The organism is Streptomyces sp. NPDC001902, from assembly GCF_042891295.1.
GTDB lineage: Bacteria > Actinomycetota > Actinomycetes > Streptomycetales > Streptomycetaceae > Actinacidiphila.
Genome location: NZ_JBIATA010000009.1, coordinates 202,090 through 258,126 on the forward strand (window position 1 = coordinate 202,090; position 56,037 = coordinate 258,126).

A 56,037-nucleotide genomic window follows, 5' to 3' on the forward strand; every position below is an offset into this window, starting at 1 on the left:
GCCGTCCCGGCCCGCGCCGCGCCCCCCCCACCCCCCGCTCCCGCCAGCCGGCCGGGCCCCGCGCCCCCGCGCCGCCGCCCCCCCCGCGCCCCCCGCCCCCCCCCCGCCCCCCCGCCCCGCTGCCGTCCCGAGCGCCGCCCGGACCGGGCGGATCTTGAGGCCCTAGACTCGACCGGGCGTCCCCTCCGCCGGCCGGACGGGGGCGGCCCGGATCGACGGACACCACGCAGCCGAGGGGACCAGCCCATGACGAAGAGCCCGCGGGGGGCCGCGCGTGCCTAGGGCAGCGGTCCTCGGATCGCCGATCACGCACTCCCTCTCCCCGGTGCTGCACCGCGCCGCCTACGCGGAACTGGGGCTGGCCGACTGGACGTACGACCGCTTCGAGGTCGACGAGGCCGCGCTGCCCGGTTTCCTGGCCCGGCTGGGCGAACTGCCCGGCGGCGGACGCTGGGCCGGGCTGTCGCTGACCATGCCGCTCAAGCGGGCCGTCATCCCGCTGCTGGACGAGGTCAGCGACACCGCCTCGGCCGTCGAGGCCGTCAACACGCTGGTGCTCACCGAGGACGGACGCCGGCTGGGCGACAACACCGACATCCCCGGGATGGTGGCGGCCCTGCACGAGCGCGGCGTCGGACGTGTCGGCTCCGCCGCCGTGCTCGGCGCCGGGGCGACCGCCTCGTCCGCGCTGGCCGCGCTGGCGCAGATCTGCGACGGCGAGGTCACCGCGTACGTGCGCAGCGACACCCGCGCCGGCGAGATGCGGCAGTGGGGCGAGCGGCTCGGTGTGGCCGTGCGGACGGCCGCCTGGGAGGACGCCGAGCAGGCCCTGGCCGCGCCCCTGGTGATCTCCACGACGCCGGCCGGCACCGCCGACGCGCTCGCCGCCGCCGTGCCCGAGCGGCCCGGCACGCTCTTCGACGTGCTGTACGACCCCTGGCCCACCACCTTGGCGTCGGCCTGGGCGGAGCGGGGCGGGGCCGTCGTCGGCGGACTCGACCTGCTGGTGCACCAGGCGGTGCTGCAGGTGGAGCTGATGACCGGCCGCAAGCCGGCCCCCCTGGCGGCCATGCGGGCGGCCGGCGAGGCGGCGCTGCACCGCCCCTGACCGGTCCGGAGGTGTCCACGGCGCTGTCCGCCCAGCGGACCGCGCCCCGCCTTCGCCGCGGGACGTGAAAGGATCGGTTTACGCACGGATGGTCCGGTCCGCCTCGCCGCGGTCCGGGCGATGATGAAGGAGCGAGCACCGTTGAGCAGGTTGCGCTGGCTGACCGCGGGGGAGTCGCACGGCCCCGCACTCGTCGCGACGCTGGAGGGTCTGCCCTCCGGTGTGCCGATCACCACCGAGATGGTGGCGGACCACCTCGCGCGGCGGCGGCTCGGCTATGGCCGCGGTGCCCGTATGAAGTTCGAGCAGGACCAGGTCACCTTCCTCGGCGGCGTGCGCCACGGGCTCACCCTGGGCTCCCCGGTCGCGGTCATGGTGGGGAACACCGAGTGGCCCAAGTGGGAGCAGGTCATGGCGGCCGACCCGGTCGACCCCGAGGTCCTCGCCGGGCTCGCCCGCAACGCCCCGCTGACCCGGCCCCGCCCCGGCCACGCCGACCTCGCCGGGATGCAGAAGTACGGCTTCGACGAGGCCCGGCCGATCCTGGAGCGTGCCTCCGCCCGCGAGACCGCGGCCCGTGTCGCACTCGGCGCCGTGGCCCGCTCCTACCTCAAGGAGACGGCGGGCATCGAGATCGTCTCCCACGTGGTGGAGCTCGCCTCGGCCAAGGCCCCGTACGGCGTGTACCCCACCCCCGCCGACGTCGACAGGCTCGACGCCGACCCCGTGCGCAGCCTGGACGCCGACGCCAGCAAGCGGATGGTCGCCGAGATCGACCAGGCCCACAAGGACGGCGACACGCTCGGCGGCGTCGTCGAGGTGCTCGCCTACGGCGTGCCCGTCGGCCTCGGCAGTCACGTGCACTGGGACCGCCGGCTGGACGCCCGGCTGGCCGCCGCCCTCATGGGCATCCAGGCCATCAAGGGCGTCGAGGTCGGCGACGGCTTCGAGCTCGCCCGCGTCCCCGGCTCCAAGGCGCACGACGAGATCGTCGCCACGCAGGACGGCATCCGCCGCTCCACGGGCCGTTCCGGCGGCACCGAGGGCGGCCTGAGCACCGGCGAGCTGCTGCGGGTGCGGGCCGCGATGAAGCCCATCGCCACCGTGCCGCGTGCGCTGGCCACCGTGGACGTGACCACCGGCGAGGCCACCCAGGCCCACCACCAGCGTTCCGACGTCTGTGCCGTCCCGGCCGCGGGGATCGTCGCCGAGGCGATGGTCGCCCTGGTCCTGGCCGACGCGGTCGCGGAGAAGTTCGGCGGCGACAGCGTCACCGAGACCCGTCGCAACGTGCGCGGCTACCTCGACAACCTGGTGATCCGATGAGCGGCCCGGTCGTCGTCCTGGTCGGCCCGATGGGGGTCGGCAAGAGCACCGTCGGCGAGCTGCTCGCCCTGCGGCTGGGCACGACCTGCCGCGACACCGACGCCGACATCGTCGAGGCCGAGGGCCGGCCGATCGCGGACATCTTCGTCGAGGACGGCGAGGAGCACTTCCGCGCGCTGGAGGCCGGCGCCGTCCGCGTCGCGCTCGCCGAGCACCAGGGCGTGCTCGCGCTCGGCGGCGGCTCGATCCTCGACGAGGACACCCGCAAACTGCTCGCCGGGCTGCCCGTGGTCTTCCTCGACATGGACGTCGCCGAAGCCGTCAAGCGCGTCGGCCTCGACGCCGCCCGCCCCCTGCTCGCCGTCAACCCGCGGCGGCAGTGGCGCGAGCTGATGGAAGCCCGCCGCCCGCTGTACACCGAGGTCGCCCGCGCCGTGGTCAGCACGGAGGGCCGGACCCCCGAGGACGTCGCGGACGCCGTCCTGGACGCACTGGAGCTGAAGAACGCATGACCGAGCACGCCGCCCACGCCCCCATCCGCATCCAGGTCGGGGGCAGTGCGGGCACCGAGCCGTACGAGGTGCTGGTCGGCCGGCAGCTGCTCGGCGAGCTGCCGGGCCTGATCGGCGACAAGGCGGTGCGGGTCGCCGTCATCCACCCCGAGGCCCTGGAGGCCACCGGCCAGGCGCTGCGCGAGGACCTGGCGGAGCAGGGCTACGAGGCCGTCGCCATCCAGGTGCCCAACGCCGAGGAGGCCAAGACCACCGAGGTCGCGGCGTACTGCTGGCGGGCGCTCGGGCAGTCGGGATTCACCCGGACGGATGTCATCGTCGGCGTCGGCGGCGGTGCCACCACCGACCTCGCCGGGTTCGTCGCGGCGACGTGGCTGCGCGGGGTCCGCTGGGTCGCCGTGCCGACCACCGTGCTCGGCATGGTGGACGCCGCGGTCGGCGGCAAGACGGGCATCAACACCGCCGAGGGCAAGAACCTCGTCGGCGCCTTCCACCCGCCCGCCGGGGTGCTCTGCGACCTCGCGGCGCTGGAGTCGCTGCCGGTCAACGACTACGTCAGCGGCCTCGCCGAGATCATCAAGGCCGGCTTCATCGCCGACCCCGTGATCCTGGACCTGATCGAGCAGGACCCGGCCGCCGCCCGCGGCCCCGAGGGCCCGCACACCGCCGAGCTCCTCGAGCGTGCCATCCGCGTCAAGGCCGAGGTGGTCTCCGCGGACCTCAAGGAGTCGGGCCTGCGCGAGATCCTCAACTACGGCCACACCCTCGGCCACGCCATCGAGAAGAACGAGCGCTACAACTGGCGGCACGGCGCCGCCGTCTCCATCGGCATGGTGTTCGCCGCCGAACTCGGCCGCCTGGCCGGCCGTCTGGACGACGCCACCGCCGACCGTCACCGCTCCGTGCTGGAGTCCGTCGGCCTGCCGCTGACCTACCGCGGAGACCAGTGGCCGCGGCTGCTGGAGACGATGAAGGTGGACAAGAAGTCGCGCGCCGACCGGCTGCGCTTCATCGTGCTGGACGGCCTCGCCAAGCCGACCGTCCTGGAGGCCCCCGACCCCGGGGTGCTGCTCGCCGCCTACGCGGAGATCTCCAAGTAGGCCCGCACGCGCACGGGACGGCGGATCCCGAACGGCCGGGCACCCCGTGGGCTGCCCGGCCGTTCACACAACTGCGGCCGTTGACGGTACCGTTCGGTCGAACCTGAAAGCTCTTGTACGGACGGAGTGGCCTCGATGCAGCATGCCGTGGGTGCGCCGCTGCCACCGCCGCACGGTGGGCAGCAGGCCGGGCAGCCAGGGCCGCCGCCGCAGCCCCCGGGCACCACCGGCCACTTCCCGATGGCTCAGGGAGCCCCCGTCCAGCACCCGGTCCAGCCGCCCCCGCAGCCCGCGGCCGGCGGCGGCGCTCCGTTCACGGGCACCACGCACGGCCCCGTCGCGGTCCTGCTGATCGGCGCGGCCGGCGCGGGCAAGACGACCATCGCCCGGCACTGGGCCGACCACCGGGGCGTACCGACCGCCCACATCAGCCTGGACGACGTCCGCGAGTGGGTCCGCTCCGGCTTCGCCGACCCGCAGTCCGGCTGGAACGACCACTCCGAGGCGCAGTACCGCCTCGCCCGCCGCACCTGCGGCTTCGCGGCCCGCAACTTCCTGGCGAACGGGATCTCCTGCATCATCGACGACGCGGTCTTCCCCGACCGCCCGGTCGTCGGCCTCGGCGGCTGGAAGCGGCACGTGGGGCCCGGTCTGCTGCCCGTCGTCCTCCTCCCCGGCCTCGACATCGTGCTGGCCCGCAACGCCCAGCGCAGCGGCAACCGGCGCCTGTCGGACGAGGAGGTCGCCCGCATCCACGGCCGCATGGCCGGCTGGTACGGCTCGGGGCTGCCGATCATCGACAACTCCCACCTGGACGTAGCCGCGGCCGCCGCCGCGCTCGACAGCGTCGTCACCCACAGCCTCCAGGGCCCGCCCGCCTGGTAGCCACCGCCCGGCGGCTCTCGACAGGCCGACCGGCGGCCCGCGACGTACGCTCGCCACATGTCCGAGGTGCACGCTGCCCGCAGGGAACGCCTCCGGGACCGCTGCGCGGCGGCCGGATCGGCGGCGGCGCTCGTCTCGCGTCCCGCCAACGTCCGCTACCTGACGGGCTGCGCCCCGCCGGGGACCGTGCTGCTCGTGGGGCCGGGTCCCGAGGACGTGCTGGTCCACCACCGTCACCCGTCCGGCGACCTGGCCGAGGGCCGGCTCCCGGACGACGTGCGGGCCGTCGTCCTGTCCGGCCCCGACGGCGACCCGGCGGTCACCGCCGCCGCGCTGGCCGCGGACCGCAAGGCGGAGGCCCTGGCGGTCGAGGAGCACCACCTCACCGTCGCGCGGCACCGCGCCGTCGGCAGCGCCGCGCCGGGCGTGCGCCTGTCCGACCTCGGCTCGGCCGTGGAGCAGCTCCGCCTGGTCAAGGACGAGCAGGAGATCTCCGCGTTGCGGATCGCCGCCGAGATCGCCGACCAGGCGCTCAGCGAACTCCTGGAGTCGATCCTGGTGGGCCGCACCGAACGCCACCTCGCCCTGGAGCTGGAGCGCCGCCTCATCGACCACGGCGCCGACGGCCCGGCCTTCCCCACCTGCGTGGGCACCGGCCCCCATTCGGGTGCGGCGCGCCATCTGCCCACCGACCGGCGGGTCGAGGAGGGCGACTTCCTCACCGTGTGCCTGGGCGCCTGCTACCGCGGCTACCGCTGTGAGGTGGGGCGCACCTTCGTCATCGGCACCTCGCCCGCGGACTGGCAGATCGAGCTGTACGACCTGGTCTTCGCGGCCCAGCGGGCCGGCCGCGAGGCCCTCGCACCCGGCGCCGCCTGCCGCGACGTGGACCACGCCGCACGCCACGTACTGGAGTCCGGGGGCCATGGCGAGGCCCTGGGGGAGTCCACCGGACACGGCGTCGGACTGGAGATCGGCGAGGACCCGCGGTTGTCCCCCTCGGCCATGGGTAAACTGGACGCTTGCGTGCCGGTCACCGTCGAACCGGGAGTCCACATCCCGGGCCGTGGCGGTGTCCGCATCGACGACACACTCGTCGTGCGTCCACCGACGGACGGCGGGCCCGAGCTACTCACCATCACGACCAAGGAGCTGCTCGCCCTGTAGAGGGCGGCCGCGGCTCCGGGTCCCCGAAGCAGCAGTGCAGGAGATTCCGCAACCGTGGCCACCACGAACGACCTCAAGAACGGCCTCGTGCTCAAGCTCGACGGCGGCCAGCTCTGGTCCGTCGTCGAGTTCCAGCACGTCAAGCCCGGCAAGGGCCCCGCCTTCGTCCGTACGAAGCTCAAGAACGTGCTCTCCGGAAAGGTCGTCGACAAGACCTTCAACGCCGGCGTGAAGGTCGAGACGGCCAACGTCGACAAGCGCGGGATGCAGTTCTCCTACAAGGACGGCGAGAGCTTCGTGTTCATGGACATGGACACGTACGACCAGATCTACATCACCCCCGAGGTCGTCGGCGACGCCGCCCACTTCCTCCTGGAGGGCTTCGAGGCCGTCGTCGCCATGTACGAGGGCTCCCCGCTCTACATCGAGCTCCCGGCCGCCGTCGAGCTGGTCATCGAGTACACCGAGCCCGGCGTCCAGGGCGACCGCTCCACCGGCGGCACCAAGCCCGCCAAGCTGGAGACCGGCTACGAGATCGGCGTCCCGCTCTTCATCACCACCGGTGAGAAGATCAAGGTCGACACCCGCTCGGGTGAGTACCTCGGCCGGGTGACCAGCTAACCGTGGCTGCTCGTAACAAGGCCCGCAAGCGCGCCTTCCAGATCCTCTTCGAGGCGGAGCAGCGGGGTGTCAGCCCCAAGACCGCCATGGCGGACTGGATCAGGCTCGCCCGGACCGACGACCGGCAGCCGCCGGTCAGCGAATACACGATGCAGCTCATCGAGGGCTACGCCGAACGGGCGAGGCGCATCGACGAACTGCTGTCGAAGCACGCCGTGGGCTGGACCCTCGACCGGATGCCGGTGACCGACCGGAACATCCTGCGGCTCGGCGCCTACGAGCTGATCTGGGAGGACGGCGTCCCCGACGCCGTCGTCCTGGACGAGGCCGTGCAGCTGGCCAAGGAGTTCTCCACCGAGGAGTCGCCCTCGTTCGTGAACGGCCTGCTGGCCCGTCTCAAGGAGCTGAAGCCCGGCCTCCGGGAGGACTAGCCCCCGACACCGCCCACCGGGCCCGGAACGCGCGCGTTCCGGGCCCGTGGCGTGCCCGGTCGGCGCCTGGCGCGCCGTGCCGGGGCGGGCGACGGGAGGACAAACACAACCGCCCCTCGGACGCGGCCTGGTGGCCGCGCCCAAGGGGCGGGACGTTTCTGCTTCCCGAGGGCGTCAGCCCTCCTCGTGCTGCACCGCGCGCCGTGCGTCCGCGTCGAGGACGCCCCAGCTGATCAGCTGCTCGGTCAGGACCGAGGGCGACTGGTCGTAGATGACGGCGAGGGTGCGCAGGTCGTCCTGGCGGATCGACAGCACCTTGCCGTTGTAGTCGCCGCGCTGGCTCTGGATGGTCGCGGCGTAGCGCTGCAGCGGACCGGCCTTGTCGGACGGCACCTGGCTCAGTCGCTCGAGGTCGAGGACGAGCTTCGGCGGCGGCTCGGCGGCACCGCCGGGCGCGGAACCGGGCAGCAGCTCCTGGACCGGAACGCCGTAGAAGTCGGCGAGCTCGGCGAGGCGCTGCACGGTCACGGCGCGGTCGCCGCGCTCGTAGGAACCGACCACCACGGCCTTCCAGCGGCCCTGGGACTTCTCCTCGACACCGTGGAGGGAGAGTCCCTGCTGTGTGCGGATGGCGCGGAGCTTCGCTCCGAGCTGCTTGGCGTAATCGCTGGACATATGGCTCCCCGGACGGAAACTCAGTAACTCACTGTGAGGTTACGCAGCGTAATTGGAATCCGTCAAGCCGAATGGTCCACACCGGTCCCCCGGAAGAGCGAGGAATGGCCGGTCACCGGCCTTTCGGCCGGGATCTGCAGTCGATCGTGGTACGGGTGGCGGACCCGCCCCGAGAGCCGCGCCAGGCGGCCGCCAGGCCCCGCCAGGGAGCACGCCAGGGTGCCTGATACCGTTGACCCGTACCTTTTGGCGTCCTTTAAGGCCCGTCCAGTGAGGCGGGGAAGGAGGTCCCTTTTCCATGACCGTCATCGGTTCCGATCCGGTCCGGCCCGTCCTCGAGGCCCCGGACATCGCGCGGGTGCTGACCCGCATCGCGCACGAGATCGTCGAACGCGCCAAGGGCGCGGACGACGTGGTTCTCCTCGGCATCCCCACCCGCGGGGTCCATCTGGCCCGCAGGCTCGCCGACAAGCTCGACGGCATCACCGGCGGCAAGACCCCGGTCGGCTCGCTCGACATCACCATGTACCGCGACGACCTGCGGCTCGGCCCGGCGCGCGCGCTCGCCCGCACCGAGATCCCGGCCGACGGGGTGGACGGCCGGCTGGTCGTCCTCGTCGACGACGTGCTCTTCTCCGGCCGCACGATCCGCGCCGCCCTCGACGCGCTGGGCGACATCGGCCGCCCCCGCGCCGTGCAGCTGGCCGTCCTGGTCGACCGCGGCCACCGCGAGCTGCCCATCAGGGCCGACTACGTCGGCAAGAACATCCCCACCTCGCTGCGCGAGACCGTCAAGGTCCACCTGACCGAGGAGGACGGGCGCGACTGCGTCCTGCTCGGCGTACGCGACGGCTCCCCGGCGGACGAGTAGCCGCGGGCGCACCCCGGCTCCCGGGGCAGCGCCCTGCCCGCCCGTCCCCGCCCCGGCCTGCCCGGGAGACGTGGCGTGCCGCCACCCAGTCCGCCCCCGCACGCATCCTCCGGAGTGACCCGATGAAGCGCCACCTGATCTCGGCCGCCGACCTCACCCGTGACGACGCCCTCCTCGTGCTCGACACGGCGGAGGAGATGGCCCGCGTCGCCGACCGCCCCATCAAGAAACTGCCGACCCTGCGCGGCCGCACGGTCGTGAACCTCTTCTTCGAGGACTCGACCCGCACCCGCATCTCCTTCGAGGCCGCCGCCAAGCGCCTGTCGGCCGACGTGATCAACTTCTCCGCCAAGGGCTCCTCGGTGTCCAAGGGCGAGTCCCTGAAGGACACCGCCCTCACCCTGGAGGCCATGGGCGCCGACGCCGTCGTCATCCGCCACCACATGTCCGGCGCCCCGCACCGGCTGGCGTACTCCGACTGGATCGGCGGCAGCGTCGTCAACGCCGGCGACGGCACGCACGAGCACCCCACGCAGGCCCTGCTCGACGCCTTCACCATGCGCCGCCACCTGTCCGGCCCCGGCCGTGACCTGGCGGGACGCCGCATCACCATCGTCGGCGACGTGCTGCACAGCCGGGTGGCCCGCTCCAACGTGCTGCTGCTGGGCACGCTCGGCGCCGAGGTCACCCTGGTGGCGCCGCCCACCCTGCTGCCGATCGGCGTCGAGAACTGGCCCTGCGAGGTCTCCTACGACCTGGACGCGGTGCTCGCCAAGTCCGACGCCGTGATGATGCTGCGCGTCCAGCGCGAACGCATGAACGCCGCCTTCTTCCCCACCGAGCGCGAGTACTCCCGCCGCTACGGCCTCGACGGCCTGCGCATGGCCGCGCTGCCCGAGCACGCCGTCGTCATGCACCCCGGCCCGATGAACCGCGGCATGGAGATCACCGCCGAGGTCGCCGACTCGCCGCGCTGCACCGCGGTCGAGCAGGTGAAGAACGGCGTCAGCATCCGCATGGCCGTCCTGTACCTGCTGCTCGGCGGCGCCGAGCCCGCCGTCTCCGCCCCCGCCCCCGCCCGCACCGAGGAGAACAACCAAGCATGAGCGCGACCCCGAAGACGCTGATCCGCGGCGCGAGGATCCTCGGCGGAGAGCCGCAGGACGTCCTGATCGACGGCGAGACCATCGCCGAGGTCGGCCCGGACCTGACCGCCCCCGAGGGCGCCACGGTGGTCGAGGCCGAGGGCAAGGTCCTCCTGCCGGGCCTGGTCGACCTCCACACGCACCTGCGCGAGCCCGGTCGTGAGGACTCCGAGACCGTCCTCACCGGCACGCGGTCGGCCGCCGCGGGCGGCTACACCGCCGTCCACGCGATGGCCAACACCTTCCCCGTCGCCGACACCGCCGGCGTCGTCGAGCAGGTCTGGCGCCTCGGCCGCGAGCACGGCTACTGCGACGTCCAGCCGGTCGGCGCCGTCACCGTGGGCCTGGAGGGCAAGAAGCTCGCCGAGCTCGGCGCGATGGCCGACTCCGCCGCCGGTGTGCGGGTCTTCTCCGACGACGGCAAGTGCGTCGACGACGCCGTGATGATGCGCCGCGCCCTGGAGTACGTGAAGGCCTTCGACGGCGTCGTCGCCCAGCACGCCCAGGAGCCCCGGCTGACCGAGGGCGCCCAGATGAACGAGGGCCTCGTCTCCGGCGAGCTGGGCCTGACCGGCTGGCCGGCCGTCGCCGAGGAGTCGATCATCGCCCGTGACGTGCTGCTCGCCGCGCACGTCGGCTCCCGCGTGCACATCTGCCACCTGTCCACGGCCGGCTCGGTCGAGATCGTCCGCTGGGCCAAGTCCAAGGGCTGGGACGTCACCGCCGAGGTCACCCCGCACCACCTGCTCCTCACCGACGAGCTGGTGCGCACCTACAACCCGGTCTACAAGGTCAACCCGCCGCTGCGCACCGAGGCCGACGTGATGGCGCTGCGCGAGGCGCTCGCCGACGGCACGATCGACTGCGTCGCCACCGACCACGCCCCGCACCCGCACGAGGACAAGGACTGCGAGTGGGGCGCGGCGGCCATGGGCATGATCGGCCTGGAGACCGCGCTGTCGGTCGTCCAGCACGCCATGGTGGACACGGGCCTGCTCGACTGGGCCGGCGTCGCCGACCGGATGTCGTTCCGTCCCGCGGAGATCGGCCGGCTCTCCGGCCACGGACGGCCCGTCTCGGCTGGTGAGCCCGCGAACCTCACCCTGGTCGATCCGGCATACCGTGGTGTGGTGAATCCCGCGGGCTTCGCCTCCCGCAGCCGCAACACCCCGTACGAGGGTCTGGAGCTGCCGGGCCAGGTGTTCGCCACCTTCCTGCGGGGCAAGGCGACGGTCATGGACGGGAAGCTCTCGTGACACCTCTGGTACTCATCGCGGCGGAGGGGAAGCACTCCGCCGAGGTCACCGACTGGTCGGCCCGCATCGGCTGGGTCGTCGGGCTGCTGCTGTTCATCGCCCTCGTCTACTGGCTGATGCGCCAGGGCTGGAAGTGGCGCGGCACCCTCCAGAGCGACCTGCCCGCCCTGCCCACCGCCCCCGGTGATCCCGGCGAGCCCCGGCTCACCCTGAGCGGCCGCTACCACGGCAGCACCACCGCCGGGCAGTGGCTGGACCGCATCGTCGCCCACGGGCTGGGCGTGCGCAGCCGGGTCGAGCTCACCCTCACCGACCGGGGGCTGGACGCCCGGCGCACCGGCGCGCCGAGCTTCTTCGTCCCGGCCGCGGACCTGCGCGGCGCGCGCCTCGACAAGGGCATCGCCGGAAAGGTCCTCACCGAGGGCGGCCTGCTGGTGGTCACCTGGGCGCACGGCGACCGGCTGATCGACTCCGGCTTCCGCTCGGACCACGCCGCCGAGCACGCCGCGTGGGTCGAGGCCCTGAACACTCTCACGCACGACCAGGAAGGCGCACGATGACGACCTCCACCCAGCGGCCCGCGAGGGTCCCTGCCGTACTCGTCCTGGAGGACGGCCGCACCTTCCGCGGCCGCGCCTACGGGGCCGTGGGGGAGACCTTCGGCGAGGCCGTCTTCTCCACCGGCATGACCGGCTACCAGGAGACCCTGACCGACCCGTCGTACCACCGCCAGGTCGTCGTCATGACCGCCCCGCACGTCGGCAACACCGGCGTCAACGACGAGGACCCGGAGTCCTCCCGCATCTGGGTGGCCGGTTACGTCGTCCGCGACCCCGCCCGCGTACCGTCCAACTGGCGCTCCCGTCGCACCCTGGACGAGGAGCTGACCCGTCAGGGCGTCGTCGGCATCAGCGGCATCGACACCCGGGCGCTGACCCGCCACCTGCGCGAGCGCGGCGCGATGCGCGTCGGCATCTTCTCCGGCGACAAGGCGCGGACCGACGAGGCCGCGCTCCTGGCCGCGGTCCAGGCCAGCCCCCAGATGAAGGGCGCCGACCTGTCGGCCGAGGTCGCCACCAAGGAGCCGTACGTCGTCCCGGCGGTCGGCGAGAAGAAGTTCACCGTCGCCGCGATCGACCTCGGCATCAAGGGGATGACCCCGCAGCGCATGGCCGAACGCGGCATCGAGGTGCACGTGCTGCCCGCGGGCGCCACCCTGGACGAGGTCTACGCGGTCAACCCCGACGGCGTGTTCCTCTCCAACGGCCCCGGAGACCCGGCCACCGCCGACCTGACCGTCATCCAGGGCGTCCTGGAGCGCAGGACCCCGCTGTTCGGCATCTGCTTCGGCAACCAGCTGCTCGGCCGCGCCGTCGGCTTCGGCACCTACAAGCTGAAGTACGGCCACCGCGGCATCAACCAGCCGGTGCAGGACCGTTCTACCGGCAAGGTCGAGGTCACCGCCCACAACCACGGCTTCGCCGTGGACGCGCCGCTCGACCAGGTCAGCGACACCCCGTACGGGCGGGTCGAGGTCTCCCACGTGTGCCTCAACGACGACGTGGTCGAGGGCCTGCGGCTGCTCGACACCCCCGCCTTCAGCGTCCAGTACCACCCCGAGGCCGCCGCGGGTCCGCACGACGCCGCGTACCTGTTCGACCGCTTCGTGAAGCTCATGGAGGGCCAGCGTGCCTAAGCGCACCGATATCCAGTCCGTCCTGGTCATCGGCTCCGGCCCGATCGTCATCGGCCAGGCCGCCGAGTTCGACTACTCCGGCACCCAGGCCTGCCGTGTCCTGCGCGCCGAGGGCCTGCGCGTGATCCTGGTCAACTCCAACCCGGCCACGATCATGACCGACCCGGAGATCGCCGACGCCACCTACGTCGAGCCGATCACCCCCGAGTTCGTCGAGAAGATCATCGCCAAGGAGCGCCCCGACGCGCTCCTGCCCACCCTGGGCGGCCAGACCGCGCTCAACACCGCGATCTCGCTCCACAAGGCGGGCGTCCTCGACAAGTACGGGGTTGAGCTGATCGGCGCCAACGTCGAGGCCATCAACAAGGGCGAGGACCGCGACCTGTTCAAGGACGTCGTCGAGGCCGTCCGCGCCAAGATCGGCCACGGCGAGTCCGCCCGCTCGGTCATCTGCCACACCATGGACGACGTCCTCGCCGGCGTCGACACCCTCGGCGGCTACCCCGTCGTCGTCCGCCCCTCCTTCACCATGGGCGGCGCCGGCTCCGGCTTCGCCCACGACGAGGAGGAGCTGCGCCGCATCGCCGGCCAGGGCCTGACGCTCTCCCCGACCACCGAGGTGCTCCTCGAGGAGTCCATCCTCGGCTGGAAGGAGTACGAGCTGGAGCTGATGCGCGACAAGCACGACAACGTCGTGGTCGTCTGCTCCATCGAGAACTTCGACCCCATGGGCGTGCACACCGGTGACTCCATCACCGTCGCGCCCGCGATGACGCTGACCGACCGCGAGTACCAGATCCTGCGTGACGTCGGCATCGCCGTCATCCGCGAGGTCGGCGTCGACACCGGCGGCTGCAACATCCAGTTCGCCGTCAACCCCGAGGACGGCCGGGTCATCGTCATCGAGATGAACCCGCGGGTCTCCCGCTCCTCGGCGCTCGCCTCCAAGGCGACCGGCTTCCCGATCGCCAAGATCGCCGCCAAGCTCGCCGTCGGCTACACCCTCGACGAGATCCCCAACGACATCACCGAGCAGACCCCGGCCTCCTTCGAGCCGACGCTCGACTACGTCGTCGTCAAGGTGCCGCGCTTCGCCTTCGAGAAGTTCCCCGCCGCCGACGCCACCCTCACCACCACCATGAAGTCGGTCGGCGAGGCCATGGCCATCGGCCGCAACTTCCCCGAGGCGCTGCAGAAGGCGCTGCGCTCCCTGGAGAAGAAGGGCAGCCAGTTCGCCTTCACCGGCGACCCGGGCGACAAGGGCGAGTTGCTGCTCGCCGCCCGGCGCCCCACCGACGGCCGGATCAACACCGTCATGCAGGCGATCCGGGCCGGCGCCACCCCGCAGGAGGTCTTCGACGCCACGAAGATCGACCCCTGGTTCGTGGACCAGCTCTTCCTGATCAAGGAGATCGCCGACGAGCTCGCGGCCGCCGACAAGCTCGACCCCGAGCTGCTCGCCGAGGCCAAGCGGTACGGCTTCTCCGACGCCCAGCTCGCCGCGGTCCGCGGCCTGCGCGAGGACGTCGTCCGCGAGGTCCGGCACGCGCTGGGCGTCCGGCCGGTCTACAAGACGGTCGACACCTGCGCCGCCGAGTTCGCCGCCCGCACCCCGTACTTCTACTCGTCCTACGACGAGGAGAGCGAGGTCGCGCCGCGCGAGAAGCCCGCGGTGATCATCCTGGGGTCCGGTCCCAACCGCATCGGCCAGGGCATCGAGTTCGACTACTCGTGCGTCCATGCCTCCTTCGCGCTGAGCGACGCGGGCTACGAGACCGTCATGGTCAACTGCAACCCCGAGACCGTCTCCACCGACTACGACACCTCCGACCGGCTCTACTTCGAGCCGCTCACCCTGGAGGACGTCCTGGAGATCGTCCACGCCGAGCAGCAGGCCGGCCCCGTCGCAGGCGTCATCGTCCAGCTCGGCGGCCAGACCCCGCTCGGCCTGGCCCAGGCACTGAAGGACAACGGCGTGCCGGTCGTCGGCACCTCGCCCGAGGCCATCCACCTCGCCGAGGACCGCGGCGCCTTCGGCCGCGTCCTGGACCGGGCGGGCCTGCCCGCCCCCAAGCACGGCACCGCCACCACCTTCGAGAAGGCCAAGGCCATCGCCGACGAGATCGGCTACCCGGTCCTGGTGCGGCCCTCGTACGTGCTCGGCGGCCGCGGCATGGAGATCGTCTACGACGAGACCCGCCTCGCCTCCTACATCGCCGAGTCCACCGAGATCGGCCCGGACCGCCCGGTGCTGGTCGACCGCTTCCTCGACGACGCCATCGAGATCGACGTCGACGCGCTCTACGACGGCCACGAGCTCTACCTCGGCGGCGTCATGGAGCACATCGAGGAGGCCGGCATCCACTCCGGCGACTCCGCGTGCGCCCTGCCCCCGATCACCCTCGGCGGGCACGACGTCAAGCGGCTGCGCGCCTCCACCGAGGCCATCGCCAAGGGCGTCGGCGTCCAGGGCCTGATCAACATCCAGTTCGCCCTGGCCGGGGACATCCTCTACGTGCTGGAGGCCAACCCGCGCGCCTCCCGCACCGTGCCCTTCACCTCCAAGGCGACGGCGGTCCCGCTGGCCAAGGCGGCCGCCCGCATCTCGCTCGGCGCCACCATCGCCGAGCTGCGCGCCGAGGGCCTCCTCCCGGCCCACGGCGACGGCGGCACCCTGCCGCTGGACGCGCCGATCTCCGTCAAGGAGGCCGTGCTGCCCTGGAGCCGCTTCCGCGACGTGCACGGCCGGGGCGTCGACACCATCCTCGGCCCGGAGATGCGCTCCACCGGCGAGGTCATGGGCATCGACTCGGTATTCGGCACGGCGTACGCAAAGTCGCAGGCCGCCGCCTACGGTGCGCTGCCGACCAAGGGCCGCGCCTTCGTCTCGGTCGCCAACCGCGACAAGCGCGCGCTGATCTTCCCGGCCCGGGCGCTGGTCGAGCACGGCTTCGAGCTGCTGGCCACCTCCGGCACCGCCGAGGTGCTCAAGCGCAACGGCATCGAGGCCACCGTGGTGCGCAAGAAGAGCGAGGGCACCGGCCCCAACGGCGAGCCGACCATCATCGAGCTCATCCACGAGGGCGCCATCGACCTCATCGTCAACACCCCGTTCGGCACCGGCGGCCGCCTCGACGGCTACGACATCCGCACCGCGGCCGTCGCCCGCGGCGTCCCGTGCCTGACGACGGTGCAGGCGCTCGCCGCCGCCGTCCAGGGCGTCGACGCGCTCAACCGGGGCGACGTCGGGGTCCGCTCCCTGCAGGAACACGCGGAACACCTGACCGCCGCCCGCGAGGCGTAGGCCCGGGAGGGGGACACCGGTCCGGTGTCCCCCTCTCCTCGAGCCCCCGCGCCCTGCCCCCGTGGCCCGCGGCACGGGGGGACCCCCAGCCCGCCGTGGAAGGCTTCGCATGTACTCCCTGCTGTTCAACCTGTTCTTCAAGCGCCTCGACCCCGAACAGGCCCACCACCTCGCCTTCGGTTGGATCCGGCTCGCCGCCCGGATCCCCGGTGTGCGCACCTTGGCCGCCGCCCTGCTCGCGCCGCGGCACCCCGCACTGCGCACCGAGGCGCTGGGCCGCCGGATGCACGGCCCCTTCGGGCTGGCGGCCGGCTTCGACAAGAACGCCGTCGGCATCGACGGGCTCACCATGCTCGGCTTCGACCACGTCGAGATCGGCACCGTCACCGCCCAGCCGCAGCCGGGCAACCCCAGGCAGCGGCTGTTCCGCCTGGTCGCCGACCGCGCCCTGATCAACCGCATGGGCTTCAACAACGAGGGCTCCGCCGCCGTCGCCGCGCGCCTGGCCGCCCGCAGGGCGGTCTTCCCGACCACGGTCGGCGTCAACATCGGCAAGACCAAGGTCGTCCCGGAGGAGGACGCGGTCGCCGACTACGTCACCTCCACCGAGCGGCTCGCCCGGCACGCGGACTACCTCGTCGTCAACGTCTCCTCGCCCAACACCCCCGGACTGCGGAACCTGCAGGCCGTCGACCACCTCCGGCCGCTGCTCAGCGCCGTCCGCGAGGCCGCCGACCGCACCGTGACCGATCGCCGCGTCCCCCTGCTGGTCAAGATCGCCCCGGACCTCGCCGACGAGGACGTGGACGCCGTCGCCGACCTGGCCCTCGAGCTCGGCCTGGACGGCATCATCGCCACCAACACCACCATCGCCCGCGACGGCCTCGGCCTGCGCTCGGACGCCTCACTGGTCAAGGAGACCGGCGGACTGTCCGGTGCCCCGCTCAAGGAACGCTCCCTGGAGGTGCTGCGCCGCCTGTACGCCCGCGTCGGCGACCGCATCACCCTCGTCGGCGTGGGCGGGGTCGAGAGCGCGGAGGACGTCTGGCAGCGCATCCTGGCCGGCGCCACCCTCGTGCAGGGCTACAGCGCCTTCGTCTACCGGGGTCCCTTCTGGTGCCGCACGATCCACCGGGACCTGGCCGGTCTGCTGCAGGCCAGCCCGTACGCCACCCTCGCCGACGCCGTCGGCGCCGAGACCCGGAAGGAAGCCACCCCGCGATGAACCCCGAGCCCTTCGGCGCCCGGTTGCGCCGCGCCATGGACACCCGTGGACCGCTCTGCGTCGGCATCGACCCGCACTCCTCCCTGCTCTCCGACTGGGGCCTGCAGGACGACGTCGCCGGACTGGAGCGCTTCACCCGCACCGTGGTGGAGGCGCTGGCCGACCGGGTCGCCGTCCTCAAGCCGCAGAGCGCCTTCTTCGAGCGCTTCGGCTCGCGCGGCATCGCCGTCCTGGAGACGGCCGTCGCCGAGGCCCGCGCGGCCGGTGCCCTGGTGCTGATGGACGCCAAGCGCGGCGACATCGGCTCCACCATGGCCGCGTACGCGGCCACCTACCTGGACCCCGCCTCGTCGCTGTTCTCGGACGCGGTCACCGTCAGCCCGTACCTGGGGTTCGGCTCGCTGCGCCCCGCCCTGGAAGCCGCCCGGGCGAGCGGCAGCGGCGTCTTCGTGCTCGCCCTGACCTCCAATCCGGAGGGCGCGGAGGTGCAGCGGTCAACCACGGCGAGCGGCGCGTCCCTCGCGCAGGTGATGCTGAACCACATCGCGGCGGAGAACGAGGGCGACCTGCCGCTCGGATCGGTCGGTGCGGTCGTCGGCGCGACGCTCGACCGGGCGGGTGTGGACCTGGCCGTGAACGGACCGCTGCTCGCCCCCGGCATCGGGGCCCAGGGCGCGACGGCGGCCGACCTTCCGCGGGTCTTCGGGGAGGCCGTGCGCAACGTCCTGCCGAGCGTCAGCCGCGGCGTGCTGAAGCTCGGACCGTCGGTCTCCGCACTGCGCGAAGCGGCGGAACGCGAGGCCGCACAGCTCGCCGAAGTCGTCAAGTAGCGGTCAAGACGTCCGGAAACCTGCGCAGATTTGTCCGAAAAGTCCTGGTCGGTTGACGCTGACCAGGACTTTTCTTCTTGTTTGCGCTGACTGACGCCGCTGGGGCCGCTAGTCTCCGTCGAGAGCGCGCAAGCTGCGCGTTTCACGTTGCCCCTGCAGGTGGGGGGCGACTAGGTTCCACACCGGTCCGTATCCGACAGTTCTACTTCCGAGGTGACGTAGGCGTGGCTCTTCCGCCCCTTACCCCTGAACAGCGCGCTGCCGCGCTCGAGAAGGCCGCCGCGGCTCGCCGGGAGCGCGCCGAGGTCAAGAATCGGCTCAAGCACTCCGGCGCCTCGCTGCACGAGGTCATCAAGCAGGGCCAGGAGAACGACGTCATCGGCAAGATGAAGGTCTCCGCCCTCCTGGAGTCCCTGCCCGGCGTGGGCAAGGTCCGCGCCAAGCAGATCATGGAGCGGCTCGGCATCTCCGAGAGCCGCCGGGTCCGTGGGCTCGGCTCCAACCAGATCGCATCCCTGGAGCGCGAGTTCGGCAGCCCCGCTGCCTGACGTTCCCAGCACCCTCCGGGAACCGGGATAATCGCTCCATGAGTGAACGTCCGCGGCTGACCGTGCTCTCCGGCCCCTCGGGGGTCGGCAAGAGCACGGTCGTCGCTCATATGCGCACAGTCCACCCCGAGGTGTGGCTCTCCGTCTCGGCCACCACCCGCAAGCCCCGCCCCGGTGAGGAGCACGGGGTGCACTACTACTTCGTCGAGAACGACGAGTTCGACAAGCTCGTCGCCAACGGCGAACTGCTGGAGTGGGCCGAGTTCGCGGGGAACCGGTACGGCACACCGCGCCAGGCGGTGCTGGAGCGCCTGGAGTCCGGCGAGCCGGTCCTGCTGGAGATCGACCTGCAGGGCGCCCGCCAGGTCCGGGAGTCGATGCCCGAGGCGCAACTGGTCTTCCTCGCGCCGCCGAGCTGGGACGAGCTGGTCCGCCGGCTCACCGGCCGGGGCACCGAGGCTCCCGAGGTCATCGAGCGCCGGCTGGAGGCCGCGCGGGTCGAGCTGGCGGCCGAGCCGGAGTTCGACACCACCCTGGTGAACACCTCCGTCGAGGACGTCGCGCGCGAGCTGCTAGCCTTGATGGCTGTAGTCTGATCTTTTTGCACCCAATCGGAAGGTAGAGCGTGTCCTCTTCCATCACCACGCCCGAGGGCATCATCAACCCGCCGATCGACGAGCTGCTCGAGGCAACCGACTCGAAGTACAGCCTCGTGATCTACGCGGCCAAGCGTGCCCGTCAGATCAACGCCTACTACTCGCAGCTCGGCGAGGGCCTGCTCGAGTACGTCGGTCCGCTCGTGGACACCCACGTGCACGAGAAGCCGCTGTCGATCGCCCTGCGCGAGATCAACGCGGGTCTGCTGACCTCCGAGGCCGTCGAGGGCCCCGCTCAGTAACCGCGCCCAGGTGTTTCACCACGGGCCCGGCGGCACGACCGCCGGGCCCGTGGTGTGTCATGGGTGGTACGCACCACGGTCCAACACAGCGCGGGAGAGGTCGATGGGGAAGCCACAGGTCGTCCTGGGTGTGAGCGGCGGGATCGCCGCCTACAAGGCGTGCGAGCTGCTGCGCCGGTTCACCGAGTCGGGCCACGACGTGCGCGTCGTGCCCACGGCCTCGGCGCTGCACTTCGTCGGAGAGGCCACCTGGTCGGCACTGTCGGGCAACCCCGTCTCGACCGAGGTGTGGGAGAGCGTCCACGAGGTGCCGCACGTGCGCATCGGACAGGGCGCGGACCTCGTCGTGGTCGCCCCCGCCACCGCCGACGTGCTCGCCAAGGCCGCCCACGGGCTCGCCGACGACCTGCTCACCAACACCCTGCTCACCGCGCGCTGTCCCGTGGTGTTCGTGCCCGCCATGCACACCGAGATGTGGGAGCACGCCGCCACCCAGGAGAACGTGGCGACGCTGCGCCGCCGCGGCGCCATCGTCCTCGAGCCCGCGGTCGGCCGCCTCACCGGCGTCGACACCGGCAAGGGCCGGCTGCCCGAGCCCGCCGAGATCTTCGAGGCCTGCCGCCGCGTGCTGCTGCGCGGCCCCCGGGCACTGGAGACCGACCTGGCCGGACGCCACGTCGTCATCAGCGCCGGCGGTACCCGCGAGCCCCTCGACCCCGTCCGCTACCTGGGCAACCGCTCGTCGGGCAAGCAGGGTTACGCGCTCGCCCGCACGGCCCTGGCCCGGGGCGCCAGGGTCACCCTGGTCTCCGCCAACACCGGCCTCGCCGACCCGGCGGGGGCGGACGTGGTGCGCGTGGGCACGGCGGTGCAGCTGCGCGAGGCCGTGCTGAAGGCCGCGTCCGACGCCGACGTGGTCGTGATGGCGGCCGCCGTCGCCGACTTCCGCCCGGCGCGCTACGCCGAGGGCAAGATCAAGAAGAAGGACGGCGAGGAGCCCGCACCCGTGGAACTGGTGCGCAACCCCGACGTGCTCGCCGAGCTTTCAGCCGAACGGCCGCACCCCGCCCAGATCGTCGTCGGCTTCGCCGCCGAGACCGATGACGTCCTCGCCAACGGTCGCGCCAAGCTTGCCCGCAAGGGCTGTGACCTGCTGGTCGTCAACGAGGTGGGGGACCACAAGGCCTTCGGCTCCGAGGAGAACGAGGCCGTCGTGCTCGGCGCCGACGGCAGCGAGACCGCCGTGCCGTACGGGCCCAAGGAGGCGCTGGCCGAGCAGGTCTGGGACCTGGTCGCCGCCCGCCTGCCTCGATGACACTTCGGGGCGGTACGTGTCCCCTACTGGCGTTCCGTCCCGAGGTGATGCACAGTGTCGCAGGTCACGGCATATCCAAGGTGCGAGATGCCGTGTCCCTGCGCATGGTCGACAGATAAACTGACCCATGGCCCGCCAGGCGCAGCCCTGCGCGAGCCGCCAATGATCAGCCAGCAGCCGCTGCAACCCCAGGGAGCGATGTGTCCCGCCGCCTGTTCACCTCGGAGTCCGTGACCGAGGGTCACCCCGACAAGATCGCTGACCAGATCAGCGACACGATCCTCGACGCGCTGCTCAAGGAGGACCCCTCCTCGCGCGTCGCCGTCGAGACGCTGATCACCACCGGTCTGGTGCACGTCGCCGGAGAGGTCACCACCAAGGGATACGCGGACATCGCGACCCTGGTGCGGAACAAGATCCTCGAGATCGGCTACGACTCGTCGAAGAAGGGCTTCGACGGCGCCTCCTGCGGTGTCTCGGTCTCCATCGGTGCGCAGTCCCCGGACATCGCGCAGGGCGTCGACACGGCGTACGAGAGCCGGGTCGAGGGCGATGACGACGAGCTCGACAAGCAGGGTGCGGGCGACCAGGGCCTGATGTTCGGCTACGCCTGCGACGAGACCCCCGAGCTGATGCCGCTCCCGATCACGCTGGCGCACCGGCTCTCCCGGCGGCTGTCCGAGGTCCGCAAGAACGGGACCATCCCCTACCTGCGCCCGGACGGCAAGACCCAGGTCACCATCGAGTACAACGGCGACAAGGCCGTGCGCCTCGACACCGTGGTGGTCTCCTCGCAGCACGCCAGCGACATCGACCTCGAGTCGCTGCTCGCGCCCGACATCCGCGAGTTCGTCGTGGAGCCGGAGCTGAAGGCGCTGCTCGACGACGGCATCAAGATCGACACCGATGGGTACCGGCTGCTGGTCAACCCCACCGGGCGCTTCGAGATCGGCGGCCCGATGGGCGACGCCGGCCTCACCGGCCGCAAGATCATCATCGACACCTACGGCGGCATGGCCCGCCACGGCGGCGGCGCCTTCTCGGGCAAGGACCCGTCCAAGGTCGACCGCTCCGCCGCCTACGCCATGCGCTGGGTCGCCAAGAACGTCGTCGCCGCGGGCCTCGCCTCGCGCTGCGAGGTCCAGGTCGCCTACGCGATCGGCAAGGCCGAGCCCGTCGGGCTGTTCGTGGAGACCTTCGGCACCCACACCGTGGACCACGAGAAGATCGAGCAGGCCATCGGCCAGGTCTTCGACCTCCGCCCGGCCGCGATCATCCGCGACCTCGACCTGCTGCGCCCGATCTACTCCCAGACCGCGGCGTACGGCCACTTCGGCCGCGAGCTGCCGGACTTCACCTGGGAGCGCACCGACCGCGTCGAGGCGCTGCGCCAGGCGGCCGGCTTCTAGGCCCTACCGTCGGGGGCGCGCCCGCCCCACGGCCTGACGACGGCCCCGGACCCCAGCGGTCCGGGGCCGTCGGCGTGCGCGGGGACACCTCCGGCGGCGTCCGGTGTCCGACGCGTCTGGTAACACTGAGGCTGTGAGCAGCGAGGACGACCGGCAGGTGTCCCCGGCGGCGGAGCCGCACGGGGGAGAGCAGCTCGCCCTCATCCGGGAGACCGTGCGCAAGGCCAAGGAGCCCCGCGCCAAGCCGCGGACCTGGCGGGGCGCGGCGCTGGCCGAGGGGCTGCCGGTGGCCCGCGTCCTGGTCGACAAGGGCCTGCTCCACCTCGACCAGTACTTCGACTACGCGGTGCCCGCCGCGATGGACGCCGAGGCGCGGCCCGGCGTGCGCGTCCGGGTGCGCTTCGGCGGCCGCGTGGGCAAGGGCGGCCGCCGCGAAGGCGGGGAGCTGCACGACGGCTTCATCGTGGACCGCCTCACCGAGAGCGACTACCGCGGCCCCCTCGCCCCGCTCGCCCAGGTCCTGTCCCCCGAGGAGGTGCTGACCCCCGGGCTGCTGCGGCTGTGCCGGGCCGTCGCCGACCGCTACGCGGGCGCCCTCGCCGACATCGTGCAGCTCGCGGTGCCACCGCGCCGGGCCAAGGTCGAGGCGGAGCCGGTACGGGAGCCACTGCCCGTTCCCGGCGCGCCCGAGCCCGGGCCGTGGCGGCGCTACCCGACCGGGCCGGCGTTCCTGCAGGCGCTGGCCCGCGGCGACACCCCGCGGGCGGTGTGGACGGCGCTGCCCGGGCCCCACTGGCCCGAGGAGATCGCCCGCGCCATGGCGGCGACGCTCGCCTCGGGACGCGGGGCGCTCGCCGTCGTACCGGACGGCCGCGCGGCCGCCCGCGTCGACGAGGCGCTGACCGCGATCGTCGGCGAGGGCCGCCATGTGCTGCTGACCGCCGACGCCGGGCCGGAGGAGCGGTACCGCCGCTGGCTGGCGGTGAGCCGGGGCAGCGTACGCGCCGTCGTCGGCACCCGGGCCGCGATGTTCGCGCCCGTGGCGGAGCTGGGGCTGGCCGTGCTCTGGGACGACGGCGACTCCAGCCACGCCGAGCAGCACGCACCGCAGCCGCACGCCCGGGACGTCCTGCTGCTGCGGGCCGCGGAGGAGCGGGCGGGCTTCCTGCTCGGCGGCCTCACCTGCACCGTGGAGGGCGCGCAGTTGGTCGACACCCAGTGGGCGCTGCCGCTGACCGCACCGCGCGAGCGGGTCCGGGCCGCCGCGCCCCTGGTCCGTACCGTCGGCGAGGGCGACGAGGCGCGGGACGCCGCGGCCCGCGCGGCGCGGCTGCCGTCGGTGGCGTGGCAGGTGACGCGGGACGCGCTGCAGCGCGGCCCGGTGCTGGTGCAGGTGCCCCGGCGGGGCTACGTGCCGCGGCTGGCCTGCGAGCGCTGCCGCGAGCCCGCCCGGTGCGCGCACTGCGCGGGACCGCTGCAGCTCGGCGACGGGGAGAGCGCGCCGCACTGCGGCTGGTGCGGGCGGCCCGAGGCGGCCTGGCACTGCAAGGAGTGCGGCGGCTTCCGGCTGCGCGCGCAGGTGGTCGGTGCCCGGCGCACCGCCGACGAGCTCGGCCGGGCCTTCCCCAAGGTGCCGGTGCGGACCTCCGGGCGGGACGGCGTACTGGCCTCGGTGCCGGGCACGCCCTCGCTGGTGATCTCGACCCCGGGCGCGGAACCGGTCGCGGAGGGCGGCTACGCCGCGGCGCTGCTGCTGGACGGCTGGGCCCTGCTCAACCGCCCGGACCTGCGGGCGGGGGAGGAGACCCTGCGCCGCTGGGCGGCCGCGGCGGCGTTGGTGCGCCCGGCCGGCGAGGGCGGCACGGTGGTCGTCATCGGAGAGCCCACGCTGCGTCCCGTGCAGGCCCTCGTCCGCTGGGACCCGGTCGGCCACGCGGTGCGCGAGCTGGCCGAACGCGCCGAGCTGGGCTTCCCCCCGGTCTCCCGGATGGCCGCCGTCAGCGGCCGCCCCGCCGCCGTCGCCGACCTGCTGGCCACGGTCCGGCTCCCGGAGGGCACCGACGTGCTCGGCCCGGTGCCGCTGCCGATCACCGATCCCGCGCGGCCCCGTCGTTCCGGGGACACCCCACCCGGAGAGCGCTGGGAGCGCGTGCTGCTGCGCGTGCCGCCGGGCAAGGGCTCCGCCCTGGCCGCCGCGCTGAAGTCCGCGCAGACCGCCCGCATCGCCCGCAAGGAGCCCGACCCGGTCCGGGTCCGCATCGACCCGCCCGACATCGGCTAGCGCCCGGGGCGGGGCGTAAGGCGTCGGCGATGGCGGCGCCGCGTCGCCGTCCGCGTGGGGAGCCCGCCCCCCGCGTGGCGCCCGGGGCGGGGCGTAAGGCGTCGGCGATGGCGGCGCCGCGTCGCCGTCCGCGTGGGGAGCCCGCCCCCCGCGTGGCGCCCGTGGCGGGAGTCGGCCGGTGGAGAGTGCGTCCTCGTCGGGTCGGCGCCGCGGGGTGTCTCCGGCCGATGGCGTCGCGTCGAGTCCGCGCAGACCGCCCCGGATCGGGCGCGGGGAGCATGACCTGGGTGAGCCCCGGTTGTGTGAGGCGGCCGGGTGGAGCGGGGGCCGCCCGGTAGTTGCGCCGCCCTGGCGGGCGTTGCACTCCGCGGGAGCGCTCGCATCAGCCGCTGCCGGCCGGACCCGGGTGGGGACCCGGCGGTGGGTGCGGGCGGAGAGAGCCGATCACCGGTGCCGGGCGGTCCTGCTGTTCGAGGGGCACCCATCGCGCGGGCCTGGGGAGTGCGCGCTGCCAGGTGTTCCGGTCGGCGATGGCGCCGCCTTGGCGGCCGCGTTGGCCGTACGCGGGAGCCCGGCCCGGGTGGCGCCCCCGTCCTGAGGGAGCGCCGCGGGGTGGCTGTGGCCGGGGAATTGCGCTTGACGCACCGTCCTAGGGTTCCGGGTATGACCAGCACGCTCCGTCTGGAGAAGATCACCCCCGACAACGTCGGCGCCGCGATCGCCCTGAAGGTCCGCCCCGACCAGGAACACCTGGTCGCGCCGGTCGTGAAGTCCCTCGCGGAGGCGTACGCGTACGGGGAGACGGCCTGGCCCCGGCTGATCGTCGACGGCGACCGGATCGTCGGTTTCCTGATGGCCTTCTTCGACATCGACTTCGCGGCCGACGGAACCGGCACCGACCTCCGCTCCGGTCTGTGGCGCCTCGCCGTCGCTGCGGGCGAACAGGGCCGTGGCTACGGCAGGTTCGCCGTCGAGTCCGTGGCGGCGGAGATCCTGCGCCGGGGCGGCACCCGGGTCACCACCACCTGGCATCCCGGCGAGGACGGCCCGGAACGTTTCTACCGGGGGCTCGGCTTCCGGCCCACAGGGGAGTCCAGCGGTGGCCAGACCGTGGGGGAGCTGGAGCTGGATCCGGCCCGGCTGCCCGCGGAGCACCGGCGGCCCTGACCGCGGTGCGTCCGTACCCGTACGCGCCCGTACGCGCCCGCCCCGGCGGCCGTCCTGTCGGCGTGGCGGGCGGCGGGGCGGGCGGGCCCGGGGAGCCGCAGGATCAGCCCGTGCGCGGGGAGGGGACCGCTCCGGGGACGGCCTCGTCGCGGGGGGCGGGGCCGGCGTGCGCGGGCATCGCGCGGGCCGCGGGCACGGAGGGCAGCACCGCCGGGGCCGGGGGATCGCCGTGCACCTCCGCCACGGCCGCTCCGGGCGGCGCCGAGCGCCGGTTGCCGTACCGCCGGTGGACGGCCTGCTTGGTGACGCCCAGCGCGGAGCCGACGGCGTCCCAGCTGAAGCCCAGGGAGCGGTCGAACTCGACGGCCGCGGTCACCAGGGTCTCGACGCTGTCCCGCAGCTCCTGGGCGAGCCGGACGGTGGGAGCGGGGGCGCGGCCGTAGACCACGAATCCCGCGGACGGCCCGCCGCGGCGGGGACGGTAGACGTTGCCCAGCTGGGTGGTGAGGGTGCGCAGCGCGTCGACCTGTCGGCGGACCCGCTCGATGTCCCGCACCAGCAGGTGAAGGCTCGCCCTGGCCTGGGCGTCATGAGTTGCGTGTTCGGGCATCAACTGGCCTCTCGAACCGGCTCTTGTGGGTCAAACTCCATTGACCAACGCGCCAGACTCCCGTGGAGTCACGCATCGGGGGCGCATCGCACCCTTCGGGGGGCGTGCGCAGGGGTGCGCGCCCCCACCCCACCGGCCCATAGACTGGGGCGGTTGCCCTGTCCCCGTCCGACCACGGAGCCACCGCGTGTCCATCCAGCCGATCCGCCTCTTCGGCGACCCCGTGCTGCGCATGACGGCGCAGCCCGTGACCGTCTTCGACAAAGAGCTGCGCACCCTCGTCAAGGACCTCGAGGAGACCATGAAGGACGCCCCCGGCGCAGGCCTGGCGGCTCCTCAGATCGGCGTCTCGCTGCGGGTGTTCACCTACCACGTCGACGGCGAGCTGGGCCATCTGGTCAACCCGGACCTCAGTCTGAGCGAGGAGGAGCAGGACGGCCCCGAGGGCTGCCTGTCCCTGCCCGGGCTGCGCTTCGACACCAAGCGGGCCCACGGCGTCGTCGCCCGGGGCTTCAACATGCACGGCGACCCGGTGACCATCGAGGGCACCCAGTTGCTCGCCCGCTGCATCCAGCACGAGACCGACCACCTCGACGGCATCATCTTCATCGACCGCCTCGACCGCGAGCAGCGCAAGGCCGCGATGAAGGCGATACGCGAGGCCGAGTGGGCCGGTCAGCCCGCGCCCCAGGTCCGCGTCTCCCCGCACAGCACCTTCGGCCGCGCACTGTAGGGCCGCGCACTGCAGAAAGGCACCCCGCACGCATGAGGCTCGTCTTCGCCGGCACCCCCGAGGTCGCCGTTCCCGCCCTCGACGCCCTGATCGCCTCCGGCCGGCACGAGGTCGTCGCCGTCGTCACCCGGCCGGACGCCACCGCGGGGCGCGGCCGCAAGCTCGTCGCCAGCCCGGTGGCCCAGCGCGCGGAGGAGGCCGGCATCGAGGTCCTCAAGCCCGCCAAGCCCCGCGACGAGGACTTCCTCGCCCGGCTCCGGGAGATCGCCCCCGACTGCTGCCCGGTCGTGGCCTACGGCGCGCTGCTGCCCCGCGTCGCCCTCGACGTGCCCGCCCACGGCTGGGTCAACCTGCACTTCTCCCTGCTCCCCGCCTGGCGCGGCGCCGCCCCGGTGCAGCACGCCGTCATGGCGGGCGACGAGGTCACCGGGGCCGCGACCTTCCTCATCGAGGAGGGCCTGGACTCCGGGCCGGTGTACGGCGTCGTCACCGAGGACGTCCGGCCCCGCGACACCAGTGGCGACCTGCTCACCCGGCTCTCGCACAGCGGTGCGAAACTGCTCTCGGCCACCATGGACGGCATCGAGGACGGCGCGCTGGTCGCCCGGCCGCAGCCCGCCGAGGGCGTCAGCCTGGCGCCCAAGATCACCGTCGACGACGCCCAGGTCGACTGGAACGCCCCGGCGCTGCGGGTGGACCGGCTGGTCCGGGGCTGCACGCCGGCGCCCGGTGCCTGGACCCTGTTCGGTGGCGAGCGCCTCAAGGTCGGCCCCGTCACCCTGCTGCCCGAGCGCACCGACCTGGCGCCCGGCGAGCTGGAGGTCACCAAGCGCGCCGTGTACGTGGGCACCGGCAGCCACGCCGTGGAGCTCGGCGAGGTGCGTCCGCAGGGCAAGAAGCCGATGCCCGCCGCCGACTGGGCGCGCGGCGTCCGCGTCCCCTCCGGCGACCGGCTCGGCGCCTGACCGCGTCTGCCACGTACGCTCGAAGCGGGGCGCACCGCGTCCCGCCGTACCACCGACACTTCCGGAGCACCTTCCACGTGAGCGAACCGTCACGACGCCGACCGCAGCCCGCCGCCCGTCAGGGCCGCACCCAGGGCAGGCCCCCGCAAGGCGGCCGGCCCTACCGCAAGCCCCAGCGCGACCCCGTGCGCATCCTGGCGTTCGAGGCGCTGAGGGCGGTCGACGAGCGCGACGCCTACGCCAACCTCGTCCTGCCCTCGCTGCTGCGCGAGGCCGAGGCCGAGGCGGCACGCAAGGGCCGGGAGTTCGACCGGCGCGACGCGGCGCTCGCCACCGAGCTGGTCTACGGCACCCTGCGCCGTCAGGGCACGTACGACGCCGTGATCGCGGCGTGCGTCGACCGGCCGCTGCGCGAGGTCGACCCGCCCGTGCTGGACGTGCTGTCGCTCGGCGCCCACCAGCTGCTGGGCACCCGCATCCCCAGCCACGCCGCCGTCTCCGCCACCGTCGAGCTGGCCCGGGTGGTCCTCGGCGACGGGCGTGCGAAGTTCGTCAACGCGGTGCTGCGCCGGATCGCCGCACAGGAGCTCGACGCCTGGCTGGACGAGGTGGCGCCGCCCTACGACGAGGACCCCGAGGACCACCTCGCCGTCGTCCACTCGCACCCGCGCTGGATCGTCTCGGCCCTGTGGGACGCCCTCGGCGGCGGCCGCGCGGGCATGGAGGAACTGCTCGCGGCCGACAACGAGCGCCCGGAGGTCACCCTCGTCGCGCGCCCCGGCCGCGCCACCCCGCAGGAGCTCGCCGATGCGCTTCCCGCGGACGCCACGCTCCCCGGCCGCTGGTCCCCGTGGGCGGTCCGGCTCGCCGAGGGCGGCGACCCCGCCGCCATCGAGGCGGTGCGCGAGGGCCGCGCCGGTGTCCAGGACGAGGGCAGCCAGCTCGTCGCCGCCGCCCTGGCCGCGGCCCCGCTCGGCGACGGCCCCGACCGGCTCTGGCTGGACGGCTGCGCCGGCCCCGGCGGCAAGGCGGCCCTGCTCGGCGCGCTCGCCGCCGAACGCGGTGCGGCCCTGGTCGCCTCAGAGAAGCAGCTGCACCGGGCCCGGCTGGTGGCCCGCGCCCTGGCCGGCAACCCCGGGCCGTTCGAGGTGATCGTTGCCGACGGCACCCGGCCCGCCTGGCGCCCGGGCGCCTTCGACCGTGTCCTGGTCGACGTGCCCTGCACCGGCCTCGGCGCCCTGCGCCGCCGCCCCGAGGCGCGCTGGCGCCGGCGCGCCGAGGACGTCCCGGGCTTCGCGCCCCTGCAGCGCGGCCTGCTGGAGTCCGCGCTGCGCGCGGTGCGCGTCGGCGGGGTCGTCGGTTACGCGACCTGCTCCCCGCATCCGGCCGAGACCCGTGCCGTCGTGGAGGACGTCCTCGGCCAGCCGGGGGCCGTCCCCGCCGAATGGGTCGACGCCCGCCCCCTCATGCCCGGGGTCCACGACCTCGGCGAGGGCCCCGACGTCCAGCTCTGGCCCCACCTGCACGGCACCGACGCGATGTACCTCGCCCTGCTGCGCCGCACCGCGGAATGACCGCGCGGGTGCGGCCCGGACGTCCGGGCCGCACCCGCGCGGCGGAGGCTCAGCAGTAGAGGTTGGCACCCTGGCTGACGCCCAGGATCGCCGTGAACTGCTGGTACTTGCTCACCCGGCTCTGCACCTGCGCCGGGTTGCGGCCGTCGCACTCCAGGGACCCGTTGATGGAGCGGATCGTCTGGCCGAAGCCTGCCTGGTTCACCATGGCGTTGTGCGGGGTCATGGTGCCGGGGCCGCTCTGGGTGTTCCAGTACCAAAGGCCCGTGCGCCAGGCCACGGCCGCGTCCTGCTCCACGCGCCAGGGGTTGCCCAGCAGGTCGATGCCGAGGGCGTCGCCGGCCGCCTTGTAGTTGAAGTTCCAGCTGAGCTGGATCGGACCGCGGCCGTAGTACGCGGCCTGGCCGGCCGGGCAGCCGTAGGGCTGGCCCCAGTCGCAGTAGTGCGGGTAGTTGGCCGTGTTCTGCTCGACCACGTACACCAGGCCGCCCGTCTCGTGGCTGACGTTGGCGAGGAAGGCGGCGGCCTCCTGCCTCTTCACGGTGTCGCTGCCGGAGTTGGCGAAGCCCGGGTAGGAGCTCAGGGCCGCGACCAGGCCGCTGTAGGTGTAGAAGCCGTTGCGGCCCGGGAACATCTGGTTGAACTGGGCCTCGCTGACGACGAATCCGGACGGGTTCGTGCCGCCACCGCCGCTCGCGGGGGCGTTCCACTTCTGGTTCGCCCCGCCGGTGCAGGTCCAGATCTGCAGCCGGGTGCCGTTGGCGGAGTTGTTCTCCCGGACGTCCAGGCACTTGTTGGCGGCGGGGTTGACGATGTCGCGCGCAGCGGTGACGACCCACTGCTGGTTGGCACTGCCCGCGCAGTCCCACAACTGGACCGCGGCCCCGTCGGCGGTGCCGCGGTCGACGACGTCGAGGCACTTGCCGAGCGCGCGCAGCGTGCCGTCGCCGGGGTTGGACCAGCGCTGGGCGTTGGTCCCGTTGCAGTCGTAGAGCTGTACGGCGGTGCCGTTGGCGCTGTTGGCCGCGGCGACGTCGACGCACTTGCCCGCCAGGCCGCTGATCTGGCCGTCCGCCGCGCGGGCGGTCGGCGTCGCGACGAACAAGGTGGCCAGGAGCGCCGCGAGGACGGCGAACACCGCGGACGGGCCCAGGACGGTACGCCCTGCGGGGAGCCGTCCGGCGAGGGACGTGGACATGGGGGAGTCGCTCCTTACCCGGCCGGAGGCCGCGGTCGTGGGGGAGGGAGCTTGGCGGGGGGTGCTCCGCACGGCGGGCACGGGCCTTTCCGAGGAGGTCACGCACGGGCGCGGCGCGGCGTGCGTCGTGTCCGGGGCGGCGTGAACTTCCCTGCTGCGCCGTCCCGTTGAGCCCAGCTAGGTCTAGACCATGCCAGGGTGACGGGGTCACGTCAAGGCATGAAGGAACGGGCGGGCCCGGCCCCCGCGCCGCCACGACACACCCCTGTCCTGCGCCCCCGGCCCCAGCGGCGAGAATCATCCTGGAACGGCAGGCCCCGAACCACTGATCCGGCAGGACGCGCGCCGCGCGGCCGCCGGCAGCCGGGCCGTACAGGAAGGAACGACCGCGATGCCCGCGGAGAGCAACTGGGGCGGCAACGTCGCCTTCACCGCACGAAGCCTCCACCACCCCGAGTCCGTCACCGAGCTGCAAGAGATCGTCGCCCGGTCCCCACGGGTGCGCGCCCTCGGGACCCGGCACTCCTTCAGCACCGTCGCCGACACCGACGGCGATCACGTCTCGACCTCGCGGCTGCCCGCCGTGGTCGACGTCGACCGCACCGCCCGCACCGCCACGGTCGCCTCGGGGCTGCGCTTCGGCGAGATCGTCCGCACGATCGACGAGGCGGGTCTGGCGCTGCACAACCTCGGCTCCCTGCCGCACATCTCCGTCGCCGGCGCGTGCGCCACCGGCACGCACGGTTCCGGCACCGGCCGGCGCAGCCTGGCCGGCGCGGTCAGCGCGCTGACCATGGTCACCGCCGACGGCGGGCTCGCCGAGATCCGTCGCGGCGATCCCGACTTCGACGGCTCCGTCGTCGCCCTGGGCGCCCTGGGCGTCGTGACCGGGCTGACCCTCGACCTCGTCCCGTCCTTCGCCGTGCGCCAGACCGTCTACGAGGACATGCCGAAGGAGGAGTTCCTCGGGAACTTCGACACGGTGATGTCGGCGGGGTACAGCGTGTCGGTCTTCACCCGCTGGCGTGACCGTGCCGTCGACCAGATGTGGCTCAAGGAGCGGGTCGACGCCGACGGGGCGGAGCCCGTACCGCGGACGTGGTTCGGGGCCACCGCGGCCGACGGGCCACGGCACCCGATCCCGGGGATGCCCGGCACGCACTGCACCCCGCAGCAGGGCCTGGCAGGCCCCTGGTACGAGCGGTTGCCCCACTTCCGCCTGGAGTTCACCCCGAGCAGCGGCGAGGAGATCCAGTCGGAGTTCTTCGTCGACCGGCGCGACGCGGTGGCGGCGTTCGAGGCCCTGTGGCGGGTACGGGAGCGGTTCTCGTCCGAAGTGCTGATCGGCGAGATCCGTACCGTGGCGGCCGACTCCCTCTGGCTCAGCCCCGCCCACGGACGCGACAGCGTCGCCTTCCACTTCACCTGGACCCCGGACGTCGCGGCGGTGACGCGGGCGGTCCAGGTCGTCGAGGAAGCCCTGCGCCCCTTCTCCGCCCGCCCGCACTGGGGCAAGCTCTTCACCCCGTCGCCCGCCGCCCTGCGCGAGCTCTACCCGCGCTACGACGACTTCCGGCAGCTCGCCGCCCGGTTCGACCCCTCAGGGGTCTTCCGCAACGCCTTCATGCGCGCGCACTTCCCGGACTGACCGGGCGTTCGCGCGCGGAGCGTCGCTGACGTGCCGCACGCCGGGGGCGGTCATAGACTGACCGCGGTCGAAATGTCCTGTACGAGAGGGTTGGGCATCATGTCCAAGCGAGGCAACAAGCGGCGCGCCCGGAAGAAGAAGGGCGCCAACCACGGCAAGCGTCCCAACGCGTGACACCCGTCGTGCCGCAGTGACCGCCCGCGCCCGGCGCGGGCGGTCACTGCTGTCCGGCGGACGTCACGCACCGGCGTGCGGGGCGGCGGGCGCGGCCGGTTCCTCGGCCGGAGCCCCGGAGCGGGGGCGGTCCAGGTGGCTCGGCCACCACACGCGGTGCCGCAGGTCGAGGGTGAGCGCGGTCACCAGCACCGACCGCACGACCAAGGTGTCCAGCAGGACGCCGAAGGCCACCGCGAAGCCGATCTCCGCGAAGCCCACGACGGGCAGTGTCGCCAGGGCCGCGAACGTGCCGGCGAGCACCAGGCCCGCGGAGGTGATGACACCGCCGGTCGCCGCGAGGCCGGTGAGGGTTCCCTCGCGGGTCCCGGACAGCGCGCTCTCCTCGCGGATCCGCGTCATCAGGAAGATGTTGTAGTCGATGCCCAGCGCCACCAGGAACACGAAGACGAACAGCGGGAAGGCCGTGTCCTCGCCCTGGAAGCCGAAGACGTGCCGGAAGGCGAGCACGCTGACGCCGAGCGCGGCGGCGAAGGAGAGCACCACGGTCGCGATGAGCACCAGCGGGGCGGTGAGGGCCCGCAGCAGGATGCCCAGGATCACCAGCACGACGACGAGGATCATGGGGATGAGCAGCTCGTTGTCGTGCGCCGCGGCGCGGCCCGCGTCGAGCAGTGCCGCCGTACCGCCGCCGACCTTGGCGTCGGCACCCGGCACGGCGTGCAGAGTCCCGCGGGCGCGGTCCACGGTGTCCTCGGCGGCCTGGCTGTCGGCCGGGTCGGTGAGCGTTGCCTCCAGGTAGACCCGGCCGTCCTTCTGCGCGGGCGCGCCCTTCGGTACGACCGCGGAGCCCGGTGCGACACCCTCGACGCCGTCGAGCGCGGCCTTGACCTGCTCCGCCGCACCCGCGTCGGCGATCACCACCAGCGGCTGTCCGGAGCCGGCGGGGAAGTAGCGGGACTCGACCTGCTGGCCGATGACGGAGTCGGGGGTCCCGGTGAAGCTCTGGGCGTTGCTCAGGCCCGCCGCCTCCAGACCGATCACGCCCAGCGAGAGCGCGGCCAGCACGGCGGCGGTGCCCACCCACACCGTGCGCGGCCGGCGGTCGATGCGGCGGCCCACCCGGGACCACACCCCGTTCCGGGTGGGCTCGGCGGAACCGGCGTGCGGGACGGCGGGCCAGAACACCCAGCGGCCCACGACGACCAGCAGGGCGGGGAAGAGCGTCAGCATGGCGGCCAGGCCGATGACGACGCCGACGGCGGCGACCGGCCCGAGCCCGGAGGTCGAGTTCATCTCGGCGGCCAGCAGGCACAGCATGCTCACCGCGACCGTGGCGGCACTGGCGACGATCGCAGGCCCCGCCCGGTGCAGGGCCTGCGCCATGGCCTCGTGGCGGTCCTCGTGGCGGCGCAGTTCCTCGCGGTAGCGGGCCACCAGCAGCAGCGCGTAGTCCGTGCCGGCGCCGAACACCAGGACGGTGAGGATGCCCGCGCTCTGCGCGTTGACGACGAGGTCGGCGTGCTCGGCCAGCAGGTAGACCGCCGCCTGCGCCGTGAACAGCGCCCCGACGACCGAGACGACCGGCAGCAGGATGAGGGTGACGCTGCGGTAGGTCAGCAGCAGGATGACGACGACCACGGCGAGCGCGCTGTACAGCAGGGTGCCGTCGATGCCCTCGAAGGCCTTGGCGGAGTCGGCCGCGAAGCCACCCGGTCCGGTGATGTGCACCTCGAGGCCGCCGGTGCCGTCGCCGGTGACGGCGCGGATGCCGGCGACCGCGTCCGCGATGCCCGTCCAGCCGCCCTCGTCCACGCCGATGGGGACGATGAGCTGCGCGGCGCGCGGGCCGGCGGCGCGTTCCTCGTACACCGGGCCGACGGTGCGGCCGCCGAAGACGCCGTGCCCGGTCATCCGCCGTATCTGCGCGGCGTCCTGACCGACCGTCGCACGGTCCTCGTCGGTCAGTCCGCCGGGGCGCGCGTAGACCACGACGGCGGGGGCGGTGTCGGGCAGGAACCGCTTCTGCAGTTCCAGGACCTGGGTGGACTCCGCGTTGCCCGGCAGCCAGGAGGAGGAGTCGTTCTGCTGCGCGCCGGTGAGCTTCTGGGCCAGCGGCGCCACCGCCACCAGAAGGACCAGCCAGAGCGCGAGCACGACCCATTTGCCGCGCCGGCCGCAGACCAGGACCGCCCAGCCGTGTGGAGCCTTCACACCCGCCACCTCCGCCTCGCCAAGGCGTCCCCCGAGGAGTGCTCCCGATCCGCACAGCATCCCACGCCCGGACGGGGCGTGCGGGGAGGTTTTCCACAGCCGTCCGCCCGGTGCGCGGGGAAGCGCCCGGCACCGCCATACTGGGACCATGGCCGTGCAGATCAACCCCAGTATTCTCTCCGCCGACTTCGCGCGCCTCGCCGACGAGGCGCGGGCCGTCGAAGGCGCGGACTGGCTCCACGTCGACGTGATGGACAATCACTTCGTCCCCAACCTGACGCTCGGCGTGCCGGTCGTGGAGTCCCTCCACAAGGCGACCAAGACCCCGCTCGACTGCCATCTGATGATCGCCGATCCGGACCGCTGGGCCCCGGCCTACGTCGAGGCGGGCGCGGGTTCCGTCACCTTCCACGTCGAGGCGGCCGCCGCGCCGGTGCGCCTGGCCCGGGAGATCCGCGCCAAGGGCGCGCGGGCCTCGATGGCGCTCAGGCCGGCGACGCCGGTCGAGCCGTACGAGGACCTGCTGCCCGAGCTCGACATGCTGCTGATCATGACCGTGGAGCCGGGCTTCGGCGGTCAGGCCTTCCTCGACATCATGCTGCCCAAGATCCGGCGCGCCCGGAAGCTGATCGACAAGCACGGGCTGGACCTGTGGCTGCAGGTCGACGGGGGAGTCTCGGCCGCCACCATCGAGCGCTGCGCCGAGGCCGGAGCGGACGTCTTCGTGGCCGGTTCGGCCGTCTACGGATCCGAGGACCCGGCCGAGGCGGTACGGGGGCTGCGCAAGCAGGCGGCGGCGGCCTGCGCGCACTGACCACTGAGTGGGCAGCGTGCTCCGGTACTCCGGAGTACGTGCGAGGATGAGCGCGGAGCCGATCAGATGGGCAACTGGGGAGAGAACGTGACCACAGGCCGCACAGGGGTGCGCATGGGCCCCGGCGAGATGGTCCAGGCGGCGGCGATGGCCCGCCGCTTCTACCTGGAGGGAAAATCCAAGATCCAGATCGCCGAGGAGTTCGGCGTGAGCCGCTTCAAGGTGGCGCGGGTCCTGGAGACGGCCCTCGAACGTGACCTCGTGCGCATCGAGATCAGGGTCCCCGCCGAGCTCGACGCCGAACGCTCCGACGCCCTGCGCGCCCGCTACGGGCTGCGGCACGCCGTCGTCGTCGAGTCGCCCGCCGACGAGACCGACGGCCCCGACCCGGAGAACCTGGGCGCCGTCGCCGCGCAGCTGCTCGGTGAGCTGGTCAGCGAGGGTGACGTGCTCGGCCTCGCCTGGGGGCGCTCCATCATCACCATGGCCAACGCCCTCGACCGGCTGCCGCCGTGCACGGTCGTCCAGCTCACCGGCGTGTACGACGCCGGCACCGCCGACCGCGGCTCGGTCGAGGCGGTCCGCACCGCCGCGGCCGTCTCCGGCGGCGAGGCCCACCCGATGTACGCCCCCATGGTGCTGCCCGACCCGGCGACGGCCGCGGCGCTGCGCGCCCAGAGCGGCATCGCGGCCGCCATGAGCTACTTCGACAAGGTCACCGTGGCCGTGGTCTCGATCGGCTCCTGGGCGGCCGGCATCTCCACCGTCCACGACGCCCTGACCGACGCCGAGCGGGAGCACTACGCCTCCCTCGGCGTCGCCGCGGAGATGTCCTCGCACCTCTTCGACGCCGAGGGCCTGCTGGTCGGCCGTGACCTGGGCGAGCGCTGCATCACGATCGAGGCGGACCGGCTGCGCCGCATCCCCGAGGTGCTCGCCATCGCCGGCGGGCTGCGCAAGGCCGCCGCGGTCGACGCCGTGCTCCGGTCCGGTCTGGTCACCAGCATCGTGACGGACACCGCCGCCGCCGACTACCTGCTGGACTCCACCACGCCCATGCCGCGGCCCGCCCTCGACCGCGCGGACCCCGAGGCGCTCCGCGAGCTCTAATCCACCGCCCCACCGCCCACCGTCCGCTCGCGCGCCCTGCGCGGCGGGCACCGCGGGCTGTGGCAGCATCGCGGCATGCCGACCGGCCCCGTCCGCCGTGCCACCGTGATCGCCCTCGCCCTGCTGGGCTGCCTCGCGCTGCTGCTCACCGGCTGCTCCCCGCCCGCCACCGAACCCGTCGGGGCGCTGCCCACGGTGGCCGTCACGAGCCTGCCGCCCGAGGCCCGCGAGACGCTCCGGCTGATCGACGCGGGCGGCCCCTTCCCGTACGCGAAGGACGGCACCGTCTTCGGCAACATCGAGGGCCTGCTGCCCGCGCACCCGCGCGGCTACTACCACGAGTACACCGTCCCGACCCCGGGGACGAGCGACCGTGGCGCCCGGCGCTTCGTCACCGGATCCGGCGGGGAGGTCTACTACACCGACGACCACTACCAGAGCTTCAGGGCGGTCCGCAGATGACGGCAACGACGGTGCTGGACCTGCACGGGGTCACCACCAAGAGCGCGTTCATGGAGCGCTGCGCCGAGCAGTTGCGGCTGCCCGGCTGGTTCGGCCGCAACTGGGACGCCCTGTACGACTGCCTCACCGACCTGCCCGACCCCGCGCGGGGCGGGCTCCGCCTGGTCGTCCGCGGCTGGCCCGACTTCGCGGCGGCCGAACCGGAGCAGTGGCGGACCGCGCGCCGGGTCCTCGCGGACGCCGCCGCCTTCCACGACCCGGCCGTGCTCCCCTTCGAGGTCGTCCTGGAGGAACCTACGAGCGACCCTTCGTGAGCGCCAGAGTTTCCTCCGTGTTCGTTCCGGCCCGGTCCGTGCAAAAATGAAGTACGTGCGTTTCCTCAATGATGCAAAGCCTCCGTACGACCTGACGTACGACGACGTGTTCATGGTCCCCAGCCGCTCGGCGGTGGGTTCCCGCCAAGCGGTCGACCTCTCGGCCCCGGACGGCACCGGCACCACCATCCCGCTCGTGGTCGCCAACATGACCGCGATCGCCGGCCGCCGCATGGCCGAGACCGTCGCCCGGCGCGGAGGTCTGGTGGTCATCCCCCAGGACATCCCGATCGATGTGATCGCCGAGGTGATCACCTGGGTGAAGCAGCGGCACCTCGTGCTCGACACCCCGATCGTGCTCGGCCCGCACGCCACCGTCGCCGACGCCCTGGCGCTGCTGCCCAAGCGGGCGCACGGTGCCGCCGTCGTCGTCGAGGACGGCCGTCCGGTCGGCATCGTCACCGAGCACGACCTCACCGGTGTGGACCGCTTCACCCAGGTCTCCGTGGTGATGTCCAAGGACCTCCTGCTGCTGCCCGCGGACATCGACCCGCGCGAGGCCTTCAACCGCCTGGAGGAGGCCAACCGCAAGCTCGCCCCCGCGGTGGACGCCGACGGCAGGCTGGCCGGGATCCTCACCCGCAAGGCAGCGCTGCGCGCCACCCTCTACACCCCCGCCACCGACGCCGGCGGGCGGCTGCGCATCGCCGCCGCCGTCGGCATCAACGGCGACGTGGCGGGCAAGGCCAAGCAGCTGCTCGACGCGGGAGTCGACACGCTCGTCGTCGACACCGCCCACGGTCACCAGGAGAGCATGATCCAGGCCGTGAAGGCCGTCCGCGCCCTGGACCCGCAGGTGCCGGTCGTGGCCGGCAACGTGGTCTCCGCCGAGGGCGTGCGCGACCTGATCGAGGCTGGTGCCGACATCGTCAAGGTCGGCGTGGGCCCGGGCGCCATGTGCACCACCCGCATGATGACCGGCGTGGGCCGGCCGCAGTTCTCCGCCGTCATGGAGTGCGCCGCCGAGGCCGCCCGGTACGGCAAGCACGTCTGGGCCGACGGTGGCGTCCGGCACCCGCGCGACGTCGCCATGGCGCTCGCCGCCGGCGCGTCCAACGTCATGATCGGCTCCTGGTTCGCGGGCACCTACGAGTCGCCCGGCGACCTGCAGCAGACCGCCGACGGCCGGCCGTACAAGGAGAGCTTCGGCATGGCCTCCGCCCGCGCCGTGGCCAACCGCACGAGCGAGGAGTCCGCCTACGACCGCGCCCGCAAGGGGCTGTTCGAGGAGGGCATCTCCACCTCGCGGATGTTCCTCGACCCGGGCCGCCCGGGTGTCGAGGACCTCATCGACTCGATCATCGCGGGCGTCCGCAGCTCCTGCACCTACGCCGGGGCCGCCAACCTCGCCGAGTTCGCCGAGAAGGCCGTCGTCGGCATCCAGAGCGCCGCCGGCTACGCCGAGGGCAAGCCGCTGCACGCCAGCTGGCAGTAGCCGGCACCGCTGCCCGGGTGCCCCCGTCCGCTTCCGCGGACGGGGGCACCCGCGTTCCCGCCTCGACGCGATCACCCGGGAGTGCTCCGCCGGGGTGGACGGCGGTCGGCCTCGTAGTCTGGTGTGCGTACGGCACGCGCCGTTCCCAGCTCGCTCGCGAAGAGAAGTGACCCACCCCCAGTGCGACTGAACGAACTCGACGAACGCATCGTCCACGCCCTCGCCCAGGACGCCCGCCGCTCCTTCGCCGACATCGGCTCCCTCGTCGGGCTCTCCGCCCCCGCCGTCAAGCGCCGGGTCGACCGGCTGCTGGCGGAGGGCGCCATCACGGGTTTCACCGTCCGCGTCGAGCCCTCCGCGCTGGGCTGGGAGACCGAGGCGTTCGTCGAGCTCTACTGCCGCCACAACACCTCGCCCGACGACATCCGGCGCGGCCTGTCGCGCTACCCGGAGGTGGCGTCCGCCTCGACCGTCACCGGCGAGGCGGACGCCGTCGTCCAGATCTACGCCGCCGACGTGCGCCACTTCGAGCGCGTCCTGGAGCGGATCGCCGGCGAGCCCTTCGTGGAGCGCACCAAGTCCGTCCTGGTGCTGTCGCCGCTGCTGCGCCGCTACACGGGAGTGCCGGACCAGCCGGAGCCGTGACCGCGGGCGGGCCGGGCCGGGGAGCCGGGTCCGGCCCCGCGCAACGAATCGCCGCCGCTGCGCCCCGGCGCGCAACGAATCGGCGGTCGGTGCGCAACGGACGCGTCTTGTCGCCACGACGCCCGGAATCGTACCGTCGAGGCAGATCCGGAACAGGCTCCCCACCAGGCGAAAGAGGCTCCATGGCGCCGCTGCGCACCGCGCTGTACCAAGGCCCGAGCGGCGTCCCCTCCTCCGTGGACGACAGCCTGGCCGCGCTCGACGCCGCCGCGCGCCGGGCCTCCGCCGCGGGAGCCCGCCTGCTCGTCACGCCCGAGATGTACCTGACCGGCTACGCCCTCGGCGACGCGGTCCCGGGCCTCGCCGAGGCGGCCGACGGGCCGGCCGCCGCCCGGGTCGGCCGGATCGCCGCCGAGCACGGCCTGGGCATCGTCTACGGCTACCCCGAGCGCGACGGCTGCGGCGTCTTCAACTCCGCCCAGCTGATCGGGCCGGACGGCGGACGCCTCGCCAACTACCGCAAGACCCACCTCTTCGGCGACTTCGAGCGGACCTGGTTCACCCCCGGCGACGACGCCGTCGTCCAGGCCGAGCTCGACGGCGTCCGGATCGGCATCCTCATCTGCTACGACGTCGAGTTCCCGGAGACCGTGCGGTCCCACGCCCTCGCCGGCACCCAGCTGCTCGCGGTGCCCACCGCGCTGATGCGGCCCTACGAGTTCGTCCCGCAGACCCTGGTGCCGGCCCGCGCGTACGAGAGCCAGCTGCACGTCGCCTACGCCAACCGCTGCGGCCCCGAGGGCGATTTCGACTTCGCGGGGCAGAGCTGCCTCGCCGGACCCGACGGCGCCGTACGCGCCCGGGCCGGAGCCACCGAGGAGCTGGTCGTCGCCGACGCCGACCCGGATCTCCTGCGCGCGGTCCGCGAGGAGACGCCCTACCTCGAGGACCGCCGCCCCGAGCTGTACCGCTCGCTGGGCTGATCCCGACCCCCTTCCCCCGCCCCGCCTGACCGCTTCACAGCCAGGAGAACCACGCCATGACGTCCACGGTGCCCACCGCGGTCCACGACGAGCAGCACCCCGAGGTGCGGTCGGCCCCGCCGATCACCATGTTCGGCCCGGACTTCCCGTTCGCCTACGACGACTTCCTGGCGAGCGCCGCGGGCCTCGGCTCCATACCGGCGACCGAACACGGGGCGGAGGTCGCGGTCATCGGCGGCGGCCTGTCCGGCATCGTCGCCGCGTACGAGCTGATGAAGATGGGCCTCAAGCCCGTCGTCTACGAGGCCGACCGCATCGGCGGCCGGCTGCGCACCGTCGGCTTCGAGGGCTGCGACGAGAACCTGACCGCAGAGATGGGCGCGATGCGCTTCCCGCCGTCCTCCACCGCCCTGCAGCACTACATCGACCTGGTGGGCCTGGAGACCACGCCCTTCCCCAACCCGCTGGCCCCCGAGACCCCGTCGACCGTCGTCGACCTCAAGGGCGAGTCCCACTACGCGCAGACCATCGACGACCTGCCGCAGGTCTACCGCGACGTCGCGCACGCCTGGAACGCCTGCCTGGAGGAGGGCGCGGACTTCTCCGACATGAACCGCGCGATGCGTGAGCGCGACGTCCCGCGCATCCGCGAGATCTGGGCGAAGCTGGTCGAGAAGCTGGACAACCAGACCTTCTACGGGTTCCTCTGCGACTCCGAGGCGTTCAAGTCCTTCCGCCACCGGGAGATCTTCGGCCAGGTCGGCTTCGGCACCGGCGGCTGGGACACCGACTTCCCCAACTCCATCCTGGAGATCCTGCGCGTCGTCTACACCGAGGCCGACGACCACCACCGCGGCATCGTCGGAGGCAGCCAGCAACTGCCGCTGCGGCTGTGGGAACGCGAACCGCAGAAGATCGTCCACTGGCCGCTCGGCACCTCGCTGAAGTCCCTGCACGGCGGCGACCCCCGCCCGGCCGTGACCCGACTGCACCGCACCGCCGGCAACCGGATCACCGTCACCGACGCCGACGGCGACATCCGCACCTACCGCGCCGCGATCTTCACCGCGCAGAGCTGGATGCTGCTCAGCAAGATCGACTGCGACGACTCGCTCTTCCCGATCGACCACTGGACGGCGATCGAGCGCACCCACTACATGGAGTCCAGCAAGCTCTTCGTCCCGGTCGACCGGCCGTTCTGGCTGGACAAGGACGAGCAGACGGGCCGCGACGTGATGAGCATGACGCTCACCGACCGCATGACCCGCGGCACCTACCTGCTGGACAACGGCCCGGACGAGCCGGCCGTGATCTGCCTGTCGTACACGTGGTGCGACGACAGCCTCAAGTGGCTGCCGCTGAGCGCGTCCGAGCGCATGGAGGTCATGCTCAAGTCGCTCGGCGAGATCTACCCGAAGGTCGACATCCGGGGGCACATCATCGGCAACCCGGTGACCGTCTCCTGGGAGAACGAGCCCTACTTCATGGGCGCGTTCAAGGCGAACCTGCCCGGTCACTACCGCTACCAGCGGCGCCTGTTCACCCACTTCATGCAGGACACCCTCCCCGAGGACAAGCGCGGCATCTACCTCGCGGGCGACGACATCTCATGGACCGCGGGCTGGGCCGAGGGCGCCGTGCAGACCGCGCTCAACGCCGTGTGGGGCGTGATGCACCAGTTCGGCGGCACCACGGACCCGACCAACCCGGGCCCGGGCGACCTCTACGACGAGATCGCGCCGGTCATGCTCGACGAGGACTGACACGCCCCCCTCAGCGGGCCAGCGGGGTCAGCAGGAAGCGCCCCACCAGCCCGACCCCGGAGTCGAGCTTCTCGGCGAACTCCTCGTACACCTCCGGCAGTCCGCGCAGGGACCACAGCACGCGGGACGCGGCCCACGCCGCGTCCCGCGCGCGTTCCAGGCTCCAGGAACCGGCGAGATGGGTCAGCGGGTCGGCGAGGTCCAGCAGATCGGGGCCGGGCATCAGTTCCTCCCTGACGCGTTCCTCCACGGACGTCAGCAGATCGCCCACGCGATCGAAGTCCCGTTCCAGGGAAGGCGGCTCGCACCCCAGCGCGGAGCAGGTGTCCACCACCGCGAGCGCCAGGTCGTGACCCACGTGCGCGTTGATCCCGGCCAGCGCGAACTGCAGCGGGCGGACGCCGCGGTGCCCGCGCAACTGCAGCAGCGGCCGCCAGCAGGCCGGGACGGCACGGCGGTCGGTCGCGCCGTCGACCGCCCGCAGGTAACGGGCGGCGAAACGGGCGGCCAGCACGGCGGCGGCGACGGGATCGCCGAAGCCGCCCGCCGCCAGCCGGCCGTCCATTTCCTCCGTGACCGACAGGTAGACACGGTTGAACACCGCCACCCCGTCCCCCGGCGGGAGCGCCGTGCCGAGCGCGCGCATGCGCGCCACCACCTGGCCCACCCCCACCGGGGCCGGCCGCCGTGCCGTCGTCATGGGCACAGCGTCCCAGCAGGCCGGGCGGCGTTCGCGGCACGGCGGCCGTGGCGTCCCCGGATCGGGTGAGTCAGAGCGCGCCCGCGTCGCGGGCCGTCCGCACCGACGGATACTGCGGCCGGAAGCCCGGCTCCTCCCACCGCCGGCACTGGCGCGGCGTCGGCGATGTTGTACGCCGGGCCCCCGACGCCGGGGGCCCGGCGCAGGGGCTGCGCCAGGGGGCGGCCCCGGCCCTCGCCGTACACCAGGTTCGTGCTCGCCTGCACGAAACGCGTCGCCCCGGCCTCGGCGGCTGCCCGCGCCGGCGTGGTGCCCTCCTGCGAGCCGTCCGGGAACAGCGCCGCCAGGTGCACGACCGCATCCATGCCCGCCAGGGCCTCGCGCAGGTCCTCCGGGCCCCGCAGGTCCCCGGTCGCGATCCGTGCCCCCAGCCGGGTGGGCCCCTCGCCCCGCTCCGCGTCCCGCACGAGCACCCGCACCTCCTCGCCCGGCGGCACCACTGCAGCAGCCTCGGCACGAAGCGGCTGCCGACCCGACTGCGGCGGCCCGCGGCGGCGCGGGAGAGACCTCCGCATCCGGGGATCGACACTCCCTGGATAAGGTCCCGGCCCGGCGGGATGCTTGAAACGTGGACATCGACCGCGCGCAGCTCGCCGACTTCCTGCGCCGCAGCCGTGCCCGCCTCGCCCCCTCCGACGTGGGCCTGGTGGTCGGCGTCCGGCGGCGCACCCCCGGGCTGCGCCGCGAGGAGGTCGCCCAGCTCGCCGGGATGTCCGCGGACTACTACACCCGGCTCGAACAGTCACGGGGCCCCCGGCCGTCCCGCCAGATCCTGGGCGCGCTCGCCCGTGCGCTGCGCCTGTCCGAGGACGAACGGGACCACCTCTTCCACCTGGCCGGCGAGGAACCGCCCCGCGGCACCCGCGACGCCGGCGCCGCGGGGCACGTACGGCCCGGACTGCTGCTGGTGCTGGACCGGCTCGACGACACCCCGGCGCAGGTCGTCAGCGACGCGGGGGACGTCCTCGCCCAGAACGCGATGGCCGCGGCGCTCGTCGGCGACGCGGCCTCCCGGCCGCCGGGGGAGCGCAACATCGTCCGCCGCTTCTTCCTCGACCCGGCGGCGCGCGAGCTCTTCCCTCCGGGGGACCGGGAGGAGCAGGCCCGGCGTCACGTCGCCCACCTGCGTGCGGTCCTGGCCGCCCGGCCCGACGACGCGCGCGCGGGCGCGCTGGTCGCGGAACTGCGGGGGCGCAGCGCGGAGTTCTCGAGGCTGTGGGACGAGCACGAGGTCGCCGTGCGGCGCGCGGATGTGAAGCGGTTCCAGCATCCGGTGGTGGGGCTGATGGAGCTGGAGTGCGAGGTGCTGCTCAGTGCGGAGCATGATCAGCGGTTGATCGTGTACACGGCGCGGCCGGGGAGCGAGTCCTACGAGCGGTTGCGGTTGCTTCGCGTTGTGGGCCTGCAGGATCTTGCGGTGCGGTGAGTTGGTGTGTGCGCGTGCGTGTGGTTGCGGTTGGGGTTTCTCCCCCGCCCTCCCGCCCGATTGCCCGGCGCGGTCAGTGCGGGCCTGCGCTCTGTTGGGTTGGGGTCGGGGCCGCGCCGGCGCACGTCCTCAGCGCTCGCGGTTTACCCCTGCAGTATTCGGTGCCGGGTCCCCCGCTCGTCGCTTCCGGGCGCACCCCGCCACACCCCCTCATGCCGGTTGGGGCGCATGACGGCCGGTGGGGGGGTGAGTAAGGAACTTGCGGCGAACCCGGACCGCCTTCTGAACCCCGTCCGGCCATTAGTCGCCTTCACGGCAGGAGGGGGTGTGGCGGGGTGTGCCCATGGGGGTCCCCCCGGCCGAAGGCTGGGGGAGGGCGGGAGGCGGGTGGACGCCCGCCGCAGGCGCAACGGAGCCGCACACAAACACCCGGGGAGCCCGGCGCAGCCGTTAGTCGGCCCACGCCGTGCGCGTGACCGCGTACTCGACCTCCCCCTGTTCCGCTCCCGGCAACGCCTCGTCCCACTCCTCGTGGAAGACCCGGACGAACGACAGCCCCGCCTTCTCCATCACGCGCCGCGACCGCGCGTTGACGAACATCGTCTCCGCGTGGACGCGCTCCGCGCCCAGGTCGGTGAAGGCCTTGCGGACCAGGGCGCGGGACCCCTCCGTGGCGTAGCCGCGGCCCCAGGCGGCGCGGCGCAGGCGGTACCCGAGTTCGAGGTCGTCGGCGGGGCCGCCGGGGCGGGGGGTGAGGGCGAACCAGCCGACGAAGTGCCCGGTGGAGAGTTCCTCCGCCGCCCAGACCTGGGAGCGTGCGAAGCGGGGCAGGACCTCGTGCCGGATGACGTCGGAGGGCGTGGGGCGGCCGTTGCCCAGGTAGCGCATGACCTCGGGGTCGCTGTCGAGCGCGACGAGCAGTTCGGCGTCCGCGTCGGTGTCGGTGAAGTGCCGCAGTCGCAGCCGCTCGGTCTCCAGGAAGATCCGCATGTGCATGGGCGGCACGCTAGGCCTGCGGGGTCGTCGCCGCCACGGGTTTGCGGTCGCGCTCCACGGAGACGGTGCCCGCGCGCCGGAGCACGCCCGCGCCCACGGCGAGCCCGGCGGCGAGCAGGGTGACCAGGCCGAAGGAGACCTGCAGGGAGCTGGCCTCCGCGATGGAGCCGATGGCGGCCGGAGCCACCAGCCCGGAGGTGTAGGTGACGGTGGCGACGCCCGCGATGGCCTGGCTCGCGTTGGGCCCGCTGCGCCCGGCCGCGGCGAAGCACAGCGGCACGACCACGGCGATGCCCACGCCGATGAGGGCGAAGCCCGCGATGGTGGTGACCTGCGTGGACGCCGTGGCGACGAGGACGCCGCCCACCGTGGCGAGCAGGCCGCCGAAGCGTACGGTGCGGACCGGTCCGAAACGGCGGACGACGAGGTCGCCGAGGAGACGGGACACGGCCATGGTGCACGCGAACGCGGTGTAGGACGCGGCGGCGACACCGGGGGAGGCGCCGGCGATGTCACGGAGGTAGACCGCGCTCCAGTCCATGCTGGCGCCCTCCGCGAAGACGGCGCAGAAGCCGATGGCGCCGATGACCAGGGCGGCGCGGGGCGGCAGGGCGAAGCGCGCGGGGGCCTCCTCCGACGCGGCGGGCCGCAGGTCGAGCACTCCGCTGCAGACCACCTGGCCCAGCACGACGAGCAGGACGGCCGCGGCGGTGAGGTGGAGGCGCGCGTCGAGTTCCGCGTGGGCGGCGAGGACGCCGAAGAGGGAGCCGAGCAGGGTGCCGGCGCTCCACATGCCGTGCAGCCCGGACATGATCGAGCGGCCGAGGCGTTCCTCGACCTCGACGCCCTGGGCGTTCATGACGACGTCGGCCATGCCGGCCGAGGCCCCGTAAACGAACATCGCCCCGCACAGCCAGCCCAGTCCGGAGGAGAGGGCGGGCAGCGCCAGCGAGGCGCACCACAGGCCCAGCAGGAGGCGCAGCGCGTTGCGCATGCCCATGTGGTGGGCGACGCGGGCGGCGAGCGGCATCGCGACGGAGGCGCCGAGGGCCGCGAAGACGAGCGCGAAGCCGAGCTGTCCGGCGCTGAGCCCCGCGTGCTCCTGGATCCAGGGCACCCGGGTGGCGAAGCTGCCGGTCACCGCGCCGTGCACGGCGAACACGGCGGCGACGGCGAGATGGGCGCGCCGCAGTCGCGGGTCGGTCTTCCCCGTCGGGGTCGTCGGCTTCGTCGGCATGTTCCCTCCAGTCTGGTCCCGCCGTGCTCGGGGCATAAATTATCAGGCAGGCTTCCTGAAAGATAGATTGCCTCCTGCCACGGTCCCGCACCGGGGCCCCTGTCGCCCGCCCTCGCACCTGCGCGACGGCTTCTGGAAGGATCCGTCCATGACCGCCATGCGATCCCACGCCGGGCGCACCGCCTCCCCCCGCACCGCCCGGGCGATCAACGACCGGCTGGCCCTGGAACTGCTGCAGCGCGAGGGCCCGTTGACGGCGGCCCAGCTCAAGTCCCTCACCGGGCTGTCCCGTCCGAGCGTCGCCGACCTGGTCGAAAGGCTGCAGGAGTCCGGGCTGATCACGGTGGTCGGCGAGACGGGAGCCGACCGGCGCGGCCCCAACGCGCGGGTGTACGGGATCGTCGCCGACCGGGCGCAGCTGGCGGCCTTCGACGTCCGCACCCACAGCGTCGCCCTCGAGGTGGCCGACCTGCTGGGGAACACCATCGGCAGCGCCGTCCTGCCGGTGGACCCGTTCGGCGATCCGCAGCGCACGGTGCGGCGCTCGGTGGCGCTGCTGGAGCGGACCGCGCGCACCGCCGGCGCCGGCGCGCTGCACACCGTCGCGGTCGGCGCGCCCGGCCTGGTCGACCCGGCCACCGGCGAACTGCGGGCCACCGGGCAGTTGCCGGCCTGGCACTCGGCGCTCGTCGCCGAACTGCGCAGGCGGCTCTCCCTCCCGGTGCTGCTGGAGAACGAGGTCAACCTCGCGGCCGTCGCCGAGCGGCGCCTGGGCGCCGTGCGCGACCGCGAGGACTTCGTCCTGCTGTGGCTGGGTCACGGGGTGGGCGCCGCGGTGGTGCTGGGCGGGGTCCTGCGGCGCGGTGCCTCGGGCGGTACGGGGGAGATCGGCTTCCTGCCCGTTCCGGGGACCTTCCAACTGCCGACGGCCAGCGGGTGCGAGGGCGGTTTCCACTCGCTGGCGGGCAGCGCGGCGGTGTGCGCCCTGGCGCGCTCGCACGGGATGCCGGTGTCCGGCGACGACGACGCCCTGGCGGCCGAGGCGGTGGTGACCGCGGCCCGGGCGGACGGCAAGCAGGGCGAGCTCTTCCTCGACGCGCTGGCGGACCGGGTGGTGATCGGGGTGGCAGCCGTCACCGCCGTGCTCGACCCCGGCTGCGTGGTGCTGGGCGGCGAGGTGGGCCGGGCCGGGGGCGAGGACCTGGCCGCCCGGGTCGAGGAACGGCTCGCGCGGATGTCCCCGCTGCCGACCCAGGTGCGGGCGGGGACCGTCGCGGGCAGCGCGGTGCTGCGCGGCGCGGTGCTGTCGGCGATGGACGCGGCGCAGGACGCGGTGTTCACACCCGAGGTGTGACGTCCGGCGCTCCGGGGCAACCGCCCCTCGGCCGCCTGACGTTCGCAGGCGCCGGCGTACGACCGGAGTCCCCCCGGGTGAACCCGCTCCGCCGATGCGGTTCGCGCCGGCCTCAACGGGCGCTCCCATGGGCCGTGTTGACCGGAAGCCATGGCGGCGGCCCGAGGGGTCAGAGCGGTCGGACCGATCCCGTGTGAGCCAATCCACAGCGATCCCTTGCGTCCGCAAGGAACCTTCGTGGCAGACTGTGGAGCAGTACCAGTGACGTTCAGCGCACTCCGGGGTCGGTGAAACTCCGAACCGGCGGTTACAGTCCGCGACCCGTCCGCATCCAGCGGCCGGTTGACCAGGTGAAATTCCTGGACCGACGGTTAAAGTCCGGATGGGAGGCAGTGCGCGGCGGACGGGCATCGGTACACCGCCGTCGGCGGCAGCGTGGGTGCGTGTCCCCCGGAAACGGGTGGCACGGGCGGACGCAGCCCCGCACCGGCCGCGGTGTCCCCGAGGCTCACGTCCGCTCTGTGTTCCGCACAGCCCCGGAGTCCGTGCCCGATGAGGCAGGAGGACCCGGTGGCAACACCCGGTGAAGCCGACGCGATGCGCCGGGCCATAGAGCTCGCCGCCCACGGCGTGGGCTCGACGAGCCCCAACCCCGTCGTCGGCGCCGTGATCCTCGACGCAGGCGGCGAGATCGCCGGCGAGGGCTGGCACCAGCAGGCGGGCGGACCCCACGCCGAGGTCCACGCCCTGCGCGCGGCCGGCGGCGCGGCCCGCGGCGGCACCGCCGTCGTCACCCTCGAACCCTGCAACCACACCGGTCGCACCGGCCCGTGCGCCCAGGCCCTCATCGCGGCCGGCGTCTCCCGCGTCGTCTACGCCGTCGCGGACCCCACCCCCGCGGCGACCGGAGGCGGTGCCACGCTGGCCGCCGCCGGGATCGCCGTGGAGAGCGGGCTCATGGAGGCCGAGGCCGCCCGCGGCAACGAGGTGTGGCTCACCGCCTCCCGCGAGCAGCGGCCCTTCGTGCTGTGGAAGTACGCGAGCACCCTCGACGGCCGCATCGCCGCCGCCGACGGCACCAGTCGCTGGATCAGCTCCGCCGCCTCCCGTGCCGACGTGCACCGGCTGCGCGCCGAGTCCGACGCCGTCGTCGTCGGCTCCGGCACCCTGCGCGCCGACGACCCCCACCTGGCCGTGCGCGGCGTGGAGGGCACCTTCACCCAGCCGCTGCGGGTGGTCGTCGACACCAACGCCAAGATCACCCCCGGCGCCCGGGTGCTGGACGGCACCGCCCCGACCCTGGTCGCCGTCGCCGAGGACACCGACACCGCCCACCTGCCGGGCGTCGACGTGGCCCGCCTGCCCCGCACCGGCAGCGGCGTCGCCGTCACCGCGCTGCTTGCCGAGCTGTACGGCCGCGGCGTCCGCTCCGTGCTGCTGGAGGGCGGCCCCACGCTCGCCGGCGCCTTCGTCGCCGCGGGCGCCGTCGACAAGGTCGTCGGCTACCTCGCACCGGCCCTCCTGGGGGCCGGACCCGCGGCCCTGGGGGACGCGGGAATCACCACCATCGCGCACGCGTTGCGGCTCGACGTCGCCGAGATCGAACGCATCGGCCCCGACCTGCGTATTACTGCCTACCCGAGCCGCACCGAGGAGAACTGACGTGTTCACCGGAATCGTCGAAGAGCTGGGCGACGTCGTCGCCGTCGAGGACCTGGGCGACGCCTCCCGCTTCCGTCTGCGCGGTCCGGTCGTCACCGAGGGCGCCAAGCACGGCGACTCGATCGCGGTCAACGGGGTGTGCCTCACCGTCGTCGACACCGCGGACGGCGAGTTCACCGCCGACGTGATGGCCGAGACCCTCAAGCGCTCCAGCCTCGGCGCGCTGAACCCCGGCAGCCGGGTCAACCTGGAGCGCCCGATGGAGCTGGGCGGCCGCCTCGGCGGTCACCTCGTCCAGGGCCACGTGGACGGCACCGGCGCGGTGATCTCGCGGACCCCCGCCGAGCACTGGGAGATCGTGAGGATCTCGCTGCCGGCGGAGCTGTCCCGCTACGTGGTCGAGAAGGGCTCGATCACCGTCGACGGCATCAGCCTCACGGTCGTCGAGGCCGGTCCCGACTTCTTCTCCGTCAGCCTGATCCCGACCACCCTCGACCTCACCACGCTCGGCTTCAAGCAGCCCGGCGACCCGGTGAACCTCGAGGTCGACGTGATCGCCAAGTACGTCGAGCGGCTGTACGGGGAGCGGGCCGGGGCACCGAAGGGGGCTCCGGCGGAATGAGCGCCCTCGACACCCTGAACAGTGTCGCCTTCTCCGCCTTCGGTGAGCACTTCAAGTGGACCGACGTGGTCGGCAACGGCCTCGGCCTGGCCGGTCTCGCCCTGGGGTGGCGCCGCTCGGTGTGGGCCTGGCCGGTCCAGCTGCTGTCCGGTGCGGTGCTCGTCGCCGCGTACTGGTCGGCACAGCTCACCGGCGGCGTCGGCAAGCAGCTGCTCGTCATCGGCGTCGCCGTGTGGGGCTGGTTCCAGTGGCGCCGCGGCGTCCGGGACGGCGGCGAGATCCGGGTCCGCTTCGCCACCTGGCGCGAGCGGGGCCTGCTGGTCGCCGGCACGGCGGCCGGACTGTTCGGGGTCGTCGGCCTCTTCACGCTCTACCCGTCGCTGTCCTGGAACCCCTGGCCGGACGCCTACATCTTCGTCGGCACCGTCGCCGCGATGGTGGCCATGGCCAGGGGCTGGGTCGAGTTCTGGTTCGCCTGGCTCGCCGTCGACGCGGTCGGCGTCCCCCTCGCCTGGAACAGCGACCTGAAGTTCTCCGCGCTCGTGTACGTCATCTACTTCGTTCTCGTGATCGCCGGCATGTACGCCTGGTGGCAGCAGACCCGGGTCCCGCGGCACGGCGGGCCCGTCCTGGAAGGAGCGGCCGCATGACCACCGCACTGCACACCCTCTACGTGGCGGAGGACGCCCCGATCGTCCTCGACCCCGTCGAGCGTGCGATCGCCGACATAGCGGCCGGCCGGCCCGTCGTCGTCGTGGACGACGAGAACCGCGAGAACGAGGGCGACCTCATCATCGCGGCCGAGAAGGCCACCCCGGAGATCGTCGCGTTCATGATGACCGAGTGCCGTGGTCTGATCTGCGTGCCCATGGAGGAGCACGACCTGGACCGGGTCGACCTGCCGCAGATGGTGGACTCCAACACCGAGTCCATGCAGACCGCGTTCACGGTCTCCGTCGACGCGAGCGCCGTCCACGGGGTCACCACCGGCATCTCCGCCGCCGACCGGGCGACCACGATCCGGCTGCTGGCCTCCGGCGACTCCGTCCCCGGCGACTTCGTCCGGCCCGGCCACGTCTTCCCGCTGCGCGCCAAGTCCGGCGGCGTCCTCACCCGCAACGGCCACACCGAGGCGGGCGTCGACCTGGCCCGGCTCGCCGGACTGCGCCCGGCCGCCGCCATCGTGGAGATCGCCAACGAGGACGGCACGATGGCGCGCCTGCCCGAGCTGGTCCACTTCGCCCGCAAGCACGGCCTGGCCATCATCTCCATCGAGGACCTGGTGACCTACCGCCGCAGCTCGGAGCCGACCGTGCGCCGCGAGGCCGAGACCCGGCTGCCCACCGCCTTCGGCGACTTCCGCGCGTACGGCTACCGCAGCACCGTCGACGGCGTCGAGCACATCGCGCTCGCGGCCGGTGAGATCGGCGACGGCGAGGACGTCCTCGTCCGCGTCCACTCCGAGTGCCTCACCGGCGACGTCTTCCACTCGCTGCGCTGCGACTGCGGACCGCAGCTCCAGGCCTCACTCGAACGGGTGGCAGCCGAGGGCCGGGGCGTCGTGGTCTACCTCCGCGGCCACGAGGGCCGGGGCATCGGCCTGATGTCCAAGCTGCGCGCGTACGAGCTCCAGGAGCGCGGCCGGGACACGCTCGACGCCAACCTGGAACTCGGACTGCCCGCCGACGCCCGCGACTACGGCGCCGCCGCCCAGATGCTGTCCGACCTCGGCGTGCACTCCCTGCGCCTGATGACCAACAACCCCGACAAGACCGAGGCCCTCGAGCGGCACGGCCTGAAGGTCGCCGAGCGCGTCGCCATGCCGATCGCGGCCGGCGAGCACAACCTGCGGTACCTGCGCACCAAGCGGGACCGCATGGGCCACGACCTGCCCTGGCTGGACCCGGCCCCCACCGGTGCCTGCCGCAACCAGTAGGCCCGCCCCCAAGCAGCACCACGACACCTGTACGACCAAGAACGACCCGAACGACCAGAGCAAGAACGAGCAAGGAGAAGACGGACGTGAGCGGTAAGGGCGCCCCCGAGCTGACCGTGAAGAACTGCGGTGACCTGCGCGTGGCCGTGATCGCGGCGCAGTGGCACGAGCAGGTGATGGACGGGCTGGTCGACGGCGCCCTGCGCGCCCTGAGCGACCTGGGCATCGACGAGCCCACCCTGCTGCGCGTTCCCGGCAGCTTCGAACTGCCGGTCGCCGCCAAGGTGCTGGCGAGCCGGGGCTACGACGCGGTCGTCGCCCTCGGCGTCGTCATCCGCGGCGGTACGCCGCACTTCGAGTACGTCTGCCAGGGTGTCGCCCAGGGCCTGACCCAGGTCTCGGTCGACACCGGCGTGCCGATCGGCTTCGGCGTGCTCACCTGCGACACCGAGGAGCAGGCCCTGGACCGGGCCGGACTGCCCGGCTCGAACGAGGACAAGGGGCACGAGGCCGTCACCGCCGCGATCGCCACCGCGACCGTCCTGCGTTCAGTATCCGAGCCGTGGCGGTGAGGTAAGGGGACTTCCGCGTAGGGTGGGGACCACCATGGCCAAGAAGACATTCGAGGAGCTCTTCGCCGAGCTCCAGCACAAGGCCGCCACCGGCGACCCCAGCAGCTCCCGCACCGCCGAACTGGTCGGCAAGGGAGTGCATGCGATCGGCAAGAAGGTGGTCGAGGAGGCCGCCGAGGTGTGGATGGCAGCCGAGTACGAAGGCGCCGACCGCACCGCGGAGGAGATCTCCCAGCTGCTGTACCACCTGCAGGTGATGATGGTCGCCCGGGGCATCGGCCTCGACGACGTCTACGCTCATCTCTGAGCGGATCGCCCCAGGCCGGACCCGCCCCACGCGCCCTGTCCCACCCACATCCGAGCTGCAAAGGAACGCTGTCATGCTGCGCATCGCCGTCCCCAACAAGGGTTCACTGTCCGGACCTGCGTCGGCGATGCTGCATGAGGCCGGCTACCGCCAGCGCAAGGATTCCAAGGAACTCGTCCTCGTCGACGGTGAGAACGACGTCGAGTTCTTCTACCTGCGCCCGCGCGACATCGCCATCTACGTCGGCTCGGGCCGCCTCGACATCGGCATCACCGGCCGCGACCTGCTGCTGGACTCGGGTGCCAACGCCGAGGAGATCCTGCAGCTCGGCTTCGCCCGCTCCACCTTCCGCTACGCCACCACACCCGGCGGTGTGAGCGACGTGAAGGAGTTCGGCGGGAAGACGGTCGCCACCTCCTACCCGGAGATCGTCCGGAAGCACCTCGCCGACCACTCGGTGGAGGCCTCGGTGGTCCGCCTCGACGGCGCCGTCGAGACCTCCATCCACCTCGGTGTGGCGGACGTCATCGCCGACGTCGTCGAGACGGGCACCTCCCTGCGCAACGCCGGCCTGGAGGTCATCGGGGAGCCGATCCTCGACTCCGAGGCGGTCGTCATCCGCCGGGCCGGCGCCGGCGGCGAGGACGCGGCGGCCGAGCCGAAGGTGCAGCAGTTCCTGCGCCGCCTCCAGGGCGTCCTGGTGGCCCGCCGCTACGTGATGATGGACTACGACATCCGCGTCGAGCACGTCGAGCGGGCCATCGCCCTCACGCCCGGCCTGGAGTCGCCGACCGTCTCCCCGCTGCACCACGAGGGCTGGGTCGCCGTGCGCGCCATGGTCCCCAGCCGCGAGGCCCAGCGGATCATGGACGAGCTGTACGACCTCGGCGCGCGGGCCATCCTCACCACCGGGATCCACGCGTGCCGTCTGTGACCTCGCCCACCCCGCACGCCATGCCCGTGGAACTCCCCGTGCTGCCCGTCACCTTCCGGCCCGCCCGCACCCGCGCGGTGCTGCTGGGCCTGGCCACCGGGCTGCTCGCGGCCTTCGTCGTCATCGCCGTGCTCCTCCCCGCGGACGGCGCACGGCCCTGGCACACCTCGGACCGGATCTGGATCGTGCTCACCGGGCTGCTGATCGCCGGGGTGCTCGTGCTGCTCAGCCGGCCCAAGGTGGCCGCCGACCGCGACGGTGTGACCGTCGTCAACCTGACGACCCGGCGCCGGCTGGAATGGGCGCAGGTCCTCCGGGTGAACCTGCGTCCCGGCGATCCGTGGGTGTACCTCGACCTGGCCGACGGCACCAGCCTGGCCGCCATGGGCATCCAGCCGGGGATCGGACGCGCCCGCGCGTTGCGCGACGCGCGCGCCCTGCGGGCCCTCGCGGAGGCGTACGGTACCGGCAAGCCGACGGCGCACTAGACCTGCCGCCCCGGCCCGCTTCTTCATTACTCTGGAACCTTCGCAACGACCCGAGGAGTGACACCCAATCCACGATGGACGGATCGTCCGGTAGTACCCGCGCCGCCTCTCCCCCCCGACATACGGGAGCGGCGGCATGAGCGCCCCGTTGCTGCTGCTCGCGGCAGCCTTCGTCCTGATCCTCGCGAACGGCTTCTTCGTCGCCGCCGAATTCGGCCTGGTGACCGTCGAACGCCCGGCCGCCGAACGCGCCGCCGCCGAGGGTGACCGCAGGGCCCGCAGCGTCGTGGAGGCGCTGCGCAAGCTGTCCTTCCAGCTCTCGGGCACCCAGCTCGGCATCACGATCACCTCACTGGTGGTCGGCATGCTGGCCGAGCCCGCCCTCGCCGACCTGTTCGCCGGACCGCTCACCTCGGTGGGCGTGCCCGAGGGCGCGGCGCCCGCCGTCGCGGTCGTGATCGGCATGATCCTCGCCTCGGCCGTCCAGATGGTCATCGGCGAGCTCGTCCCGAAGAACTGGGCGGTGTCCCGTCCGCTGGAGGTGGCCCGTTTCGTGGCCGGGCCGCAGCGGGCCTTCTCCGCCCTGTTCCGCCCGGTCATCGAGGCCCTCAACGCCGCCGCGAACCGCCTGGTGCGGGCGCTGGGCGTGGAGCCCGCCGAGGAGCTGGCCTCCGCGCGCACCCCCACCGAGCTGGTCTCGCTGGCCCGCCACTCCGCCCGTGCCGGGGCCCTCGAACAGGACACCGCGGACCTGTTCGTCCGCACCATCTCCCTCGGCGACCTCACGGCGGAGAACGTGATGACCCCGCGCGTACGGGTCAGCGCCCTGCAGGACACCGCCACCGCCGCCGACGTCCTCAACCTGACCCGGGCCACCGGGCTGTCGCGCTTCCCGGTCTACCGGGAGCGGCTGGACGACATCGTCGGCATGGCGAGCCTGAAGGACGCCCTCGCCGTCCCGGCCCACCTGCGCGACCGCACGCCGGTCGGCCGGGTCACGGTCGCCCCGCTGCTCGTCCCGGAGACGCTGCCGGTGCAGCCGCTCCTGGAGCAGCTGCGCCGCGAGCAGCCGATCGCCGTGGTCGTCGACGAGTACGGCGGCACCGCCGGCGTCGTCACCCTGGAGGACATCGTCGAGGAACTCGTCGGCGAGGTGCGCGACGAGCACGACGGCGCCGACCTGCCCGAGCTGGCGGCCGCCCCCGCGGAGAACGGCAACCCCGCCTGGGACGCCGACGGCGGCTGCCGGGTCGACCTGCTGGAGCGCATAG

Annotated in this window: 55 protein-coding genes and 1 riboswitch (1 of these 56 only partly in view); of the genes, 47 read left to right on the top strand and 8 right to left on the bottom strand. The window is 73.2% G+C overall.

Translation table 11 applies throughout. The annotated features are described in order from the left end of the window. Positions 1 to 274: 274 nt before the first annotated feature. From ACFYYN_RS17660 to nusB, 8 genes are all read left to right on the top strand, one after another. Positions 275 to 1,108, top strand: a complete 834-nt coding sequence (locus ACFYYN_RS17660) for a shikimate dehydrogenase (RefSeq protein WP_500546520.1) — start codon at positions 275 to 277, stop codon at positions 1,106 to 1,108. Between the two features lie 141 nt (positions 1,109 to 1,249). Continuing rightward, positions 1,250 to 2,434 carry a chorismate synthase gene (gene aroC, locus ACFYYN_RS17665; RefSeq protein ID WP_500546521.1) on the top strand — a complete coding sequence of 395 codons (1,185 nt, stop codon included), beginning with the start codon at positions 1,250 to 1,252 and terminating at the stop codon, positions 2,432 to 2,434. Continuing rightward, a complete protein-coding gene (locus ACFYYN_RS17670; RefSeq protein ID WP_500324420.1) occupies positions 2,431 to 2,946 on the top strand; it encodes a shikimate kinase in 516 nt (171 codons plus the stop codon). The genes aroC and ACFYYN_RS17670 overlap by 4 nt, the downstream gene beginning before the upstream one ends. Then, positions 2,943 to 4,046 carry a 3-dehydroquinate synthase gene (aroB, locus tag ACFYYN_RS17675; RefSeq protein WP_500546522.1) on the top strand — a complete coding sequence of 368 codons (1,104 nt, stop codon included), beginning with the start codon at positions 2,943 to 2,945 and terminating at the stop codon, positions 4,044 to 4,046. Before ACFYYN_RS17670 ends, aroB begins: the two co-directional genes overlap by 4 nt. Positions 4,047 to 4,181: 135 nt before the next feature. Continuing rightward, positions 4,182 to 4,931, top strand: a complete 750-nt coding sequence (locus ACFYYN_RS17680; RefSeq protein ID WP_500546523.1) for an AAA family ATPase — start codon at positions 4,182 to 4,184, stop codon at positions 4,929 to 4,931. A 57-nt stretch (positions 4,932 to 4,988) separates the two neighbouring features. Next, entirely contained in the window at positions 4,989 to 6,098 is a 1,110-nt protein-coding gene (locus ACFYYN_RS17685; protein ID WP_500370567.1) for a M24 family metallopeptidase, read from the top strand. A gap of 54 nt (positions 6,099 to 6,152) precedes the next feature. Next, positions 6,153 to 6,719, top strand: coding sequence for an elongation factor P (gene efp / locus ACFYYN_RS17690; protein ID WP_499510774.1), 567 nt, complete (start codon positions 6,153 to 6,155; stop codon positions 6,717 to 6,719). A gap of 2 nt (positions 6,720 to 6,721) precedes the next feature. Further along, positions 6,722 to 7,150 (top strand): transcription antitermination factor NusB, encoded by a 429-nt coding sequence (gene nusB, locus ACFYYN_RS17695; RefSeq protein WP_500546524.1) that lies wholly within the window; start codon positions 6,722 to 6,724, stop codon positions 7,148 to 7,150. A gap of 174 nt (positions 7,151 to 7,324) precedes the next feature. Here nusB and bldD read toward each other — a convergent pair whose 3' ends face one another. Further along, the gene (gene bldD, locus ACFYYN_RS17700; RefSeq protein WP_018564185.1) at positions 7,325 to 7,825 is read right to left on the bottom strand and encodes a transcriptional regulator BldD; all 501 of its coding nucleotides are present in this window, start codon (positions 7,823 to 7,825) and stop codon (positions 7,325 to 7,327) included. Positions 7,826 to 8,123: 298 nt separating this feature from the next. On the opposite strand from bldD, the gene pyrR reads away from it, so the two are divergent. From pyrR to ACFYYN_RS17775, 15 genes are all read left to right on the top strand, one after another. After that, the gene (gene pyrR / locus ACFYYN_RS17705) at positions 8,124 to 8,696 is read left to right on the top strand and encodes a bifunctional pyr operon transcriptional regulator/uracil phosphoribosyltransferase PyrR (RefSeq protein WP_500324416.1); all 573 of its coding nucleotides are present in this window, start codon (positions 8,124 to 8,126) and stop codon (positions 8,694 to 8,696) included. A gap of 122 nt (positions 8,697 to 8,818) precedes the next feature. Continuing rightward, positions 8,819 to 9,802, top strand: coding sequence for an aspartate carbamoyltransferase catalytic subunit (locus ACFYYN_RS17710; RefSeq protein ID WP_499510771.1), 984 nt, complete (start codon positions 8,819 to 8,821; stop codon positions 9,800 to 9,802). After that, positions 9,799 to 11,097, top strand: a complete 1,299-nt coding sequence (locus ACFYYN_RS17715) for a dihydroorotase (protein WP_500324414.1) — start codon at positions 9,799 to 9,801, stop codon at positions 11,095 to 11,097. Before ACFYYN_RS17710 ends, ACFYYN_RS17715 begins: the two co-directional genes overlap by 4 nt. Further along, complete coding sequence (locus ACFYYN_RS17720; RefSeq protein WP_500546525.1) at positions 11,094 to 11,657, top strand: PH-like domain-containing protein; 564 nt, start codon at positions 11,094 to 11,096, stop codon at positions 11,655 to 11,657. Before ACFYYN_RS17715 ends, ACFYYN_RS17720 begins: the two co-directional genes overlap by 4 nt. Next, positions 11,654 to 12,793 carry a glutamine-hydrolyzing carbamoyl-phosphate synthase small subunit gene (carA, locus tag ACFYYN_RS17725; protein WP_500546526.1) on the top strand — a complete coding sequence of 380 codons (1,140 nt, stop codon included), beginning with the start codon at positions 11,654 to 11,656 and terminating at the stop codon, positions 12,791 to 12,793. The genes ACFYYN_RS17720 and carA overlap by 4 nt, the downstream gene beginning before the upstream one ends. Further along, complete coding sequence (gene carB, locus ACFYYN_RS17730) at positions 12,786 to 16,097, top strand: carbamoyl-phosphate synthase large subunit (protein ID WP_500546527.1); 3,312 nt, start codon at positions 12,786 to 12,788, stop codon at positions 16,095 to 16,097. Before carA ends, carB begins: the two co-directional genes overlap by 8 nt. Before the next feature lie 109 nt (positions 16,098 to 16,206). Beyond that, a complete protein-coding gene (locus ACFYYN_RS17735; RefSeq protein WP_500546528.1) occupies positions 16,207 to 17,322 on the top strand; it encodes a quinone-dependent dihydroorotate dehydrogenase in 1,116 nt (371 codons plus the stop codon). Further along, on the top strand, positions 17,319 to 18,152 hold the full coding sequence (gene pyrF / locus ACFYYN_RS17740) for an orotidine-5'-phosphate decarboxylase (protein ID WP_500546529.1): 834 nt from the start codon (positions 17,319 to 17,321) through the stop codon (positions 18,150 to 18,152). The genes ACFYYN_RS17735 and pyrF overlap by 4 nt, the downstream gene beginning before the upstream one ends. A 224-nt stretch (positions 18,153 to 18,376) precedes the next feature. Further along, positions 18,377 to 18,700 carry an integration host factor gene (locus ACFYYN_RS17745; protein WP_018564176.1) on the top strand — a complete coding sequence of 108 codons (324 nt, stop codon included), beginning with the start codon at positions 18,377 to 18,379 and terminating at the stop codon, positions 18,698 to 18,700. A 38-nt stretch (positions 18,701 to 18,738) separates the two neighbouring features. Then, positions 18,739 to 19,296, top strand: coding sequence for a guanylate kinase (gene gmk / locus ACFYYN_RS17750; RefSeq protein ID WP_500546530.1), 558 nt, complete (start codon positions 18,739 to 18,741; stop codon positions 19,294 to 19,296). Between the two features lie 29 nt (positions 19,297 to 19,325). Then, positions 19,326 to 19,598: a DNA-directed RNA polymerase subunit omega gene (gene rpoZ, locus ACFYYN_RS17755; protein ID WP_030610454.1), complete on the top strand. Its 273-nt coding sequence runs from the start codon at positions 19,326 to 19,328 to the stop codon at positions 19,596 to 19,598. A gap of 103 nt (positions 19,599 to 19,701) precedes the next feature. Continuing rightward, on the top strand, positions 19,702 to 20,913 hold the full coding sequence (coaBC, locus tag ACFYYN_RS17760; RefSeq protein WP_500546531.1) for a bifunctional phosphopantothenoylcysteine decarboxylase/phosphopantothenate--cysteine ligase CoaBC: 1,212 nt from the start codon (positions 19,702 to 19,704) through the stop codon (positions 20,911 to 20,913). Positions 20,914 to 21,113: 200 nt separating this feature from the next. After that, on the top strand, positions 21,114 to 22,322 hold the full coding sequence (gene metK, locus ACFYYN_RS17765) for a methionine adenosyltransferase (RefSeq protein ID WP_500324407.1): 1,209 nt from the start codon (positions 21,114 to 21,116) through the stop codon (positions 22,320 to 22,322). Positions 22,323 to 22,455: 133 nt separating this feature from the next. Next, complete coding sequence (locus ACFYYN_RS17770; protein ID WP_500546532.1) at positions 22,456 to 24,603, top strand: primosomal protein N'; 2,148 nt, start codon at positions 22,456 to 22,458, stop codon at positions 24,601 to 24,603. Between the two features lie 663 nt (positions 24,604 to 25,266). After that, positions 25,267 to 25,770 carry a GNAT family N-acetyltransferase gene (locus ACFYYN_RS17775; protein WP_500546533.1) on the top strand — a complete coding sequence of 168 codons (504 nt, stop codon included), beginning with the start codon at positions 25,267 to 25,269 and terminating at the stop codon, positions 25,768 to 25,770. 103 nt (positions 25,771 to 25,873) lie between these two features. On the opposite strand, the gene ACFYYN_RS17780 is transcribed toward ACFYYN_RS17775, so the two are convergent. After that, a complete protein-coding gene (locus ACFYYN_RS17780; protein WP_500324404.1) occupies positions 25,874 to 26,380 on the bottom strand; it encodes a hypothetical protein in 507 nt (168 codons plus the stop codon). Between the two features lie 187 nt (positions 26,381 to 26,567). Between ACFYYN_RS17780 and def the strand changes: the two genes are divergently transcribed. The 3 genes from def to ACFYYN_RS17795 all read left to right on the top strand — a co-directional run bounded on the left by def (position 26,568) and on the right by ACFYYN_RS17795 (position 29,652). Further along, on the top strand, positions 26,568 to 27,113 hold the full coding sequence (gene def / locus ACFYYN_RS17785; protein WP_500324403.1) for a peptide deformylase: 546 nt from the start codon (positions 26,568 to 26,570) through the stop codon (positions 27,111 to 27,113). Positions 27,114 to 27,145: 32 nt separating this feature from the next. Continuing rightward, positions 27,146 to 28,078: a methionyl-tRNA formyltransferase gene (gene fmt, locus ACFYYN_RS17790; protein WP_500546534.1), complete on the top strand. Its 933-nt coding sequence runs from the start codon at positions 27,146 to 27,148 to the stop codon at positions 28,076 to 28,078. 77 nt (positions 28,079 to 28,155) lie between these two features. Then, positions 28,156 to 29,652: an RsmB/NOP family class I SAM-dependent RNA methyltransferase gene (locus ACFYYN_RS17795; protein WP_500324401.1), complete on the top strand. Its 1,497-nt coding sequence runs from the start codon at positions 28,156 to 28,158 to the stop codon at positions 29,650 to 29,652. A 49-nt stretch (positions 29,653 to 29,701) separates the two neighbouring features. Here ACFYYN_RS17795 and ACFYYN_RS17800 read toward each other — a convergent pair whose 3' ends face one another. After that, a complete protein-coding gene (locus tag ACFYYN_RS17800) occupies positions 29,702 to 30,850 on the bottom strand; it encodes a glycoside hydrolase family 19 protein (protein WP_500324400.1) in 1,149 nt (382 codons plus the stop codon). Between the two features lie 391 nt (positions 30,851 to 31,241). Between ACFYYN_RS17800 and ACFYYN_RS17805 the strand changes: the two genes are divergently transcribed. Both ACFYYN_RS17805 and ACFYYN_RS17810 read left to right on the top strand, forming a co-directional pair. Further along, the gene (locus ACFYYN_RS17805; RefSeq protein WP_500546535.1) at positions 31,242 to 32,498 is read left to right on the top strand and encodes a D-arabinono-1,4-lactone oxidase; all 1,257 of its coding nucleotides are present in this window, start codon (positions 31,242 to 31,244) and stop codon (positions 32,496 to 32,498) included. 99 nt (positions 32,499 to 32,597) lie between these two features. Continuing rightward, positions 32,598 to 32,672, top strand: coding sequence for a 50S ribosomal protein bL37 (locus ACFYYN_RS17810; RefSeq protein ID WP_373297613.1), 75 nt, complete (start codon positions 32,598 to 32,600; stop codon positions 32,670 to 32,672). A gap of 63 nt (positions 32,673 to 32,735) precedes the next feature. Here ACFYYN_RS17810 and ACFYYN_RS17815 read toward each other — a convergent pair whose 3' ends face one another. Continuing rightward, positions 32,736 to 34,886, bottom strand: coding sequence for an MMPL family transporter (locus ACFYYN_RS17815; protein ID WP_500546536.1), 2,151 nt, complete (start codon positions 34,884 to 34,886; stop codon positions 32,736 to 32,738). Between the two features lie 148 nt (positions 34,887 to 35,034). Here ACFYYN_RS17815 and rpe point away from each other — a divergent pair, with 148 nt between their 5' ends. From rpe to ACFYYN_RS17855, 8 genes are all read left to right on the top strand, one after another. Further along, positions 35,035 to 35,700 carry a ribulose-phosphate 3-epimerase gene (gene rpe / locus ACFYYN_RS17820; RefSeq protein WP_500546537.1) on the top strand — a complete coding sequence of 222 codons (666 nt, stop codon included), beginning with the start codon at positions 35,035 to 35,037 and terminating at the stop codon, positions 35,698 to 35,700. 66 nt (positions 35,701 to 35,766) lie between these two features. Continuing rightward, on the top strand, positions 35,767 to 36,810 hold the full coding sequence (locus tag ACFYYN_RS17825; protein ID WP_500546538.1) for a sugar-binding transcriptional regulator: 1,044 nt from the start codon (positions 35,767 to 35,769) through the stop codon (positions 36,808 to 36,810). 75 nt (positions 36,811 to 36,885) lie between these two features. Continuing rightward, a complete protein-coding gene (locus tag ACFYYN_RS17830) occupies positions 36,886 to 37,272 on the top strand; it encodes a guanyl-specific ribonuclease (protein WP_500546539.1) in 387 nt (128 codons plus the stop codon). After that, on the top strand, positions 37,269 to 37,586 hold the full coding sequence (locus tag ACFYYN_RS17835; protein ID WP_500546540.1) for a barstar family protein: 318 nt from the start codon (positions 37,269 to 37,271) through the stop codon (positions 37,584 to 37,586). Before ACFYYN_RS17830 ends, ACFYYN_RS17835 begins: the two co-directional genes overlap by 4 nt. Positions 37,587 to 37,632: 46 nt before the next feature. Continuing rightward, a complete protein-coding gene (locus ACFYYN_RS17840; protein ID WP_500546541.1) occupies positions 37,633 to 39,081 on the top strand; it encodes a GuaB1 family IMP dehydrogenase-related protein in 1,449 nt (482 codons plus the stop codon). Positions 39,082 to 39,261: 180 nt separating this feature from the next. Beyond that, on the top strand, positions 39,262 to 39,726 hold the full coding sequence (locus tag ACFYYN_RS17845; protein ID WP_500324393.1) for an Lrp/AsnC family transcriptional regulator: 465 nt from the start codon (positions 39,262 to 39,264) through the stop codon (positions 39,724 to 39,726). A 182-nt stretch (positions 39,727 to 39,908) separates the two neighbouring features. Then, positions 39,909 to 40,709 (top strand): carbon-nitrogen hydrolase family protein, encoded by an 801-nt coding sequence (locus ACFYYN_RS17850; RefSeq protein WP_500546542.1) that lies wholly within the window; start codon positions 39,909 to 39,911, stop codon positions 40,707 to 40,709. Positions 40,710 to 40,765: 56 nt separating this feature from the next. Then, positions 40,766 to 42,472, top strand: coding sequence for a flavin monoamine oxidase family protein (locus ACFYYN_RS17855; protein ID WP_500324391.1), 1,707 nt, complete (start codon positions 40,766 to 40,768; stop codon positions 42,470 to 42,472). Between the two features lie 10 nt (positions 42,473 to 42,482). Here ACFYYN_RS17855 and ACFYYN_RS17860 read toward each other — a convergent pair whose 3' ends face one another. Together ACFYYN_RS17860 and ACFYYN_RS17865 are read right to left on the bottom strand one after the other, a co-directional pair. Beyond that, entirely contained in the window at positions 42,483 to 43,172 is a 690-nt protein-coding gene (locus ACFYYN_RS17860) for a DUF5995 family protein (protein ID WP_500546543.1), read from the bottom strand. Beyond that, positions 43,169 to 43,672, bottom strand: a complete 504-nt coding sequence (locus ACFYYN_RS17865) for an NAD(P)H-binding protein (protein ID WP_500546544.1) — start codon at positions 43,670 to 43,672, stop codon at positions 43,169 to 43,171. The genes ACFYYN_RS17860 and ACFYYN_RS17865 overlap by 4 nt, the downstream gene beginning before the upstream one ends. Before the next feature lie 134 nt (positions 43,673 to 43,806). Between ACFYYN_RS17865 and ACFYYN_RS17870 the strand changes: the two genes are divergently transcribed. After that, a complete protein-coding gene (locus ACFYYN_RS17870) occupies positions 43,807 to 44,658 on the top strand; it encodes a helix-turn-helix transcriptional regulator (protein ID WP_500546563.1) in 852 nt (283 codons plus the stop codon). 450 nt (positions 44,659 to 45,108) lie between these two features. Here ACFYYN_RS17870 and ACFYYN_RS17875 read toward each other — a convergent pair whose 3' ends face one another. After that, on the bottom strand, positions 45,109 to 45,648 hold the full coding sequence (locus ACFYYN_RS17875) for a GNAT family N-acetyltransferase (protein WP_500359537.1): 540 nt from the start codon (positions 45,646 to 45,648) through the stop codon (positions 45,109 to 45,111). 16 nt (positions 45,649 to 45,664) lie between these two features. Beyond that, positions 45,665 to 46,891 (bottom strand): MFS transporter, encoded by a 1,227-nt coding sequence (locus tag ACFYYN_RS17880; RefSeq protein ID WP_500359535.1) that lies wholly within the window; start codon positions 46,889 to 46,891, stop codon positions 45,665 to 45,667. A 148-nt stretch (positions 46,892 to 47,039) separates the two neighbouring features. Between ACFYYN_RS17880 and ACFYYN_RS17885 the strand changes: the two genes are divergently transcribed. From ACFYYN_RS17885 to ACFYYN_RS17930, 10 genes are all read left to right on the top strand, one after another. Continuing rightward, on the top strand, positions 47,040 to 48,245 hold the full coding sequence (locus ACFYYN_RS17885) for an ROK family transcriptional regulator (RefSeq protein ID WP_500546545.1): 1,206 nt from the start codon (positions 47,040 to 47,042) through the stop codon (positions 48,243 to 48,245). Positions 48,246 to 48,514: 269 nt separating this feature from the next. Continuing rightward, positions 48,515 to 48,645: riboswitch (FMN riboswitch) on the top strand. A 197-nt stretch (positions 48,646 to 48,842) separates the two neighbouring features. Continuing rightward, positions 48,843 to 49,907: a bifunctional diaminohydroxyphosphoribosylaminopyrimidine deaminase/5-amino-6-(5-phosphoribosylamino)uracil reductase RibD gene (gene ribD / locus ACFYYN_RS17890; protein WP_500546564.1), complete on the top strand. Its 1,065-nt coding sequence runs from the start codon at positions 48,843 to 48,845 to the stop codon at positions 49,905 to 49,907. Between the two features lies 1 nt (position 49,908). After that, positions 49,909 to 50,529: a riboflavin synthase gene (locus ACFYYN_RS17895; protein WP_499510739.1), complete on the top strand. Its 621-nt coding sequence runs from the start codon at positions 49,909 to 49,911 to the stop codon at positions 50,527 to 50,529. Next, a complete protein-coding gene (locus ACFYYN_RS17900; protein WP_500359534.1) occupies positions 50,526 to 51,179 on the top strand; it encodes a nicotinamide mononucleotide transporter family protein in 654 nt (217 codons plus the stop codon). Before ACFYYN_RS17895 ends, ACFYYN_RS17900 begins: the two co-directional genes overlap by 4 nt. Further along, the gene (locus ACFYYN_RS17905; RefSeq protein WP_500324384.1) at positions 51,176 to 52,465 is read left to right on the top strand and encodes a bifunctional 3,4-dihydroxy-2-butanone-4-phosphate synthase/GTP cyclohydrolase II; all 1,290 of its coding nucleotides are present in this window, start codon (positions 51,176 to 51,178) and stop codon (positions 52,463 to 52,465) included. The genes ACFYYN_RS17900 and ACFYYN_RS17905 overlap by 4 nt, the downstream gene beginning before the upstream one ends. Positions 52,466 to 52,551: 86 nt before the next feature. After that, on the top strand, positions 52,552 to 53,037 hold the full coding sequence (gene ribH / locus ACFYYN_RS17910) for a 6,7-dimethyl-8-ribityllumazine synthase (RefSeq protein ID WP_499510736.1): 486 nt from the start codon (positions 52,552 to 52,554) through the stop codon (positions 53,035 to 53,037). A gap of 34 nt (positions 53,038 to 53,071) precedes the next feature. Continuing rightward, positions 53,072 to 53,344 carry a phosphoribosyl-ATP diphosphatase gene (locus ACFYYN_RS17915; protein ID WP_499510735.1) on the top strand — a complete coding sequence of 91 codons (273 nt, stop codon included), beginning with the start codon at positions 53,072 to 53,074 and terminating at the stop codon, positions 53,342 to 53,344. A 73-nt stretch (positions 53,345 to 53,417) separates the two neighbouring features. Then, positions 53,418 to 54,278: an ATP phosphoribosyltransferase gene (gene hisG, locus ACFYYN_RS17920; protein WP_499510734.1), complete on the top strand. Its 861-nt coding sequence runs from the start codon at positions 53,418 to 53,420 to the stop codon at positions 54,276 to 54,278. Beyond that, positions 54,275 to 54,766, top strand: a complete 492-nt coding sequence (locus ACFYYN_RS17925) for a PH domain-containing protein (RefSeq protein WP_500324496.1) — start codon at positions 54,275 to 54,277, stop codon at positions 54,764 to 54,766. Before hisG ends, ACFYYN_RS17925 begins: the two co-directional genes overlap by 4 nt. Positions 54,767 to 54,902: 136 nt before the next feature. After that, a protein-coding gene (locus ACFYYN_RS17930; protein WP_500324382.1) for a hemolysin family protein crosses the window boundary here: on the top strand, positions 54,903 to 56,037 show its 5' portion. It continues 206 nt past the right edge of the window; only the first 1,135 of its 1,341 coding nucleotides appear in the window; it begins with the start codon at positions 54,903 to 54,905; the stop codon falls past the right edge of the window.

What these genes read in the sequence shown, in the direction of transcription:
- ACFYYN_RS17670 (WP_500324420.1), top strand. Translation starts at nt 2,431, where the DNA reads ATGAGCGGCCCGGTCGTCGTCCTGGTCGGCCCGATGGGGGTCGGCAAG.
- aroB (WP_500546522.1), top strand. Translation starts at nt 2,943, where the DNA reads ATGACCGAGCACGCCGCCCACGCCCCCATCCGCATCCAGGTCGGGGGC.
- ACFYYN_RS17680 (WP_500546523.1), top strand. Translation starts at nt 4,182, where the DNA reads ATGCAGCATGCCGTGGGTGCGCCGCTGCCACCGCCGCACGGTGGGCAG.
- ACFYYN_RS17685 (WP_500370567.1), top strand. Translation starts at nt 4,989, where the DNA reads ATGTCCGAGGTGCACGCTGCCCGCAGGGAACGCCTCCGGGACCGCTGC.
- bldD (WP_018564185.1), bottom strand. Translation starts at nt 7,825, where the DNA reads ATGTCCAGCGATTACGCCAAGCAGCTCGGAGCGAAGCTCCGCGCCATC.
- pyrR (WP_500324416.1), top strand. Translation starts at nt 8,124, where the DNA reads ATGACCGTCATCGGTTCCGATCCGGTCCGGCCCGTCCTCGAGGCCCCG.
- ACFYYN_RS17710 (WP_499510771.1), top strand. Translation starts at nt 8,819, where the DNA reads ATGAAGCGCCACCTGATCTCGGCCGCCGACCTCACCCGTGACGACGCC.
- ACFYYN_RS17715 (WP_500324414.1), top strand. Translation starts at nt 9,799, where the DNA reads ATGAGCGCGACCCCGAAGACGCTGATCCGCGGCGCGAGGATCCTCGGC.
- carA (WP_500546526.1), top strand. Translation starts at nt 11,654, where the DNA reads ATGACGACCTCCACCCAGCGGCCCGCGAGGGTCCCTGCCGTACTCGTC.
- ACFYYN_RS17735 (WP_500546528.1), top strand. Translation starts at nt 16,207, where the DNA reads ATGTACTCCCTGCTGTTCAACCTGTTCTTCAAGCGCCTCGACCCCGAA.
- pyrF (WP_500546529.1), top strand. Translation starts at nt 17,319, where the DNA reads ATGAACCCCGAGCCCTTCGGCGCCCGGTTGCGCCGCGCCATGGACACC.
- gmk (WP_500546530.1), top strand. Translation starts at nt 18,739, where the DNA reads ATGAGTGAACGTCCGCGGCTGACCGTGCTCTCCGGCCCCTCGGGGGTC.
- coaBC (WP_500546531.1), top strand. Translation starts at nt 19,702, where the DNA reads ATGGGGAAGCCACAGGTCGTCCTGGGTGTGAGCGGCGGGATCGCCGCC.
- ACFYYN_RS17775 (WP_500546533.1), top strand. Translation starts at nt 25,267, where the DNA reads ATGACCAGCACGCTCCGTCTGGAGAAGATCACCCCCGACAACGTCGGC.
- ACFYYN_RS17780 (WP_500324404.1), bottom strand. Translation starts at nt 26,380, where the DNA reads ATGCCCGAACACGCAACTCATGACGCCCAGGCCAGGGCGAGCCTTCAC.
- fmt (WP_500546534.1), top strand. Translation starts at nt 27,146, where the DNA reads ATGAGGCTCGTCTTCGCCGGCACCCCCGAGGTCGCCGTTCCCGCCCTC.
- ACFYYN_RS17800 (WP_500324400.1), bottom strand. Translation starts at nt 30,850, where the DNA reads ATGTCCACGTCCCTCGCCGGACGGCTCCCCGCAGGGCGTACCGTCCTG.
- ACFYYN_RS17805 (WP_500546535.1), top strand. Translation starts at nt 31,242, where the DNA reads ATGCCCGCGGAGAGCAACTGGGGCGGCAACGTCGCCTTCACCGCACGA.
- rpe (WP_500546537.1), top strand. Translation starts at nt 35,035, where the DNA reads ATGGCCGTGCAGATCAACCCCAGTATTCTCTCCGCCGACTTCGCGCGC.
- ACFYYN_RS17825 (WP_500546538.1), top strand. Translation starts at nt 35,767, where the DNA reads ATGGGCAACTGGGGAGAGAACGTGACCACAGGCCGCACAGGGGTGCGC.
- ACFYYN_RS17830 (WP_500546539.1), top strand. Translation starts at nt 36,886, where the DNA reads ATGCCGACCGGCCCCGTCCGCCGTGCCACCGTGATCGCCCTCGCCCTG.
- ACFYYN_RS17835 (WP_500546540.1), top strand. Translation starts at nt 37,269, where the DNA reads ATGACGGCAACGACGGTGCTGGACCTGCACGGGGTCACCACCAAGAGC.
- ACFYYN_RS17840 (WP_500546541.1), top strand. Translation starts at nt 37,633, where the DNA reads ATGAAGTACGTGCGTTTCCTCAATGATGCAAAGCCTCCGTACGACCTG.
- ACFYYN_RS17850 (WP_500546542.1), top strand. Translation starts at nt 39,909, where the DNA reads ATGGCGCCGCTGCGCACCGCGCTGTACCAAGGCCCGAGCGGCGTCCCC.
- ACFYYN_RS17855 (WP_500324391.1), top strand. Translation starts at nt 40,766, where the DNA reads ATGACGTCCACGGTGCCCACCGCGGTCCACGACGAGCAGCACCCCGAG.
- ACFYYN_RS17860 (WP_500546543.1), bottom strand. Translation starts at nt 43,172, where the DNA reads ATGACGACGGCACGGCGGCCGGCCCCGGTGGGGGTGGGCCAGGTGGTG.
- ACFYYN_RS17875 (WP_500359537.1), bottom strand. Translation starts at nt 45,648, where the DNA reads ATGCGGATCTTCCTGGAGACCGAGCGGCTGCGACTGCGGCACTTCACC.
- ACFYYN_RS17880 (WP_500359535.1), bottom strand. Translation starts at nt 46,891, where the DNA reads ATGCCGACGAAGCCGACGACCCCGACGGGGAAGACCGACCCGCGACTG.
- ACFYYN_RS17885 (WP_500546545.1), top strand. Translation starts at nt 47,040, where the DNA reads ATGACCGCCATGCGATCCCACGCCGGGCGCACCGCCTCCCCCCGCACC.
- ribD (WP_500546564.1), top strand. Translation starts at nt 48,843, where the DNA reads ATGCGCCGGGCCATAGAGCTCGCCGCCCACGGCGTGGGCTCGACGAGC.
- ACFYYN_RS17900 (WP_500359534.1), top strand. Translation starts at nt 50,526, where the DNA reads ATGAGCGCCCTCGACACCCTGAACAGTGTCGCCTTCTCCGCCTTCGGT.
- ACFYYN_RS17905 (WP_500324384.1), top strand. Translation starts at nt 51,176, where the DNA reads ATGACCACCGCACTGCACACCCTCTACGTGGCGGAGGACGCCCCGATC.
- ACFYYN_RS17915 (WP_499510735.1), top strand. Translation starts at nt 53,072, where the DNA reads ATGGCCAAGAAGACATTCGAGGAGCTCTTCGCCGAGCTCCAGCACAAG.
- hisG (WP_499510734.1), top strand. Translation starts at nt 53,418, where the DNA reads ATGCTGCGCATCGCCGTCCCCAACAAGGGTTCACTGTCCGGACCTGCG.